Annotated in this window: 46 protein-coding genes, 1 rRNA gene and 2 pseudogenes; 30 read left to right on the top strand and 19 right to left on the bottom strand. The window is 57.8% G+C overall.

Annotation, left to right across the window (positions count from 1 at the left end):
* Window positions 1-154: 154 nt before the first annotated feature.
* From rrf to Q1A06_RS19465, 12 genes are all read left to right on the top strand, one after another.
* A 5S ribosomal RNA gene (gene rrf / locus Q1A06_RS19520) occupies window positions 155-269 on the top strand.
* A gap of 375 nt (window positions 270-644) precedes the next feature.
* A complete protein-coding gene (locus Q1A06_RS19515; RefSeq protein ID WP_299567630.1) occupies window positions 645-1,229 on the top strand; it encodes an ANTAR domain-containing protein in 585 nt (194 codons plus the stop codon).
* Window positions 1,226-2,377 (top strand): CmpA/NrtA family ABC transporter substrate-binding protein, encoded by a 1,152-nt coding sequence (locus Q1A06_RS19510; RefSeq protein WP_299567628.1) that lies wholly within the window; start codon window positions 1,226-1,228, stop codon window positions 2,375-2,377. Before Q1A06_RS19515 ends, Q1A06_RS19510 begins: the two co-directional genes overlap by 4 nt.
* A 243-nt stretch (window positions 2,378-2,620) precedes the next feature.
* Window positions 2,621-3,991, top strand: coding sequence for a CmpA/NrtA family ABC transporter substrate-binding protein (locus Q1A06_RS19505; RefSeq protein ID WP_299567627.1), 1,371 nt, complete (start codon window positions 2,621-2,623; stop codon window positions 3,989-3,991).
* A gap of 64 nt (window positions 3,992-4,055) precedes the next feature.
* A complete protein-coding gene (locus Q1A06_RS19500) occupies window positions 4,056-5,129 on the top strand; it encodes an ABC transporter permease (protein ID WP_299567625.1) in 1,074 nt (357 codons plus the stop codon).
* 5 nt (window positions 5,130-5,134) lie between these two features.
* Window positions 5,135-6,823: an ABC transporter ATP-binding protein gene (locus Q1A06_RS19495; RefSeq protein WP_299567623.1), complete on the top strand. Its 1,689-nt coding sequence runs from the start codon at window positions 5,135-5,137 to the stop codon at window positions 6,821-6,823.
* A 4-nt stretch (window positions 6,824-6,827) separates the two neighbouring features.
* Window positions 6,828-9,257: a nitrite reductase large subunit NirB gene (gene nirB, locus Q1A06_RS19490; protein ID WP_299567621.1), complete on the top strand. Its 2,430-nt coding sequence runs from the start codon at window positions 6,828-6,830 to the stop codon at window positions 9,255-9,257.
* Complete coding sequence (gene nirD / locus Q1A06_RS19485) at window positions 9,254-9,589, top strand: nitrite reductase small subunit NirD (protein WP_299567619.1); 336 nt, start codon at window positions 9,254-9,256, stop codon at window positions 9,587-9,589. Before nirB ends, nirD begins: the two co-directional genes overlap by 4 nt.
* Entirely contained in the window at window positions 9,586-12,162 is a 2,577-nt protein-coding gene (locus Q1A06_RS19480; protein ID WP_299567618.1) for a nitrate reductase, read from the top strand. The genes nirD and Q1A06_RS19480 overlap by 4 nt, the downstream gene beginning before the upstream one ends.
* Window positions 12,159-13,094 carry a glycosyl transferase family protein gene (locus Q1A06_RS19475; protein WP_299567616.1) on the top strand — a complete coding sequence of 312 codons (936 nt, stop codon included), beginning with the start codon at window positions 12,159-12,161 and terminating at the stop codon, window positions 13,092-13,094. The genes Q1A06_RS19480 and Q1A06_RS19475 overlap by 4 nt, the downstream gene beginning before the upstream one ends.
* Window positions 13,091-14,506, top strand: a complete 1,416-nt coding sequence (gene cysG, locus Q1A06_RS19470) for a siroheme synthase CysG (protein ID WP_299567614.1) — start codon at window positions 13,091-13,093, stop codon at window positions 14,504-14,506. The genes Q1A06_RS19475 and cysG overlap by 4 nt, the downstream gene beginning before the upstream one ends.
* 510 nt (window positions 14,507-15,016) lie before the next feature.
* Window positions 15,017-16,222 carry a glycosyltransferase family 4 protein gene (locus Q1A06_RS19465; RefSeq protein ID WP_299567612.1) on the top strand — a complete coding sequence of 402 codons (1,206 nt, stop codon included), beginning with the start codon at window positions 15,017-15,019 and terminating at the stop codon, window positions 16,220-16,222.
* A gap of 51 nt (window positions 16,223-16,273) precedes the next feature.
* Here Q1A06_RS19465 and Q1A06_RS19460 read toward each other — a convergent pair whose 3' ends face one another.
* A complete protein-coding gene (locus Q1A06_RS19460; RefSeq protein WP_299567610.1) occupies window positions 16,274-16,888 on the bottom strand; it encodes a glycosyltransferase family 29 protein in 615 nt (204 codons plus the stop codon).
* Between the two features lie 162 nt (window positions 16,889-17,050).
* On the opposite strand from Q1A06_RS19460, the gene Q1A06_RS19455 reads away from it, so the two are divergent.
* Genes Q1A06_RS19455 through Q1A06_RS21100 form a run of 4 tightly spaced genes read left to right on the top strand, consistent with a single transcriptional unit; the run spans window position 17,051 to window position 20,322 of the window.
* Window positions 17,051-18,076 (top strand): glycosyltransferase family 2 protein, encoded by a 1,026-nt coding sequence (locus Q1A06_RS19455; RefSeq protein WP_299567608.1) that lies wholly within the window; start codon window positions 17,051-17,053, stop codon window positions 18,074-18,076.
* Complete coding sequence (locus Q1A06_RS19450) at window positions 18,057-19,100, top strand: hypothetical protein (protein ID WP_299567606.1); 1,044 nt, start codon at window positions 18,057-18,059, stop codon at window positions 19,098-19,100. The genes Q1A06_RS19455 and Q1A06_RS19450 overlap by 20 nt, the downstream gene beginning before the upstream one ends.
* A complete protein-coding gene (locus Q1A06_RS21105; protein ID WP_366523548.1) occupies window positions 19,088-19,741 on the top strand; it encodes a PIG-L family deacetylase in 654 nt (217 codons plus the stop codon). The genes Q1A06_RS19450 and Q1A06_RS21105 overlap by 13 nt, the downstream gene beginning before the upstream one ends.
* On the top strand, window positions 19,732-20,322 hold the full coding sequence (locus Q1A06_RS21100) for a class I SAM-dependent methyltransferase (protein WP_366523547.1): 591 nt from the start codon (window positions 19,732-19,734) through the stop codon (window positions 20,320-20,322). Before Q1A06_RS21105 ends, Q1A06_RS21100 begins: the two co-directional genes overlap by 10 nt.
* Before the next feature lie 22 nt (window positions 20,323-20,344).
* Here the strand turns inward: Q1A06_RS21100 and Q1A06_RS19435 are convergent, their stop codons facing one another.
* From Q1A06_RS19435 to Q1A06_RS19415, 5 genes are all read right to left on the bottom strand, one after another.
* A complete protein-coding gene (locus tag Q1A06_RS19435; protein ID WP_299567600.1) occupies window positions 20,345-21,145 on the bottom strand; it encodes a hypothetical protein in 801 nt (266 codons plus the stop codon).
* Between the two features lie 146 nt (window positions 21,146-21,291).
* Entirely contained in the window at window positions 21,292-22,335 is a 1,044-nt protein-coding gene (locus Q1A06_RS19430; protein WP_299567598.1) for a glycosyltransferase family 4 protein, read from the bottom strand.
* 87 nt (window positions 22,336-22,422) lie between these two features.
* Complete coding sequence (locus Q1A06_RS19425) at window positions 22,423-22,602, bottom strand: hypothetical protein (protein ID WP_299567596.1); 180 nt, start codon at window positions 22,600-22,602, stop codon at window positions 22,423-22,425.
* Between the two features lie 30 nt (window positions 22,603-22,632).
* Window positions 22,633-23,124 (bottom strand): DUF892 family protein, encoded by a 492-nt coding sequence (locus Q1A06_RS19420; protein WP_299567595.1) that lies wholly within the window; start codon window positions 23,122-23,124, stop codon window positions 22,633-22,635.
* A gap of 124 nt (window positions 23,125-23,248) precedes the next feature.
* Window positions 23,249-23,986 (bottom strand): Crp/Fnr family transcriptional regulator, encoded by a 738-nt coding sequence (locus Q1A06_RS19415; RefSeq protein WP_299567593.1) that lies wholly within the window; start codon window positions 23,984-23,986, stop codon window positions 23,249-23,251.
* A 192-nt stretch (window positions 23,987-24,178) separates the two neighbouring features.
* On the opposite strand from Q1A06_RS19415, the gene Q1A06_RS19410 reads away from it, so the two are divergent.
* On the top strand, window positions 24,179-26,263 hold the full coding sequence (locus Q1A06_RS19410; RefSeq protein WP_366523546.1) for an HAD-IIB family hydrolase: 2,085 nt from the start codon (window positions 24,179-24,181) through the stop codon (window positions 26,261-26,263).
* On the top strand, window positions 26,253-27,113 hold the full coding sequence (locus tag Q1A06_RS19405) for a galactosyltransferase-related protein (protein WP_299567591.1): 861 nt from the start codon (window positions 26,253-26,255) through the stop codon (window positions 27,111-27,113). Before Q1A06_RS19410 ends, Q1A06_RS19405 begins: the two co-directional genes overlap by 11 nt.
* On the opposite strand, the gene Q1A06_RS19400 is transcribed toward Q1A06_RS19405, so the two are convergent.
* Window positions 27,060-28,208, bottom strand: a complete 1,149-nt coding sequence (locus tag Q1A06_RS19400) for a glycosyltransferase (RefSeq protein ID WP_299567589.1) — start codon at window positions 28,206-28,208, stop codon at window positions 27,060-27,062. The two genes, Q1A06_RS19405 and Q1A06_RS19400, sit on opposite strands and share 54 nt — an antisense overlap.
* A 691-nt stretch (window positions 28,209-28,899) precedes the next feature.
* Here Q1A06_RS19400 and Q1A06_RS19395 point away from each other — a divergent pair.
* Complete coding sequence (locus tag Q1A06_RS19395; protein ID WP_299567587.1) at window positions 28,900-29,175, top strand: DUF3253 domain-containing protein; 276 nt, start codon at window positions 28,900-28,902, stop codon at window positions 29,173-29,175.
* Between the two features lie 1,122 nt (window positions 29,176-30,297).
* Here the strand turns inward: Q1A06_RS19395 and Q1A06_RS19390 are convergent.
* The 7 genes from Q1A06_RS19390 to Q1A06_RS19360 form a co-directional block, all read right to left on the bottom strand.
* Window positions 30,298-31,275: a branched-chain amino acid ABC transporter permease gene (locus Q1A06_RS19390; protein WP_299567585.1), complete on the bottom strand. Its 978-nt coding sequence runs from the start codon at window positions 31,273-31,275 to the stop codon at window positions 30,298-30,300.
* Window positions 31,275-32,162 (bottom strand): branched-chain amino acid ABC transporter permease, encoded by an 888-nt coding sequence (locus tag Q1A06_RS19385; protein ID WP_299567583.1) that lies wholly within the window; start codon window positions 32,160-32,162, stop codon window positions 31,275-31,277. Before Q1A06_RS19385 ends, Q1A06_RS19390 begins: the two co-directional genes overlap by 1 nt.
* Window positions 32,163-32,238: 76 nt before the next feature.
* Window positions 32,239-33,441, bottom strand: coding sequence for an ABC transporter substrate-binding protein (locus Q1A06_RS19380; protein ID WP_299567581.1), 1,203 nt, complete (start codon window positions 33,439-33,441; stop codon window positions 32,239-32,241).
* Window positions 33,442-33,484: 43 nt separating this feature from the next.
* Window positions 33,485-34,204 (bottom strand): ABC transporter ATP-binding protein, encoded by a 720-nt coding sequence (locus tag Q1A06_RS19375; protein WP_299567579.1) that lies wholly within the window; start codon window positions 34,202-34,204, stop codon window positions 33,485-33,487.
* Window positions 34,197-34,946 carry an ABC transporter ATP-binding protein gene (locus Q1A06_RS19370; protein ID WP_299567577.1) on the bottom strand — a complete coding sequence of 250 codons (750 nt, stop codon included), beginning with the start codon at window positions 34,944-34,946 and terminating at the stop codon, window positions 34,197-34,199. Before Q1A06_RS19370 ends, Q1A06_RS19375 begins: the two co-directional genes overlap by 8 nt.
* Window positions 34,947-35,769: 823 nt before the next feature.
* Window positions 35,770-36,540, bottom strand: coding sequence for a glucose 1-dehydrogenase (locus tag Q1A06_RS19365; RefSeq protein WP_299567575.1), 771 nt, complete (start codon window positions 36,538-36,540; stop codon window positions 35,770-35,772).
* A gap of 244 nt (window positions 36,541-36,784) precedes the next feature.
* Window positions 36,785-37,534 carry a Crp/Fnr family transcriptional regulator gene (locus Q1A06_RS19360; RefSeq protein ID WP_299567632.1) on the bottom strand — a complete coding sequence of 250 codons (750 nt, stop codon included), beginning with the start codon at window positions 37,532-37,534 and terminating at the stop codon, window positions 36,785-36,787.
* Window positions 37,535-37,974: 440 nt separating this feature from the next.
* Between Q1A06_RS19360 and Q1A06_RS19355 the strand changes: the two genes are divergently transcribed.
* On the top strand, window positions 37,975-39,486 hold the full coding sequence (locus tag Q1A06_RS19355) for a flavocytochrome c (RefSeq protein WP_299567573.1): 1,512 nt from the start codon (window positions 37,975-37,977) through the stop codon (window positions 39,484-39,486).
* 69 nt (window positions 39,487-39,555) lie between these two features.
* Window positions 39,556-40,110 (top strand): cytochrome c3 family protein, encoded by a 555-nt coding sequence (locus tag Q1A06_RS19350; protein ID WP_299567571.1) that lies wholly within the window; start codon window positions 39,556-39,558, stop codon window positions 40,108-40,110.
* Window positions 40,111-40,143: 33 nt separating this feature from the next.
* On the opposite strand, the gene Q1A06_RS19345 is transcribed toward Q1A06_RS19350, so the two are convergent.
* Window positions 40,144-41,394 (bottom strand): cation:proton antiporter, encoded by a 1,251-nt coding sequence (locus Q1A06_RS19345; protein ID WP_299567569.1) that lies wholly within the window; start codon window positions 41,392-41,394, stop codon window positions 40,144-40,146.
* A 29-nt stretch (window positions 41,395-41,423) separates the two neighbouring features.
* Here Q1A06_RS19345 and Q1A06_RS19340 point away from each other — a divergent pair, with 29 nt between their 5' ends.
* The 9 genes from Q1A06_RS19340 to Q1A06_RS19300 all read left to right on the top strand — a co-directional run bounded on the left by Q1A06_RS19340 (window position 41,424) and on the right by Q1A06_RS19300 (window position 49,483).
* Window positions 41,424-42,749 carry an NADH:ubiquinone reductase (Na(+)-transporting) subunit A gene (locus Q1A06_RS19340; RefSeq protein WP_299567567.1) on the top strand — a complete coding sequence of 442 codons (1,326 nt, stop codon included), beginning with the start codon at window positions 41,424-41,426 and terminating at the stop codon, window positions 42,747-42,749.
* A complete protein-coding gene (locus Q1A06_RS19335; RefSeq protein ID WP_299567565.1) occupies window positions 42,746-43,555 on the top strand; it encodes an RnfABCDGE type electron transport complex subunit D in 810 nt (269 codons plus the stop codon). The genes Q1A06_RS19340 and Q1A06_RS19335 overlap by 4 nt, the downstream gene beginning before the upstream one ends.
* Window positions 43,548-44,348 (top strand): NADH:ubiquinone reductase (Na(+)-transporting) subunit C, encoded by an 801-nt coding sequence (gene nqrC / locus Q1A06_RS19330; protein WP_299567563.1) that lies wholly within the window; start codon window positions 43,548-43,550, stop codon window positions 44,346-44,348. Before Q1A06_RS19335 ends, nqrC begins: the two co-directional genes overlap by 8 nt.
* 1 nt (window position 44,349) lies before the next feature.
* Window positions 44,350-45,000, top strand: a complete 651-nt coding sequence (locus Q1A06_RS19325) for an NADH:ubiquinone reductase (Na(+)-transporting) subunit D (RefSeq protein WP_299567561.1) — start codon at window positions 44,350-44,352, stop codon at window positions 44,998-45,000.
* Window positions 44,997-45,596, top strand: a complete 600-nt coding sequence (gene nqrE, locus Q1A06_RS19320) for an NADH:ubiquinone reductase (Na(+)-transporting) subunit E (protein ID WP_299567559.1) — start codon at window positions 44,997-44,999, stop codon at window positions 45,594-45,596. Before Q1A06_RS19325 ends, nqrE begins: the two co-directional genes overlap by 4 nt.
* Complete coding sequence (nqrF, locus tag Q1A06_RS19315; protein ID WP_299567557.1) at window positions 45,593-46,813, top strand: NADH:ubiquinone reductase (Na(+)-transporting) subunit F; 1,221 nt, start codon at window positions 45,593-45,595, stop codon at window positions 46,811-46,813. The genes nqrE and nqrF overlap by 4 nt, the downstream gene beginning before the upstream one ends.
* Before the next feature lie 4 nt (window positions 46,814-46,817).
* Window positions 46,818-47,780, top strand: coding sequence for an FAD:protein FMN transferase (locus tag Q1A06_RS19310; protein ID WP_299567555.1), 963 nt, complete (start codon window positions 46,818-46,820; stop codon window positions 47,778-47,780).
* 172 nt (window positions 47,781-47,952) lie between these two features.
* Complete coding sequence (locus Q1A06_RS19305) at window positions 47,953-48,363, top strand: CBS domain-containing protein (protein ID WP_299567553.1); 411 nt, start codon at window positions 47,953-47,955, stop codon at window positions 48,361-48,363.
* Between the two features lie 70 nt (window positions 48,364-48,433).
* A complete protein-coding gene (locus Q1A06_RS19300; protein ID WP_299567551.1) occupies window positions 48,434-49,483 on the top strand; it encodes a hemolysin family protein in 1,050 nt (349 codons plus the stop codon).
* Window positions 49,484-49,864: 381 nt separating this feature from the next.
* Here the strand turns inward: Q1A06_RS19300 and Q1A06_RS19295 are convergent, their stop codons facing one another.
* The 4 genes and pseudogenes from Q1A06_RS19295 to Q1A06_RS19280 all read right to left on the bottom strand — a co-directional run.
* On the bottom strand, window positions 49,865-50,491 hold the full coding sequence (locus tag Q1A06_RS19295) for a hypothetical protein (RefSeq protein ID WP_299567549.1): 627 nt from the start codon (window positions 50,489-50,491) through the stop codon (window positions 49,865-49,867).
* Window positions 50,492-50,606: 115 nt separating this feature from the next.
* Window positions 50,607-51,473, bottom strand: a complete 867-nt coding sequence (locus tag Q1A06_RS19290; protein ID WP_299567547.1) for a universal stress protein — start codon at window positions 51,471-51,473, stop codon at window positions 50,607-50,609.
* A gap of 374 nt (window positions 51,474-51,847) precedes the next feature.
* A pseudogene (locus Q1A06_RS19285) lies at window positions 51,848-52,284 on the bottom strand (DDE-type integrase/transposase/recombinase); the annotation flags it as partial.
* 65 nt (window positions 52,285-52,349) lie between these two features.
* A pseudogene (locus Q1A06_RS19280) lies at window positions 52,350-52,796 on the bottom strand (integrase core domain-containing protein); the annotation flags it as partial.
* Between the last annotated feature and the right edge of the window lie 96 nt (window positions 52,797-52,892).

Genomic DNA, 52,892 nt, shown 5'->3' with positions numbered 1-52,892 from the left:
GGTACTAATGGCTCGATAGGCTTGATTTGATCCAGTAACAGAGAGACTTCTGTTCGGACTGCAAGAGCATACACACACAATCAGCGCCCGCGCGCACTTAGCAACGCGGTAGCGCATGATCAGCGTACTGACTTGGACATGAGGATTTAGTTGGTTTGGTGATCACAGCGTAAGCAAAACACCCGGTCCCATCCCGAACCCGGCAGTTAAGTGCTACAGCGCCGATGGTACTGCGTCTTAAGACGTGGGAGAGTAGGTCATCGCCAAACCTAATAAATCCTCATGCGTATCTCTCTATACGATAACAATACCCCCCCAAATAATAACCAACACCTCGCGGCTCACGCAATATATCGACACCGATCTGCTCCCCTTTGGGTCCGGTAATTTAGGTTAGCTCTGTTTAGGTTTTGGTCTTCTTGTGACCATCTCTCCTCGGTTTCAAAATTACCAAGCTAACCGCCTACAGATCTAGGGGCACCTCACACCGATCCCACCTGAACACCAAGCATCAGATCTTGACGTGTACGATTACGTGCCTTCACATCTCTCAAACGCATAAGAAATAGACAAACGGCTAGGATCCGATCTGATTTTAGATCGTGTGCATTTCCCCTAGTACGATCAATCGCTAATCCGAAAGGATGAGAAAGAACCTTCGTATCCTTGTCGTGGAGGCTGATGATGCCAAAGCGAAAAATATTATCGACGCGTTGCTGGATGCGGGGTGGGCGGATGTGCACGCGATTGCGCAGGTCTCCGGCCTCGAGCGGTCGATCATCAAACATGCCCCCGACATCGTGCTCATCGATATGGCCAATCCGGACCGCGACACGCTGGAGCATATCGGGGCTGTTTCAGACATCAAATCGCGCGCAGTCGCCATGTTCGTGGATCACACCGATCCGCATTTGACCCAAGCGGCCCTCGCCGCCGGCGTCAGTGCCTATGTCGTCGACGGTCTACAGATGAATCGGATCAAATCGGTGATCGAGACGGCCATCGCACGCTTCCAGATGATGCGTCAGATGCAATCGGAATTGGATGCGGCCAAACAGGCACTGGAGGATCGCAAAACCCTCGACCGCGCCAAAGGCATCCTGATGCGGCGGAGATCAATATCCGAAGATGACGCTTATAAACTGATGCGCAAGGCCGCAATGGATCAGGGGCGCAAGGTGATTGACGTTGCGCAAGCCCTGGTGACAGCGGCGGATCTGATGCCATGAGCCGTACCGTGCTGAATTGCGGCTACGTCCCGTTGATAGATTGTGCGCCTCTTATCATTGCGCGCGAATTGGGATTCGCCGGTGAAGAAGGATTGGACCTTAATCTGATCCGCCAGCCATCTTGGTCGGCATTGCGTGATATGCTGGCGTTGGGACATTTGGACGCCGCTCAAATGCTTTCGCCGATGCCGGTGGCGATGTCGCTGGGCCTTGGCGGGTTGGCGGCAAAAATCGATACGCTGATGGGACTGTCGGCGAACGGCACGGTGTTCGGGCTCTCGATCCCGCTGGCGCAGAAATTGGGTGGCGTTCCATTTGGCGATCCGCAGGCTTTGCTCTCTGTCCTGACGGTGCAGATGCGAAAACCCCTGCGTGTTGGCGTGCCATTTCCCTTTTCCATGCACCGATTGCTATTATCTTATTGGACTGCCTCTGCGCCCGATCTGTCAGTAGAGGTTGTGACCGTGCCACCGCCGCGCATGGCTGCAGCCGTGGCGGAAGGGCATGTAGATGCCTTTTGGGTTGGGGAGCCTTGGGGTAGTGCCATCGTCGGGCGTGGCGTGGGAACCATCGTAATGGCAGGGCGGCACGTCTGGGGCTTTGCGCCGGAAAAAGTGCTGGCGGCGCGCCATGAGTGGATCGCTAAGAACCCCGATACTACATGCCACCTGATGCGGGCTGTCTACCATGCCGCGCGCTGGTTGGATGTAGAAAAAAACAAACCCCTGGCCATCGAGATTTTGGGCCGCAGTGAACATCTTGACCTCTCCCATGACGTGATCGAGCCTGCCGTCACCGGGTCTCTTACCCTCACCCAGGGTGGGTTTCCTACCAAGGTCGATCGCTTCTTGATGTTTCACAAACACGCCGCCTCCTTCCCTTGGCGCAGCCAGGCAGCGTGGATTGCGGATCAATTGGGTGCGGGTGCCGAGGGTATAGAGGCGGCGAAAGCGTGTTTCAGGACGGATCTCTACCGGCAGAACCTTGGACCCATCGGAGCGGACCTGCCCGGTGCGTCCGAAAAAGTCGAAGGGGCGATGACGCAAGAGACCGCTGTTGCGTCCTCCCGCGGGCAGATGATTCTTGCGCCGGATGCATTTTTTGACGGCAGGACGTTCGATTTTGCAGCACCCTCCGGTGAATATTGAGGCACTTGAATGAACCACGAGAGAAATTCATGCGGCAGTGCAGAAAATTCTTGAACCACTCTACAAACTGCTGAATTCTGACTGCAACGGATCAGACACTGCTGTCTGAATTCATTCTGCCAATGAAGGTGGAACACCCCCAAGAGCAAAGCCGCTCGTAAGAACCATGGAATTTTCCGTGATGCTTACGTGCGGCTTTTTTCGTTTTGCAGGCTCTACCCGGCCAGACAAAGGACACTGACGATGTTGAGAAAATTCCCTTACGTGCTCGCCGCGACTGGCGTGTTGGCCACGGCCTCCTACGCTCAAATGCTGGATCTCGAAAAGGATGAGCTGACCTTCGGGTTTATCAAACTCACCGATATGGCACCTTTGGCCGTGGCCTATGAGAACGGCTATTTCGAGGATGAGGGCCTGTTCGTAACGCTGGAGGCGCAGGCGAACTGGAAGGTCCTGCTCGATGGCGTAATCAACGGGCAGTTGGACGGAGCGCATATGCTGGCGGGTCAACCGCTGGCCGCGACCATCGGATATGGCACGCAGGCGCATATCATCACGCCATTTTCCATGGATCTCAACGGCAACGCCATCACCGTCTCCAATGAAATCTGGGCGCAGATGAAACAGAATGTTCCCACTATGGACGATGGTCGTCCGCAACATCCGATCAGCGCGAGCGCACTCAAGCCAGTCGTCGAAAGCTATAAGGATCGTGGCGAGCCATTCAACATGGGCATGGTCTTTCCCGTATCGACGCACAACTACGAAATTCGCTATTGGCTGGCCGCCGGTGGCCTTCAACCCGGCTATTACGCGCCCGACGATATCTCGGGCCAGATCGGTGCCGATGTCTTTTTGTCCGTGACACCCCCGCCGCAAATGCCAGCCACTATGGAGGCAGGCACTATCTTTGGCTACTCCGTTGGTGAGCCCTGGAACCAGCAGGCGGTTTTCAAAGGTATCGGCGTGCCTGTGGTTACCGATCATGAGATGTGGAAAAACAACCCCGAGAAGGTCTTTGGCGTCACCAAGGAATTCTCGGACGAAAACCCCAACACCACGATTGCGCTGACCAAGGCACTCATCCGGGCGGCGATCTGGCTGGACGAGAACGACAACGCCAACCGCGAAGAGGCGGTCGATATACTGTCACGCTCTGAATATGTGGGGGCGGATGCAGAAGTGATTGCCAACTCGATGACCGGCTTTTTCGAGTTTGAGAAAGGCGATGTACGGCCCGCACCCGACTTCAACGTATTCTTTCGCTACAATGCGACCTATCCCTTCTACTCCGACGCCATCTGGTACCTGACCCAGATGCGTCGTTGGGGCCAGATCGCCGAACCCAAAACCGACGAATGGTTCGTGGATACCGCCAAAGAGGTTTATCGCCCCGATGTCTATCTGCAGGCGGCGCGGCTGCTGGTGGATGAAGGTATGGCAAGCGAGGCTGATTTCCCGTGGGACAGCGACGGCTTCAAAACGCCCACACCCGCCGAGGATGTCATCGACGGCATCGCTTATGATGGACGCATGCCCAATGCCTACCTGAAAAGCCTGCCGATCGGCCTGAAAGGCCAACAGATGATCGTAAACAACCAGATCCAGAACTGAGCGCTGCGCCTTTCGCGTTTAACGCGGGAGGCCTCTTGCCCGTCCCGAATCCAGGAGCCCGGATATGTCCGTCACCGATCCCGATACATTGAGCGCCGATGCCCGCCGCGCGCGTCTGTTCACCCGCATCAACCAGGCCGACACATGGTTTCAGGTATTCGGCCTTGGCTGGCTGACGCCAATGCTGAAGGCGGCAGCGGGGGATAACCCGCGCGCGCAGCTATTCGAAGTCTGGCGTCTTTTGGGTGTCCCGCTGTTGGCGATCTTGCTGTTTCTGGTGGCGTGGGGAACCTTGGCCCCCAAGGTGCAAACCTCGCTGGGTGCGGTCCCGGGTCCCGCGCAGGTCTGGACCGAGGCCGTCGGGCTTCACGCCGATGCACAGCGCGAGAGCACCAAAGAGGCCGCGTTCTACGCGCGTCAGGATGTGCGCAACGCCAAGTTGATTGCCGATGGCCGTGCCGAGGACGTGCGCACGCGTGTCTATACCGGCCGCCCGACCTACTACGATCAGATCTGGACCTCGATCCAAACGGTCTTTTTCGGATTTCTGATCGCGTCGGCCATCGCCATCCCGCTGGGCATCGCGGCGGGGCTGTCGCAGACGGCCAATGCGGCGCTCAATCCGCTTATCCAGATTTTCAAACCGGTTTCACCGCTGGCATGGCTGCCGATCGTGACAATGGTTGTCTCGGCCGTCTACGCCACGAACGACGGGATGTTCTCACGTTCGTTTTTGATCTCTGCAATCACGGTCACGCTTTGCTCGCTGTGGCCCACTCTGATCAACACGGCACTGGGTGTGAGCAGCATCGACAAGGACCTTGTGAGCGTGTCGCGCGTGCTCAAGATGAACACCTACACAAAGATCACCAAACTGGTGCTGCCTTCTGCATTGCCGCTCATCTTTACCGGTTTGCGCCTTAGTCTGGGCGTGGGCTGGATGGTGTTGATTGCCGCTGAAATGCTGGCGCAAAACCCCGGCCTTGGCAAATTCGTCTGGGATGAGTTCCAGAACGGCTCCAGCCGCAGCCTCGCCAAAATCATGGTCGCCGTCTTCACCATTGGCATCATCGGCTTTCTGCTGGACCGTGTCATGTATGCGCTGCAGTCCGCCTTTACTTTCTCGGCAAACCGGTGAGCGGCATGAGCATTCTGAGCATCAAGGACGTCAACAAGGGTTTTGGCGTCGGCACCCATCGCGCCGAAGTTCTTAAAAAAATCAATCTCGAGGTGAAGGAGGGTGAGTTCCTTGCCATCCTCGGCTTCTCCGGTACGGGCAAATCAACGCTGATGAACTTGATTGCAGGCCTGGAGATGCCAGACAGCGGTACACTGACCTACCGTGGCGCGCGCATCACCGAACCTGGACCGGAACGCGGGCTGATCTTTCAAAGCTATTCACTGATGCCCTGGCTGACGGTGGGCGGCAATGTGGGGCTGGCGGTCGATGCGGTTTTTCCGAAGCTGAGCAAAACGGAGCGGCAGGCCAAGATTGATCATTATGTCTCGATGGTGGGCCTTTCGCATGCTACCGGACGCCGTCCCGCCGAACTGTCGGGCGGTATGCGTCAGCGGGTTGCGGTGGCGCGGGCACTGGCGATGAACCCGGAGATGTTGCTGCTGGACGAACCGCTTTCTGCGTTGGATGCACTGACCCGCGCCAATCTGGCCGACGAGATCCTGGACATCTGGGAGAAGGACAAGAAGACCTGCATCCTGATCACCAACGATGTCGATGAGGCCATATTGCTTGCTGACCGGATTGTTCCGCTGAACCCGGATGGCACGTTGGCCGATCCCATCGAAGTGAAAATTCCGCGCCCGCGTGACCGGATGGCGATGAACAACGATGACGCGTTCAAGGCTCTGCGCGCCAGTGTCACCAAATATCTGATGGACGTAGGCATCAAGGCGAAGGTCGAAGAAACGAAAGCCCTGCCCAACGTCACTCCCATCCATGCGGTTCCCAAAGTTGTGGCCGAGGCGCAGCGAAGCCCGATCGAGGAACGCTATCTCAATTTCTCGCAGTTGCACAAGGTCTACCCCACGCCCAAAGGGCCGCTGACTGTGGTCGAAAATTTTGACCTCAAAGTCAACAAGGGCGAGTTCATCTCGCTGATCGGCCACTCCGGCTGTGGCAAATCCACAGTGCTGACCATGGCGGCGGGGCTGAATCCGATCTCCAAAGGCGCGATCCGGCTGGATGGATGGAACGTGGAGGGCGCCGACCCCGAGCGTGCGGTCGTATTTCAATCGCCCAACCTCTTCCCTTGGCTGACGGCGAAAGAAAACGTGGCGATCGGAGTGGACAAGGTCTATCCCCGTGCATCGCGCGAAGAGCGGCAGGACGTGGTGGAATATTACCTCGAACGTGTCGGGCTGGCCGACAGCATGGGCAAGAGTGCAGCTTCGCTCTCGAACGGGATGAAGCAACGCGTGGGCATCGCCCGCGCCTTTGCTCTGTCGCCGAAACTACTGCTGTTGGATGAGCCTTTCGGAATGCTCGACAGTCTCACACGGTGGGAGTTGCAGGAGGTCCTGATGGAGGTTTGGTCGCGCACGAAGGTCACTGCCGTTTGCGTTACGCACGGTGTCGATGAGGCAATCCTTTTGGCAGACCGTGTCGTGATGATGACAAACGGACCGCAGGCTACCATCGGTAAGATTACCGATGTGAAGTTGCCCCGCCCGCGCACGCGCAAGGCGCTTCTGGAGCACGCTGATTACTACACCTACCGGCAGGAGGTGCTCGATTTTCTCGAAGAATACGAGCACGGAAACACCTCCAAGGCGGCCAGGATCTCATCCCCCAAACCCATCGCAGCGGAGTAATTGCATGACACAAAAGCTCATCATCATCGGGGCCGGTATGGCCACGGGCCGCGCTTTGGAGGCACTGCTCGATACCGCCTCCGACGCCTATGAAGTGACCCTGTTCAATGCAGAGCCGCGCGGTAACTATAATCGCATCATGCTTTCACCCGTGCTGGCGGGGGACAAGACCTATGCCGAGATCGAAACCCATACGCTGGCGTGGTACGAAGAAAACGGTGTGACCTGCCGGTTCGGAGAGCGGATTGCGTCGATTGACCGAGAGTCCAAGACAGTGACCGCGCAGAATGGAGACGTGTTGCCCTATGACAAGTTGATGTTCGGCACCGGCTCGACTCCCTTCATGATTCCGCTACCGGGTCACGATCTGGAAGGTGTCATCGCTTACCGCGATCTTGAGGATACCGAGCGGATGATGGGTCTTGGACCAGGCGACAAATGTGTGGTGATCGGTGGCGGTCTTCTGGGGCTGGAGGCGGCAGCCGGCATGGCCGCGCGCGGTGTCGACGTCACGGTCGTACACATCATGGGCCATCTGATGGAGCGTCAACTGGACGAGGCGGCGGGTTATCTGCTCCGCAAGGCGCTCGTGGACAAAGGCATCAAGATCAGATGTTCGACCAACTCTAAAGAGATACTGGGTGCGGAGGGTCGCGTCCGTGCGCTGCTGCTTGATGATGGGACCGAATTACCCTGTGATCTTTTGGTCATGGCAGTGGGTATTCGTCCGAACGTAGCACTCGCTGCTGAGGCGGGTCTGGCCGTCGGTCGCGGTATTCATGTGGACGACCGGATGGTGACGTCGGACGCGGACATACTCGCCGTTGGCGAATGTGTGGAACATGATGGTGCCATATTTGGCCTCGTTGCGCCTCTCTATGATCAGGCGAAGGTGGCGGCCAAGACCTTGTTGGGTGAAGACGCGGTATTCGTACAAAAGGAGCTTTCGACGAAGCTCAAGGTTACCGGCTGTGATTTGTTCAGTGCAGGTGATTTTACGGACGGCGAAGGGCGCGAAGATATCGTGTTCCGCGATCCTGCACGGGGAATCTACCGCCGATTGGTGGTTGAAAACAACATCGTTATCGGCGCCGTGATGTACGGCGATACTGCCGACAGCAATTGGTTTTTCGGTCTCATTCGCGACAGAACCGACATCGCCGGGATGCGCGACACGCTTATCTTCGGACCCGCATATCAAGGAGGGGCCCCGCTGGACCCGCTCGCAGCCGTTGCAGCCTTATCGCGTGATGCGGAGATCTGTGGCTGTAACGGCATTTGCAAAGGTCGGATCGAGGACGCGATTGCGGCAGGCGCGGGAGACCTGGCAGCGATCAAGGCAACGACCAAAGCATCCGCGTCTTGCGGCACCTGTACAGGGTTGGTCGAGCAGGTTCTGGCCGCGACCTTGGGCGAAGATTTCGTCCTGCCCGCCGCCGCGCCGATCTGTGGCTGTTCCGACATGACCCACGAAGACGTACGCCGCATGATCAAATCGCAACGCCTTACCTCGATGCCCGCAGTCTGGCAGGAGTGCGGATGGAAGACGTCCTGCGGGTGCCACGTCTGTCGCCCCGCGCTCAACTATTACCTGCTCGCGGACTGGCCGCTCGAATATCAGGACGACCCCCAAAGCCGCTTCATCAATGAGCGCAAGCACGCGAACATTCAAAAGGACGGCACCTTCAGCGTCGTGCCGCGCATGTGGGGCGGGATCACCACGCCGCACGAGCTGCGTGCGATTGCTGATGCGGCGGATAAATTCGCCGTGCCCACTGTCAAGGTTACCGGTGGCCAGCGCATAGATCTGTTGGGCGTCAGGGGCGAAGACCTGCCGGCAATCTGGGCCGATCTGAACGCTGCGGGCATGGTGTCCGGCTATGCCTACTCCAAAGGGCTGCGGACGGTGAAGACGTGCGTGGGCACCGATCACTGCCGTTTCGGCACCCAGGACAGCACCGGCCTTGGCATCAAGCTGGAGAAGACGCTGCACGGTGCATGGACGCCGCACAAGCTCAAACTCGGAGTGTCGGGTTGCCCGCGCAACTGTGCTGAAGCGACGTGCAAAGATATCGGTGTGATCTGTGTCGACAGCGGCTATCAGATCAGCATCGGCGGAGCGGCAGGCATGGACGTCAAAGAGACCGAGCATCTGACTCAGGTCGCTACCGAGGAAGAGGCGATTGCTGTCATCAAAGCGGTGACACAGCTGTACCGCGAGAATGCCAGATACCTCGACCGGATTTACAAATGGATGTCCAAGGTCGGGCTCGACTGGATCACCGAGCGGGTCGAGACGGAACAGGCAGCACTGATCGAGCGGTTCGAACTGAGCCAGAGTATCTATCGGCATGACCCTTGGGCGGCCCATGTGGCGCAGAAATACGATAGCTATCAGCCTTTGGCGAACCTTGTGTTGGAGGCGGCGGAATGAGCAATTGGATGGATATCGCCGCCCTGAACGACGTACCGCGCCGCGGGGCGAGGGTGGTCAGGACAGCGCAGGGCTGTGTTGCGGTGTTCCGCACCGCCGAAGATGACGTGTATGCGCTTGACAACAGCTGCCCGCATAAAGGTGGGCCGCTTTCGGAGGGGATCGTACACGGTGCGTCGGTCACATGCCCACTGCACAACTGGGTATTTTCGCTCGACACGGGCGAGGCACAGGGCGCGGACAGCGGCCGTGTGCGCACGTATCCTGCCCGCGTCGAAAACGGACGCATCCTGCTCGATAAGGTCGTGATCGCCGCACGAACACCGGCATGAGCCTGACGCGGACCACATGTCCGTATTGCGGCGTCGGCTGCGGCGTGTTGGCGGGGGCTGATGGCACGATCAAGGGTGATCCGGATCACCCCTCCAACTTTGGGCGCCTGTGTTCCAAGGGCTCGGCTCTGGGCGAGACGATTGATCTTGACGGACGACTGCTGCATCCGCAGATCGCGGGCGATCGGGCAGATTGGGACAGCGCGCTGGATCTTGTGGCACGGCGTTTCGGCGATGCGGTACGCGATCATGGATCCGATAGCGTGGCATTCTATGTCTCTGGTCAATTGCTGACTGAGGATTACTACGTTGCCAACAAGCTGATGAAGGGCTTCATCGGTTCTGCCAATATCGACACGAATTCGCGGCTTTGCATGGCCTCCTCTGTCGCCGGGCACAAACGGGCGTTTGGCACCGACACCGTGCCGGGTACATACGCCGATCTGGAGCAAGCCGACCTGATCGTGCTCGTCGGCTCAAACCTCGCGTGGTGTCATCCGGTACTGTACCAACGCATCGCAGCGGCCAAGAACGTGCGGCCCCATATGCGTGTCGTCAACATCGATCCCCGGCGCACAGCGACCTGTGACCTGGCAGACATGCATCTGCGGATCGCGCCTGATGGCGATGTGGCGCTGTTCAACGGGTTGCTCGCGTATCTCGCCGATCATGACAAACTCGACCTGGAATATGTCGCGGCGCACGTCGGCGGATGCCGCGCGGCACTTGCTGCGGCGCGCTCCAGCGATGCGTTGGACTGCGGAGCAGCCCCCGAGGACATCGCACGGTTTTTCCAACTATGGGCGGGAACGCCCAAGGTCGTCACCGTTTATTCCCAAGGTGTAAACCAGTCAGAAAGCGGTACGGACAAAGTTGGTGCGATCCTGAACTGCCATCTTGCGACAGGGCGTATCGGCAAGGCGGGTTGCGGCCCCTTTTCCGTGACAGGACAGCCCAACGCCATGGGCGGCCGCGAGGTGGGTGGCTTGGCCAACATGCTAGCCAACCATCTCGACATCGAGAACGAAGCCCACCGTGACACGGTGCAGACCTTCTGGAACAGCCCGACGATCTGCTCGGTGGCGGGCCTGAAGGCAGTCGATCTGTTCTATGCTTGCGCGGCGGGCAAGATCAAGGCGCTATGGATAATGTCGACAAACCCCGCCGTTTCCATGCCCGATGCGGAAGCGGTGGCAAAGGCGATCCGAAACGTACCCTTCGTCGCCGTGTCCGACATCATGGCACGGACGGATACGGGTGATCTGGCCGATGTGCTGCTGCCCGCTACGGGATGGGGGGAAAAGGACGGCACGGTCACTAATTCGGAGCGCCGCATTTCGCGCCAGCGCGCGTTTATGAGCGCGCCCGGCGAGGCACGTCCGGATTGGCGCATCATCAGCGATGTGGCCGCACGGATGGGATTTGGCGCTGCGTTCGCCTACGATACGCCTGCCGATGTCTTTGCCGAATACATTGCGCTGGATGCGGCGGCCCGCCCTTTTGACCGCGATCTGGACCTCAGCGTTTTCGCCGATGCGGATTTCGCCAATCTGCGTCCGACGCAGTGGCCGCACAATGACACACGCTTTTTTGCGGATGGCAAATTCTATCATGCCGACGGCAAGGCCCGGATGGTTCCAGTACTGGCACCTGCAATGCAACGGTCCGGACTGATCCTGAACACAGGCCGCAACCGTGATCAATGGCATACCATGACGCGCACCGGTAAGGCCCCGAAGCTCGGGGCGCATCTGGCGGAACCTTATCTTGAGATCCATCCCGCCGATGCTGCGGAATTGGACATCATTCACGGTGATCTGGTTGACGTGCGCAACACGCTGGGACGCGTGATCCTGCGTGCGATGGTCACGGACCGTGTTGCGAGAGGACAGCCTTTCGCGCCGATGCATTGGACACGACAAACCGCGCGTAATGGCACGGTCAACAGCGTGATCTCTTCTGTGACCGATCCGGTCTCTGGTCAGCCTGCGCTGAAGCGCGGACATGTATCGGTGAGCCTGTTCGAGGCCGCTTGGTACGGGTTTCTGGCTTGCGCCGCCCAGCCCACAGCGCAAACGCCTTACGCCGCGATCGCCCGCACAATGACGGGTTGGCAGGTTGAAATGGCAGGGGTCGAGCCCCCCGAGGATTGGGGGTATTTCGTTCGGGACATAGCACAGATGCCCAATGCGACCGCCTCCATTTCGGAAGACGCCACCGTGGGCAGTATGCGCATCGCACTCTACGACGGGGGCGTGGTGAAGGCAGTGTTCTATGCCGCCCCCCAACCTGTCATCCTGTCCCGCACGGCGGCAATCGCGTATGTGGGTACGGCCACGCCGCCGCTTGCGGCCTTGTCCGGACGGATGAGCAAGGACCAGCCTGATCCGGGTCATGTGATTTGCGCATGTTTCAACGTGGGTCAGAATACGCTGCAGGCGGCAGTAGATGCAGGCGCACGTTCGGTCGACGCTTTGGGTAAAGTGACCTGCGCGGGCACGAATTGCGGCTCTTGCAAGCCAGAGTTGGCCCGCCTTGTGGCGCAGGCGGCGCTGCCGGTGGCAGCCGAATGACCCTCGCGCCCTTCGTCAGGATCGTCGCCCAGGGCAAGGGGCGCGCGCGGGCGCTGACACTCGATGAGGCGCGCGAGGCGATGGGCGTGATCCTCGAAGGGCGCGCCGCACCCGAGGCCGTTGGCGCCCTGCTGATGGTGCTGCGGTTGCGCGGGGAAGAGCCGCAAGAGATTGCCGGTTTTACCGCCGCGTTGCGGTCGCATGTAATCGGTACGATACCCGCCGCTGATCTGGACTGGCCAAGCTATGCCGCCGGTCGCAGCCGCGGTGCGCCGCTGTACTTACTCGCGGCAAGGCTCGTGGCACAAACGGGGCTACGCATCTCGATGCACGGGCACAACGCCTATCAAAACGTCACACTTGAGCGACACGACATCCATGCGTTGGCGGGGCCGATGGTGCGTTATGACCCGTTGGAAGAACTCTGTCTGAAGGCGTATGAAATGCTGGATCTACGAGCCGATCTGGGCCTGCGCTCCTGCATCAACACCGTCTTGCGGATGTGGAACCCTTCACGCGCGCCGGTCACGGTGCAGGGGGTCTTCCACCCATCCTACCGCAGCCTTCAGGCTCGGGCCGCCAAGTTGTTGGGCCAGAAAACGCTCACCATCATCAAGGGCGGCGGCGGGGAGTTTGAACGACACCCCTCCAAGAACATCATCTGTTTTGGTCTGCGCGGTGGCGCGCATATCCAGCAGACCGCTCCCGCAATCTTGTCACAGACCCGCCGCTTGCATGATCTGGATGCCCAGGTCGATCCGCTAGCCCTGTGGCAGGGCAGCGCACACGATGCCTTCGCCGAAGCGACCGTGACAGGCACCGCCGCTCTCGCGCTGTGGACCGCCGACCCCGCGATCACGCTTGGACAGGCACAGCACACGGCGCAGGCGTTGTGGGCCAACCGGACCGTAAACGAAGGAGTTCCCGCATGAAAACCTTTCCCATGTTCATTCAGATGGAGGGCCGCAGGGTCGTGATCATCGGCGGCGCAGAGCAAGCAGCGCAGAAGACGCGGTTGATGCTCAAGACTGACGCGCGGATCGTCCTGCGCAGTGACAGTCTTGATGATGAGCTTGCCGCTTTGGTGAATGCTGACCGCATCACTCACAAGCGCGGCGCGATCCTTGCTGATGATTTGACCGACACCGCACTCGTGTTCATTGCAACAGGTTGTCCCGGCGCGGATATGGCGCTGCACTGCTTGGCCAAAACGGCGGGGGCTACGGTGAATGTGGTGGACCAGCCCGCTCTGTGCGATGTCATCACGCCGTCCATCGTGGATCGGGATCCAGTTGTAGTGGCCATCGGAACAGAAGGAACGGCACCGGTGCTCGCGCGTCAGATCAAGACGCAAATCGAGCAGATGCTGGAGCCTAACCTTGGCGATCTGGCTTCTTTAGCGGGACGCTTGCGCGCCAGCGCCGCTGCGCGCCTTGGGTCGCGTGCACGGCGCGATCTGTGGCGCTGGGTGTTTGGTGATGCCCCGCGCCGCGCTCACGCACGGGGCGCGGGCCGCGAAACGGCGCAGATGATCAAACAGGCAATCACCACTGGTGAATTCGGTCAGGACACGGGCGGAAGTGTTACACTTGTCGGTGCAGGACCCGGCGCGAGGGATCTGATTACGTTGCGCGGGGTTCAGCGTCTGCAAGAGGCGGACGTGATCTACTACGACCGTCTTGTCGATCCCGCAATTCTTGAACTTGCCCGCCGCGATGCCGAGCGTGTGTATGTCGGCAAGCAACCCGGTTGCCACAGTTGGCCACAAGCCAAAATCACACAGACTGTAGTCACTGCTGCGCTAAACGGAGCACGCGTAGTCCGTTTGAAATGCGGTGATCCCGGTATCTTTGCACGCGGCATGGAAGAGTTGGACGCCGTTCGTGCCGCAGGAATCCCGCTGGAAATCGTGCCGGGCGTGACGGCTGCTTGCGGCGCTGCTGCGGCAAGCGGTCAAACCCTTACAGAGAGAGAGGCGATCGACACTTTGATTCTCACGACAGGGCATTTCGCGGACGGGTGCGCGATCCCCGAGGCCGTGAAAAACCTCACGCCGGGCAGTTGCATCGCTCTCTACATGGCGGTCACCACAGCTCCGGCTATCAGCGCATACTTGGCGACACACCATCGCGTTTCGGACATTTGTGTCACTATCGTGGCTCATGCGCAGTCGGAAAAGCAAATCGTGGCGACCTGCGATATCGCGTCGCTTCCGGCAACACTAAATCGCTACCACATCACAGATACGACAATGCTATTTCTGAAATTGCGAAAGAATGCGGAGCATTCCAGTTCCCTTGGAACGGTAACGGTTCGAAATCAGGGCGAGTTCAGCGTCGCCTGAACTTATCCGGTAAATGACTCTTCTACATCTTCCGCGAAGGCGGTGCGCGCTTGATTTCGAGTTATCCGTCATGGAGGCAGGGCGTGAATAATGGGACGAACTGCGTTGGGCGAACCTGCGACGCGGTGCTGCTGGTTTAAGCCGTGTTTCCTTCGGGAGCGAAGGAGGGATCAGCGCGAAGGGCAGCGCATCCCAGCTAAACGGGACCGTTCTTCGATGGCACAGAGCCTGTCTCATATGTTGCGGCAAATGTCACTAAAGGAGCGGCCGCAAAGCGTCACAGGTCCACATCGTCTGCTGGTACGACCGTGCCTCGCTGCAGTCAGCAGATTGAAGGCAAAAGCTATGGTATCGAAAACCGCGTAACCTTGTACCGGTTGGCTAGACCCAACGACACTAAAGGGGACCTTTTCAATCTAACTTGATGTGATGCAGGACCACCGATGCCAGTACACCGCATCGGTAGTGACTCCTCACTCATCGCTCAGGCAATCAAACTGGAGCATCGTGATGCGCGTAGCTGTTCTTGCGTGGGGTTTGCCGCCCCATGGCTCGGGTCTTGGACGCGCTGCGATGGAAATTGCGCGCGGTCTTTCGCAGCTTGGGTGCGATGTGACGCTGTTTGATAGTGGGCGCGCTTTGGGCGAGACCGTTGTCCAATCCGGGTTGGCGGTCGTTGGTTGTGCGCCACCGACAAACGGCTTTGCGGGCTTTTTAAGGAAACGCGCGGTTATCGGGCATTTGGTTGCACCATGGTATTTTTGCAAAGCTTTGCGGGAGGTGCATCGTGAATGCCCGTTCAGCATCGTCGAAGCAACCAACTGGTACGCCCCGGCGGCATTTCTGACCACTGGATCACCAGCTCTCGTTGTGCGCAACAGCACGCCGGCTATTGATGCAAAGAAAGAGAATCTCAGCTTGCGGCAGCGCATTGACCTTTGGTTCGCGCACAAGCTGGAGAAACAGACCGCAAAAAAAGCCGCCGCGCTGATATCGAATACGCCGTCACACGCGCAGGTCATCAAGGATATCTATAACATTGCCGATCAGCCGATACATGAGGTGATATCTCTCGCGCTCGATGAAGACGTTCTGAAACGAGGTGCTGCCGCGCCATTACCGTCTGTGAAGGCCGCTCCCTCCCTTCTTTTCGTTGGCAGAGCCGAACGTAGAAAAGGGTTCAGCGAGATGTTGGCGGGATACGCGTGCGCAAATCAGGCGCGACGAAAAGTTGGTCGCAGGCCAATTCGTCTGACGATTGTAGGGGTGGAACCGGTCGATGTTACAGAATGTCTGAAGGCCCAGGGCGAAGACCTGAGCCTATGTAACGAAATTGAAATCCTGAACGGTCTATCAGATGATGATCTATACGCGGAATACGAAGGAACGACGGCGGTAATCGCGCCTTCACGGTATGAATCGTTTGGATTGGTCTATCGCGAAGCTGCCGCGTTCGGACGTCCACTGATCGCCTGCAGAGAAGATCCGGCTGCTTGTGATTTCATTGACACCGCAGAATGCGGGATTCTTGCGGACACCTGCACCCCCAAGGCCATCGCCGATGCAATCGAACGGTTATTTGAAACACCCGACGATTGGGACAAATTCGCCTTGGCGGGTCGGCGGCATGTTCAAAGTTTGACGGTAAAACGTCTCGCAGCAAAGACGCTGGAAGTTTACGCAGGTGTCATCGCCTTGCGAAGCAGTGTCGGGTAGTTCCCAGGTTTAGTGCGCGCGTCGACACGCGCCTGAAGGGTTCAGCCGATTTCAGGGGGGGCGGCGCCAGATCAGCTTTCCGATCGCCTCTTGCTGCTCGACCCAAGCGCATTCGCGTTGCCACGCATGCCCGTCCCACCCGGCGAATCCGAACCCGAAAAGCTCGATCACGTCATCTTGTCTGGCGGTGTTCAGGTAGTGGAAAATTGCCAGAAACCCCGTGCTCGGCTCTGCTGACGTAAAACTACCGTCGGGATTGGCAACGGTTCGGCACGCCTTGCTGTATGTCTGGCGTGGGAGTGTTTGTACAACCTTGCCCATACGCTCCAGCTTGGTCCGAAGTTCGTTTTCGATGTTGACCCCATCAATCTCAGTGGGGTTTCCTGCTTTATCCCATGTTGCAAATTCGTTACCGCTTTGTGATGCAATGGGCAGTGTCACCTTGGGTGTGGCGATCACATGCGGCTGATCCCAGAAGTCTTGCGTCCGCATCCATTCCAAGGGCTGGCCCCCGCAGTTTACCAAGAATAGATCGTCAACTCTTGCCCCCCGGTCTTGGCCAAAGCCGTGCGCGTTGTTAAACCTTACAACGATGTCGGCCTGATCAATGTCGTCAGCAAGGTCTATTTTGAACGGTGCGTTTCCGACGATGGCGATTTTAGTCATGCAAACTTTCTGTCAGGCAAACGGGAGAACAGGCCCGTGATCCGAAACATATTCAACGGTTGTCCGATACCTACGTTGATATAGGTCCCGGATATCAATTTAGATTGAGAGACGGCTGGTAAATGCACGTCATGTTGAACCACAAGTCAAAGAGGACAATAGATGCGTGTAGTCGTCGCCGTGCCGGTGCGTGATGAAGAAGACGGTCTGCCGTGTCTTCTTCACGCGCTCGCGACCCAAGATGGAACCAGCGATAAGAATGTGAGTCTGCATCTTCTGTTCGATGGTTGCACGGATCGCGGTGTGGTCATCGCAGAAGCTTTCTTTGCGGAACATACGCTCGCGGGCGGGCTGTCCGTTATCCACCGCAGCGTTCGGCCAAACGCAGGCCGTGCACGCGGCGCGTCGGCCGAACTTGCCATATCTCATCTGGATGGCTGTTCTGAGGCGATTTTGCTGACAACCGATGCAGATACTGTGCCTGCTTCCGACTGGGTCGCGCGGTCTGTAGATGCTTTGCGGTTCGTGGATGTGATTGCGGGATACACAAGCCGGGACCGTGCCACGGATTTATTGACGCGTGATGCGCTGGAAACGTATCTGGAGGATTTGCACGGACTGCGCCGCAGAATAGATAGAATACCATATGACCCCGCCCCTTCGCATCCATGGGTAGGCGGAGCGAACTTGGGAATGCGCCTGACCGCATACAGGGCTCTCGGGGGATTCCGTCAACTTGAGACAAGTGAGGATAATGATCTCGTTGATCGTGCCCGCCATGCCGGACTCAGGGTTCGCCATGCACGGGAAGTCAGGGTAACCACCTCGTCACGAACGACTGGACGCGCGCGCGGCGGGCTTGCCGATGCGTTAAAACATATGCAGGACGAAGTGAGCGAACCGCGCGTTGAGCATCCGTGTGATGCTGCACAGCAGTATGCGCGTCACGCTATGGCGCGGCGGGCATATCATCTGACAGAATCGGCTTTTGACTGGCGAGCACTCGAAAGCGCTCTTGGCGCCGAAGATGATCTTTGGTCTCTTGCCTGCAAGTCGGTCAATGCCGAGGCGTTCGTCATGAAAGCCGTTCCCCATCATCCAACGAAGCGCGATCTGCCACTAAGCGTCGCTCACAGGGTTCTTGCAACACTTAAAGCGGAGCAATTCATTGACCATGCAAACGCGTAGATTTGACGCCACTGGCCTACCTGGCCGCAGGGATGTGAACGGCAATGCTGAGTTTGTCAGGGCGTGTTTTTCCCTGCTTGGCCATGGTCTGAAGTTATCCGATCCGGAAACGCCGAATGAAATGAGGGCCCTGCAATACAGGCTGTATCATGCGGGCCGACATGATGTTGCTCTTGGGCGATTGTTTGAGGGGCATGTCGATGCGATGCAGATTATCCACAGATACGCCAGTCGTTCGCAGCGACAGTCTGTAGAACAGATGATAGCGAGCGCTCCCGTGCTCGGCGTCTGGAACGCCGAAGGACCAGACCATCATCTTGATTTCGACGGCGAGACCCTGACGGGCGGCAAAAGCTACGCGTCCGGGGCCGGCATTCTCAGTCACGTACTGGTTACAAGCAAAGCAGGAACTCCGGATGTGCAGCTGCATCTGGTAGATCTGGCAGAATTCCCCCCCAACATAGACCGCAGTTGGTGGTCTGTGGCGGGAATGCAGCAGTCCCAAACGCATCAAGTGCGCTGGTCCGGCGCCAAAGCGACCCAATTCGGCATGCCGGGCGATTATGAACGGGAACCTTGGTTCAGCGGTGGTGCGTTGCGTTTTGCAACCGTTCAGGCGGGGGGGCTTGCAGGTTTGCTGGATGCGGTGCGTGCGCATTTGAGCAAATTGGGGCGAACGAACGATCCTGTTCAGGAACGCCGGTTGGCAGAAATGCATATGTGGTGCAGTGCCGCTGCGAATACCGTCCTGATCGCTGGTCAAAGCTGTATTGACGGTGACGAAACCGAGATTGCGCATACTGTCTCCAACGCGCGTAACATGGTTTACGAATGCTGCGAACGCGGCATATCGATTGCTCAACGGGCCTGCGGGACAGCCGCCTATTTTGAGGACAATCCAGTCTGCCGTTTTGCGCAGGATCTGGGTATGTATATCCGGCAACCCGGCCCGGACGCCCAGATGGCGAAGGTGGGCAAAGCTGTCGTTGATGGTACATTGGATCCGTGGCCATGCGGGTTCTGAACCTTTCACGCGTGCGTCACGCGGTTGTTGTGGCACCCCATTCCGATGATGAGACGATTGGCGCGTTTCACCTTATCCGCAAGCTGCGCGTGCGAGGCGCGCGTGTCGATATCATAGTAATTACGGATGGGTCTGCCTCGCACCGCAATAGTGTACAGTTCCCCAAACGGCGTCTGGTCGCGGAACGGCAGGCAGAAACAGTGCGCGCCATGCAGTTCGCGGGTGTGCCAAGAAAGCGGATTCAGTTCCTCGGCCTGCCGGATGGGGGGCTCGATACCTATGATCCACTGGATTTGCGTGCGGCGCTCGTCCGTCTTGCCCGCAGACCGACACCGGATTTGCTGATCGAACCGACCTTTGACGATGACCACCCCGATCATAGACAGGTTGCGCGTATGTGCGCCCGAGCTTGGTCGCCGAAAATACCGCGCATACGCTACATGGTATGGCCCGCGAAAGAACATCGAGCGGATATGTGTTCCATGCCGACAATCGCCGGTAGCGCCCTTGCAAAGAAGATCGCCCTTGGCAGATATCGCACTCAAACGGGGCTGATCCGCGATGACCCGCAGGGTTTTGCCTTGTCGGACGCAATGGTCCGCCGGATGTGTACATCGCGGGAGCGCTTCCAATGGGGGTGAAACCAGTTGCGACACTCGCCCATTTCGACAACATTTTCTCACGCTCGCCGGATCCCTGGCACACACGGTCCAGCCACGCGGAAGAGCACAAGCGCAACACGATCCTCGCTTTTCTGGGGGGCGCACCGCATGGACGTGTGTTGGAACTCGGGTGTGGAAATGGCAGCAACAGCGTCCATCTGGCGCGCCGTGCATTATCCGTGGATGCGTGCGATGGGTCCGGCCAGGCGTTGCGCAGGGCGGCCTCTGTGGTCGATGAGATACCGAACGTCACATTGCATCACAAACCCTTGCCCGCGCGATTTCCCCATGATCGCTACGGTGCGATCATAATTGCAGAGCTTCTTTACTATCTCGATGATAAATGCCTCGCGGCGACCATGCGAGAAATTGACAGAACGCTTCGTCCCGGCGGTCTTTTGATATTGTGTCATCACCACCGACAGTTTGCTGATGCCGCTCAACACCAATCAGGGCTTCACGAGCGATTTGTGCAGCGGTCGCGTGTTGATTGGGTCAACACGAGAATGCGCCGTACCTCGAAATGGACCGCCCAAGCCTTGCGACGTCACAAAAGCTGATTGAGGCCGGGGGCAGTTCCGCCTATGGCTCGAAAGGTCTGAGCAGAGCGCGATCGTCCGAGTGGCGTGCCGAGGATTGCCCCAGTCTATCGTAAAGGGCAGACCGTTTGAGTATCCGGTCTCGACTGAGAAAATGGTCAATCGTGCCATGTTGGGAAACGATGGTTTGCTTCGCGTAATTGCAAGCATCCGGTCTCTCGTGCACACGATTTCGAAACCGCACATCGCGCCTCATCAGGCGGTACTGGATATCTGGAAACAGATCACTGACTGTCCCATCTACGAAATTGCGACGCGGAAAGCCGACTGCCCGCAGCGCCGCGTCGTCAGCGGCCCCTGCCAGCGAAGCCAAAAGCTTGCAAAATGTCGGCATCATGGTTTCATCTGTATCAAGGTGAAAAACCCATTCGCCTTTGGCAAGCGCATTCCCTGCATTGCGCTGCGCGCCGAAGTCGCCATCGAGCAGCCGGGAATGAAATTCAACATTCCCGATGTTACGAGGTGCGGGACCTGCGGTATCGAGCACGACGATTACATCATAAAATAATGCGGCATAACGATCGAGCATGTCGTGCACGGCGTTGCTTTCACAATCGGCAATAACGACGAGGCTCAGCGGTTTTCGTGAGAAGGTATCGATAGGCTTCAGGTTCAACATTGAAGTTGAGTCAACGATTTCCAGAGGCATGGAGCGTGCCGGATCATACCACAAGCCCCAGGAGGTGGCAGCGATACGCAGCGTGCGATGTGTTAGCCGCCACTCCGTCTGTTCCATATCCCGGGCCAGATCAGAGTGAATGAACGCACGAAGTTGATCCGCCATTTCCAAACACCGATCGGCAGTGCCATCGCGCATCTGAATGTCGCACCAGGTGCATTTGACCCACCCGTTTTCTATGGGTGCAAACGCACGGGCCCCACAACAAAAACACCTTGATGTATGCAGATCTTGCACCATCGACCCGCCATTCATCCGTCGCGCGTCCGCGATGCCCCAAGCAAGGCCCGGTAAGCTTTGAGGTATCCGTCGACCATATGTTCCTGGGCGAAACGACGCTCGAACGCTGCACGCACCCTTGCCCGATCCAGTGTCCGGGCGCGCGCGACCGCTTTGGCAGCTTCGGCAAGGGACGATACGATAAACCCGGATACGCCGTCCTCGATGATCTCTTCGACGCTGCCGTTGCGCCATGCAACCACTGGTGTCCCGCAAGCCATTGCCTCGATCATCACAAGCCCGAAAGGTTCGGGCCAGTCTATGGGGAAAAGAAGAACGCTGGCCTTGCCGAGGAAACCCTGCTTCTGCTCCTGTGTCACCGGGCCTACATATTTGCTGTGATCGTTGAGGAGAGGTTCAATCTCAGTGAAATAGTAGTCGGGATTGCCTACATCTATGGTTCCACCCAGCAGGATCGGCATGCCGACCCGCTTCGCGATATCAATCGCGCGGTCAGGGCGCTTTTGGTCCGTCAAACGCCCGAGAAAGGCGCAGTACCCTCCCGACCCGTCATCCAGAACGAGTTGATCCGAAGGAATTCCGTGGTGGACGACATCAAGGCAGTTTCGAGCGGGGAGAGAGGCCGCTTGTGCCGCGGAGATTGCGACGACTTTCAAGTCATCGAAATGGTCGAAGTAAAGCTGCCGGTCCTGTTCATCGGCCCGCCAATGGATTGTCATCACCAACTTATGGGCCCAAGGGCGTAGCACTGCGGCATGATAGAGTTCGGTATGACAATGAATGATGTCGAAGTTGTCCGCACAAGCGGCGACACGATCCAGCATAACGCATTCTTTTGCCGAGGGAAGTGAGGGCGGCGCGTTCTGCTCTGACGCCACAGACGGGCCTTGGGATTTGAGTTTCGCCAAAGTCCGTGAACCCTCTGCGGCAAAAAGGGTGACATCATGTCCCCGCGCCACAAGACCGTTCGACAGGTCGCAAATCACCCGCTCGGTGCCGCCGTGATCACGCGGCGGCACCGGGAAGATGAGGGGGCTGATCTGGGCGATCCGCATTTTTAAACGGGCTCCCGACCGAATGCGCAACAGCCGCCGCTGCGCACACTGTCATTCACGTCGGTGGATAGATTGTTCTGTGACATCTCAGTTGAGCCCCTGTTCGATATCTTCAGGCACTGAAACACGCGCTTTCAGAATGCGGTATTGCTCAGTCACGCAATGAAAAGCAGGGTTGCCCACAATCTCGGCGACCTGTTCGGAACCGTCACGGCTGTCGATCAGTGTCGTATAGAGTTTGCGTAGGACATCGGCTTGTTTCGTCATATAGATTCCTGATGTTTCATGTCGGTGCCGCTAATTAGGGCGTTTGGCCAAGTTTTTATCCTGCATTATTTCACCAAACTGATCGCAGATGGCACGCAACCGCTCACTGCTCTCCTGCAAGGCGTCCTTGGTTCTGTCCTGCCCCATCATCCCCGCAACATCCGCGAGAAGTCGCAGACGATGCGCTTCGAATGAACCGATTTCATTGCTCGATAACACGATGGCCACATCGACGAGCAATGGTTCTTGAATGCGATCAATCATATCGAACAACTCATCGACCATCGCTGGAACAGCTTTCGGATTGCATCCCGTGGTTGGCTCTGTGCCTGCTGAAAGAACAACTTCGGTCCGGTCAGCGTTGTCGCGCACGACATCAAGATACTGGTTGAGAACTTTGCGGACATTCTTATTGGCCGCTGCAGACACCAACGAAGGAATGTGCCGTGCCATGAAACACGCGCTTGAGTGACTGTCCCCCAGCCGGAGCGCAAATAGGTCCTGGGTGGTCTGCACATGCATAGAGTGCTTCCTTTCCGAGGTCCCTTTGATCGAAGGACCTCTTGAAGAGGCACTAAACCAGTGAGCAATGACTTGCGCGTCAATCTATGTTGACGACCGCTTCTTCACCAGCACCGCAGTTGCGTCACGAGGGGAACCACGATGTGTCGAGGCGCGAATATCGGTCGGAAAAATCGACCATATCTTCCAACCTGGTTTCCTGTGCGAGGGTCAGGGTCGCACCTTTTCTCGAAATCAAACCTGCGTTTTCCATTTCGCGGATCGTCTTGCTGACGTATGTATGCGTGAGGCCAAGGGCATCACCGATCTCGTGCTGGTTCATGGGCATACGGATGGTATCTGTCATGTCTTTGTTCGTGATCCGCAGCCGCGCGGTTAGGTCGAGAAAGAAATAGGCCAGACGTTCGCGCGCATCCATACGGCCCATTGCACGCAGGGTGTCGATGACGCAGGCCAGTTCGCGGTTTGCCATCAAGAACAGCAAGGCCGTCAGACGTGGTGATTTTTCAAAGATGGCATCCAGCTTCTGTTTTGGAAAAGGGCACAGGCAACCATCCTCTGCCGCGCGGATATTGCTGGTCGCATATTCGAACGCGATATCGGGGAATCCTACGATGTCGCCTGGATGTAGGACACGAATGATCTGCCGGCGACCGTCAGGCATATCGGTATAGGAATAGAACCAACCCCTTTTGACAACATAGAGGTACTTCAGTTCATCAGTTTCACTGTAGACTTCCTGATGCCGATGGTAGGTGCGTTCATGCTCTTCCAGCGAAGCAAGTTGGCTTTCAGCGAGCTCATCAAGCTCAATATAGTGGGACAGCTTTTCTACAAGGCAGCTTTTCTTATCGCTCGTCATTCTGGCCCTCTTTTCAAAACCAGTTCAAGTCTTGTTCTTCATTTTCAATTAGATAATAGAAACAAGCCTGCCGGCAACCCGCCTCCGGACTGGCTTGATCTACCGGGGCTGAATTACATCGACCAACTTGTCGCAGCATAGCATCAACATAGAACAATGTAAGGGTGCCCGTTCGGGGCTAGTTTCGTCCACATGTTTATCATGCATGTTGCCTTGCAGGGCTGTCTTCGCGCCCGGAATGTTCCTTACGGTCTGACCCCCGATACGGGCGGTCACATCAAATATCTGTTGGAATTGGTCAATGCCGTGGATGCGCAAGGCGCGGATGTACAGCAGCAGATCATAGTGCGCCAGTTCAACTCGATTCGGCTTGGTGCCGAATATTACACCACTCCGGAACGTGTTACGGACCGCGCGCACGTTGTGCGCATCGCGGGCGCGACGGAGGGGTATGTCGCCAAGGAGGACCTGTGCTTTGAGCTGCCGGTTCTTGCCGATAATCTGGAAACTCATATCAGATCCCTTGCGAAAAAACCCGATGTAATCCATGCCCATTATGCCGATGCGGGTCAGCTTGCCCTAGAGATGAAGCGGCGATTAGGTATTCCGTTTGTCTTTACGGCCCACTCCCTCGGTCGTGTGAAATCAACTTCATGCGCGACAAGTTTGAATGATCCGGTGCTGAACGCGCGGATCGCGATGGAAGAAGACGTCATCGCGCAGGCCGATCGCATTGTCGCAAGTTCTATGGACGAGGCTGAGTTGCAGTACGGTCTTTACCGATCTGCACGTCCCGAAACCATCCGGGTGAACCCGCCCGGTTGCGATCTGGATCTGTTTGCGGAGCCTGCCCGTATCACCAGACTGGTCGAGGAAACCCGAGACAAATTTCTCTTTGACCCTTCAAAGCCGCCGATTCTTGCGGTCGCGCGTCCCGTCAGGAAAAAGAACCTTGCAGGCTTGATCCATGCCTATGGGCAAAGTTCGGCACTTCAGGACGCGGCCAATCTGGTCATCTACGCCGGGACGCGCGGACGGATTGACGACGAAGCGGCAGAACCCTGCGCGGTGCTGACGGACCTGCTGAAGCTCATTGATCAGTATGATCTGTGGGGAAAAGTGGCACTTCCCAAAACCCACCGGCAAGAGGACATACCGGCCATCTATCAGGACGCCTGCAGGCGCGGCGGTATTTTTGCGAACATTGCTTTGAACGAGCCGTTCGGATTGACCTTCCTCGAGGCCGCGGCGAGCGGTCTTCCAGTTGTTGCAACGAACAGCGGCGGTCCGAACGATATTCTTGGGCGGTGTCAGAATGGACTACTTGTCGACCCGACAGATACGAAAGCCATTGGCAGTGCGATCATAGGGCTGCTGAACAATCCAGTTGAGTGGGAACGCGCCTCGAAGAGCGGGCTTGACGCATGCGGGTTCTACTCTTGGGATCGTCACGCCGGCACCTATCTTCAGGATTTGGAGTGGATCGCAGCACAGCAAGGCGTTGGGAAGCCGGCTCTTGCCTCGCTTCGATGCGACAGAATGCTCGTATGCGATATCGACAATACTCTGACGGGGGACCGTATTGCGCTTGAACGGTTGCGGCAGTGGCTCACGATCAACCCGCACACCGCCTTTGGAATTGCCACGGGTCGTTCGCTGCAAAGCGCGATCGATATCATCGAGCAATGGGACATCCCCGCCCCGCGGTTCTTGATCACTTCGGTGGGGTCGGAAATATACTGGGTCCGCGATCCACTTTTTCGCAGCCTCAGGCGCGATACCGGCTGGCCTCCACTGGGGCAGGGGAACTGGGACCCCGACGTCATTGATAGTGTTCTAAGGGCCTTTGATGGTGTCAGGCCACAAGGCGGAAAGGAACAGCGCCGCTTCAAACGCAGCTATTTCCTGAAGGAGATCGAAAGATGTCCCGAGGTTCGTCGTCGTCTGCACGAGAAAGGCCTGGACCATGAGCTTATCTATTCTCACGGGCGGTTTTTGGATATTTTGCCGCAAGGTGTCTCGAAGGGTCATGCGATCCACCATGTTGCGGCACGGCTTGGCATCGCTCCGGCCGACATTTGGGCCGCAGGCGATTCAGGGAATGATGTGCATATGTTGGAGATGGTTGGTCATCCGATCATTGTCGGCAATCACACCTCCGAGTTGACCCATCTGAAGTCGCAGCCCCGCATCTACTTTGCGAAGAGCAGCTATGCCGCCGGTGTTGTTGAGGGATTGCTGCACATGTCTCGGAATGAGATGTCAAATGACCATTAGCGTCTGCACCATTGCGCGGGGCCGCGATGCGCACCTGCGCAACCTGATCGCGGGCCTTGCGCAGCAGACGGTGTCACCGCAAGAGCTTGTCATCGCGTATATGCAGGATGCACCTTATGTCGACCTACCAAGCTGCCCTTTTCCAGTTCGTCAGGTCGCAGTCGAAGGTGAGCAGTTGCCGCTTGCGGCCGCGCGTAATGCTGCTGCCGAGAAAGCGACCGGCGATACACTGGTTTTTATCGATGCGGATTGTATCCCCCTGCCCAATCTGATTGCGGCCTATGTTGACGTCGCCGCACCGGATCGCTGTTTGATGGGTGAAACACGATACCTTGCCCGGATGGATGATCCAGAGCCAACCGCGCCCCGGCACCTTTGGCAGATGTCCCAGCAGCACCCCGCCCGTCGATTTTCCGAAACGCTCGGTCCCGGCACCTGCCGTATCCCCGAAGTCAGGGAATTCTGGAGCCTGTCCTTCTCCCTATCCAAGCCGACGTTTCACAAAATGAATGGGTTTGACGAGGATTTCGCAGGGTATGGCGGAGAAGATACTGACTTTGCCATGAAGCTCGATTTTCATGGAATAGGCCTGTGGTGGGTGCCCGAGGCGCAAGCCGTGCACCAATGGCATCCAGTCCAGAAGCCGCCCTTGACACAGTTCGACGACATCATTCGAAATGCCCGGCGTTTCCGGCACAAGCACGGGATCTGGTGTATGGAATACTGGCTCGATCAGTTCGAGGCCAAAGGTTTCATCAAGCGGGACGCCGATATGATCACCATACAGCGCAGGCCGTCACCGGACGAGAGCGAGGCCGCGATCTGTGATGGGTCCGTCCGCTTCAGCTGACGGGCCCGACCAAAGGGTATGGTCAAGATCAATCAGGTGGGCTGCGATTTTCCGTGCCGCATCCGCATCGAAAAGCGGCGCTAGTTTCGAGGTCCCCGTTTCCTTGGCCGCGGCAATCGCCTCTTCCCACTGTCGGTTGCTGGCGGGCCAACCGGACAGCACATGCGCCGCCCCGAGACGCGCCAACTCGCGCCCCTTTGCGACTTGTTCGTCGTAGTATCGCCATTCGGGAATGCACAAGAACGGACGCTCGGCGCGCGCGATTTCGTGACACGTGTTATCGCCCGCTGACGCGACAACCACATCTGCAGCAGCGATATAGTCCATCACTTGATCGACCCAGCCAATACGTCTCAGGTTCGGGAACTCTGTTTCATGACCTTCAAGCTGCACGGGTCCTACCGTCAGCCAAAGCGTATCGGGCAACGCGCGTGCCGCCATGGTCAGTGAGGCAAAATTCGCACCACTGCCGCCGCCGCCAGACAAGGCAACAACGATGGGCTGGTCCTGCGGCAGATCAAGGCGGCTGCGTGCCAACTGGCGGTCAGGGATATCAGCCGAAGTCGTGCAAAGCCCCCCCGAATAAAACGTCTTTCGACGCGCCCATGCTGGATAATCATCCTGTTCCAGATCTTCGTGATAGGGCGCGATCATACCTGCACAAGCCTGATAAGCGGCGGTATGGCTGGCATCCGCCCGGTCCCCGTGCATACGAACCTTTACGCAGGGCACAGAACAAAGCCTCGCGAGCAACGCCCACTCGACCGAGACATCATTGAACATCAGCCCGGGGTTTGCACGTCTGAAAAAATCGACCATCAGTTCCGCATTCGCTTTGAGTGCGGGTGAACCAAGAGGGACGCACTGCATGGCGTCAGGGCTCTGCTGCTGATGCAGAGCATTCGTCGCGCTGGGATCCCCGATGGCGTTGGGGAGTTCGACGAACTCAACACGTTCGTCGAACGTACCGAAGATAGATCTGTCAGCCGACAGAATCGTGATTGGTCGGTCGTCCAGATGACGGATAATCTCTTCGCACCGTCGGGCGTGGCCCCTACCTTGGTGATGTACGAAAAATCCGAACGGTCGCGTCATGGTAATCCTCGGAACTGCGGGAAATATCGCACATTCTACGCCATCTTGCCATCGATCTATCAATCTAGATTGACCAATGGTCAGTTACAGTAGCGCGCGGCGCGCATTTATAAGGTCTCACCGCCCTCCGTGGAAGCATCGTTGAATTTGGGTACTCCGACAACAGCGTATTGTCCGACATTGAACAGTGACAACGCGCGATCCATCAAGACCGCCACCAAAGAGCGCGCTTTTATCATTGCCTGACAGTCGAGCCAGTCCCCTCAGCATGTTCATCTTCTTATGTCTCGTGAAGGTCGGGAACCGTCCTTTTGCGCGTCGGTCGCGAGATCTGGAATGAAGCGCAGCGGCAATACGTGGTCACTGATGAGATGCACAACGATTTGGGGATGTATTGCAGTTAACAGGCCATTAAAATGATCTGTGATACAGAAACCGATTAAAGAACCGCTTGATATACTAATAATTGGCTGAGCTTAGACGGGCGCGATCCGGCTGCTTACACCAAATCGAAACGAGGTTTTGACATGTACAAACCTGTGCAGGAAGAACAACAAATCTATGTCTGGGAACCGCTCAGGTTTGATCGCGCCGTCCGCCAACGGGGCGTAGCGGTCGCTTGGCCGAAACTCCGGGTGAATTTGGACATTGCCCGGGTCAACGCGTCCGAGGGTACAGCGGACACGGTACTATGACCGCAGGATCGAACACCCCTGGCAAAGCTGAAATACGAGAGGCCATCGTAACCTTAGCAACCGAGCGGGGTGCCGGGAAAACAATATGCCCGTCGGAAGTCGCGCGTCACGTTGCCGGGGCGGACGAAAAGAACTGGCGGCCCCTGATGCCATCCATTCGCACGCTTGCGACTGAACTGGTTGCGCAAGGCAAGGTGGACATCAAGAAAGGCGGTAAAGTCGTGGATCCGCAAAAGTTCGAAGGGATCTACCGGATCGCCATCAAAAAGTGAATAGCCTCTGGTTTAGCTTACCGAACGCAACAGATGCTACAGGTCCTTACCGGACAGAGACCGCCACCAATCCGCATAAGCTGTGTTTTTGGGATGATACCTGTTCACGTCCGGCGCGCCGTCGGTCCACCAGGCCGGACCGCGTTCGCCAAGAGCAACCTTCGCAGCGTCTACTTCTCTACGCGCAGCTTTCCTGGCATCGTCCGTACCCGCGTCTTTGACGGCCCGTCGGGCATCCATCAGTTTTTTTATCAACCTGCCACGTTCCGGCGCGCTTAAAGCCGGGTTGGAACAGCGCCACAGTCGATCCCTGACCAGAAAGTACCGTCCATCAGGTGTTACCGGATATTTCATCGAACCGATACCTTACAGAAATGCGTATCTTCATCCCGCGATGGCCTTGCGGTGAAATCTGCCTTGTCCGGTATCCGCCCGAACGCGATCGTCACCCTCAAATACCACCCTCGCACGTCTTCATGTGCGCCTAATAACATCGCCTTGCCTCCGTGCTCTGAGTGTGGCCTATCCACCAGACCGCTGAGTTTCTCCCCCTGAGTAGGCTGCGCATTGTTTTGCTTTGGGGTGATCTGCAAACAGATCGCCCGTCATTTGATCTACTCGCGTCAGAAAGTGTCAGCATCACGCTGACTACTGCCGGTCGAAACCCCCGTTCTCTCTGGCCGATATCCAAGGGGGCGCAACATTGTAGCGAGCGCAATATCGAGATACCCAAGAATGGTTCACGTCCGAAACTCCGGCAAATCGGCGTCAGATTGGACATGCGTGCATCGCGTAACATCTATGAACAGAGCAGACGGCAGAACGAAACACTTTGTGTATTTGCCCGGATCAGGTGGTCCGCAAAGCCGAGCCGATGCAGCGGCATTGGATCCGCCGGACGGATAGAATCCTTTGGGCCCTCATAGAGGAGAACTTTCCCAGCGCTTTGCGACTGAATTGGTTTTCTAGTATTAACCACACCAAAGAAGCCAGTCGGGCAAGCCTGACTCTGATGTGAAAACTCAAACCCCGCCAGATCATTTATGGTGCGAGAGACATCCAGGTAAACCGGAGGCACCGCCTACTGGCGGGGCAGCCCGGTCGCCGGTATTGCCGCCTGCATCACAGAGGCTTTTTAAGCCAGCGCGAGATTACGCCTATAATCCCTTCGCGGAACATCAGGACGCCAAGCACGAAGATTACGCCCTGAATTATGGTAACCCATGCGCCGAACGTCGCCAGATAGTTCTGCATCGTTACGATAATGCCCGCGCCGATCAGGGGGCCAAAAACCGTTCCCATACCACCAAGTAGCGTCATCAATACGACTTCACCCGACATCGACCAATGCACGTCAGTAAGTGATGCGAGCTGAAACACCTGGGATTTGGTCGCACCAGCCAGTCCGGCCATCGTTGCTGACAACGTAAACACGATCAGTTTGTACCGGTTCACGTCGTAGCCAAGCGAAATCGCGCGCGGCTCGTTCTCGCGGATTGCCTTCATTACCTGGCCAAAGGGTGAATGTACGATCCGGTAGAGAAACAGGATGCCGCCAAATGTTACTATGAGCACGAAAAAATAGAGCGCCATATTGTCAGCCAAAGAGAACAAACCGAACAGCTCACCGCGCGGCACACCCTGAATACCGTCTTCTCCGCCGGTAAATTCTGCTTGCAGCGCCACAAAATATACCATTTGCGCAAAGGCCAGAGTGACCATGGCAAAGTAGATCCCCTGTCTGCGGATCGCCAGAGATCCGATGGCAAAGCCCAGAACTCCCGCTGCTGCGGCACCGCACAGAACGGACAATTCCGGCGTCAGTCCCCAAACTTTTGCGGCATGGGCTGCTACATAACTGGCACCACCGAAATAGGCCGCATGCCCTAGGGACAGCAATCCACCAAACCCTAGCAGCAGGTTAAAAGCCGCTGCGAACAGGGCAAAGCACATGACCTTCATCGCGAAAACCGGATAGGCGAAGAACGGCAAAGCAATCAGGCCGATCAGGAGCACGACGAAAATGACCTTGTGCAGCGTTGGCATACCAGCGGTCTGCTCGACGCGCTGTGTCGATGTAGTATTGTCTGCCATAGCCATTATGCGGGCCTCCCGAACAGTCCCTCAGGTTTAATCATCAGGACGATGGCCATGATGACGAAGATAACAACGGCCGAGCCTTCGGGATAGAATACCCGGGTCAGACCCTCAACGATGCCAAGCATGTAGCCGGTGACGATGGCGCCCATGATCGAACCCATCCCGCCAATGACCACAACCGCAAAGACAACGATAATCAGCTGTTCGCCCATAGTCGGATTTACCGAATAGATCGGTGCGGCCAACACACCTGCAAAGCCTGCAAGCGCCACGCCAAATCCGTAGGTCAGCATGATCATGAGTGGCACGTTGACGCCGAAGGCTCCCACCAGTGTCGGGTTCTCAGTCGCGGCCCTCAGGTATGCGCCCAGTCGTGTTTTCTCGATCATGAACCAGGTCGTGAAGCACACCAGCACGGACGCAATCACAACCCATGCACGATAATTCGGCAAATACATGAAGCCAAGGTTCTGGCCGCCCGACAAAATATCGGGAATCTGGTAAGCCAATCCGGAGATTCCGTAATAGTTGCGGAACAGACCCTGAATAATCAAAGCCAGCCCGAATGTCAGCAATAGCCCGTAGAGGTGGTCAAGGTGGTACAGGCGTGACAGCATCGTACGCTCCAGCAAAATGCCAAAGGCGCCAACGATCAGCGGCGCAAGTATGAGCGCAGGCCAGTACCCGATGCCAAGATAATTCAACAGCATCCATGCTACGAAAGCACCTGCCATATACAAGGCACCATGGGCGAAATTGATGATGTTGAGGAGGCCGAAGATTACGGCCAGTCCCAAGGACAGAACCGCATAAAATGACCCGTTAATCAGTCCCAGCAAGAGCTGGCCCAGCAGAACCTGCGGTGGTATTCCTAGTAGTTCGAACATGTTGCAGTCCTGTTGGTCGGTTTGATCAAAGTGTGTCCGCCCCGCCGGAGCAGCGGGGCGGACAGATTATGGAAGCTTACTGCTTGCTGAAATCGCACTCGTCCAGCATCGGCAGAAACGCCTCTTCACCTGTGATGGATGAGATCTGGTTGTAGAGATCCCACTCACCGGTCGAGTCCTCGGGTGCCTTGACCTGGAAGAGATACATATCGTGCAGCGCACGGCCATCGGCACGGATCGTCACCTTGCCGAACAGCGCGTCGTCGATGTCCATCGTTTTTATCTGGTCAACAACGGCTTTTCCGTCTTCGGCACTGCCGACAGTCTGCACTGCTTCAAGATAGGCAAGTGTCGCCGAGTAGACGCCAGCCTGAACCATGCTTGGCATCGAGCCATGTTTATCCATGAAACGCTGCGAAAACTCCCGCGTGGTATCGTTCTGGTCCCAATAGAAAGCTTCGGTCAGGGATAGACCCTGCGCCGTTTGCGGACCCAGTGCGTGTACGTCGTTGGCGAACATCAGAAGCGCGGCGAGTTTCTGACCCGCCTGTGTGATGCCGAACTCGGAGGCCTGCTTGATCGCGTTGATGGTATCACCGCCTGCATTGGCCAGACCGATAACATCAGCGCCGCTGCCTTGCGCCTGCAACAGGAAAGACGAGAAATCCTGCGCCGGGAAGGGTACGTTGACTTGACCTACGACTTCGCCACCATTGGCTTCGACGACAGCAGTGGTGTTTTCTTCCAGCGAGTGCCCAAAGGCATAGTCAGCCGTCAGGAAAAACCATTTCTTGCCGCCGGCATTCGTCATCGCCGTACCGGTACCATTCGCAAGTGCCGCAGTGTCATAGGTCCAGTGGACCGTGGTGGGGCGACACTGCTCGCGGGTCAGGCCCGTGGATCCCGCGCCGGAGTTCAGCATCACACCATTGGCTTCATGCGTGATGTCAGCCACTGCCAACGCCACCGAGGATGTGGGAATATCCAGGATCGCGTTCACACCGTCGACATCGTACCACTGGCGCGCGATATTCGATCCGACGTCAGGTTTGTTCTGGTGATCGGCCGAGACGATTTCGACGGTCATGCCTTTATCGGCAGCCTCAAAATCTTCGACGGCCATGCGTGCAGCCACAACTGACCCTTCGCCGGACAGATCCGCATAAATGCCCGAACGGTCGTTCAGCACGCCGAGCTTCACCGAAATATCCTGAGCCATTACCGGCGCACCGGCCATCGCGGCCAGCGCCACGGTGCTCATAGCAAGTTTGTTGATCATATCAGTCCTCCTTGTTGTGGTGCATTTGCACCTTTATAATTTTTCAAACACCCAGATAATCGTGCAGCTTCTGGCTGTTCTTCTCAAGCTGGTCGTTTGGTATCATATCCACGACCTTACCCTGATCAACGACGTAATGCCGATCGGCCACCGAGGCGGCAAAACGGAAATTCTGCTCAACGAGGACGATGGTAAAACCTTCCTCTTTGAGCGCTGCGATGGTGTGTCCGATCTGTTGCACGATGACGGGCGCCAGACCCTCGGTCGGTTCATCCAGCAGCAGAAATTTCGCGCCCGTGCGCAAGATGCGGGCAATTGCGAGCATCTGCTGCTCGCCCCCTGACAGTTTGGTGCCCTGATTTCCGCCGCGACGTTCATAGAGATTCGGGAATAGATTATAAATCCGCTCAACACTCAGCCCACCGTCAGCGATGCGCGGTGGTAGCATGAGGTTCTCCTCGACACTCAGCGACGAAAAGATGCCACGCTCCTCGGGGCATAGCGCAATGCCCTTCCGCGCAATATCGCGCGGCTGCATTCCGATCAGTTCAGTTCCTTGAAAACGGATCGAGCCAGCCCGCTTTTCCAGCATCCCCATGATCGCCAAAAGCGTTGTAGTCTTACCCGCGCCGTTACGGCCCAGCAAAGTAACTACCTCGCCTTGGTGCACTTCAAAGTCTATTCCATGCAGGACATGGCTTTCACCATACCAGCCTTGCAGATCGCTGACGTTCAGCAGGACGTTTGCAGCAGAATCAGTCATGGCTTGCTCCGATGTAGGCTTCGATCACTTCGGGGGCTTTCGAAATCTCGGCATAGGTACCTTCGGCAAGAATCTCTCCGCGTGCCAAAACGGTAATGCGGTCCGACAGGTCCGCCACCACAGAGAGATTATGTTCTACCATCAGCACCGTGCGGTTCAGCGCAATTTTGCGGATCAACTGGGCGATCCGGTCGACGTCCTCACGGCCCATGCCCGCCATCGGCTCGTCGAGCAGCAGCATGTCGGGGCTGAGTGCCAGCGTCGTTGCGATCTCTAACGCCCGCTTGCGACCATAGGGCAGGGCCGCCGCACGTTCATGGGTGAACTCGGTCAGGCCAACCTCATCTATGTGGGTGCGTGCCTGATCATCGAACTTGGACAATATCTTATCGGACCGCCAGAAATCATAGCTTTCGCCGCGCGCCCGTTGCAAGGCGACACGGACGTTCTGAAGCACAGACAGGTCTGGAAAAATGGCCGAAATCTGGAACGACCGCACCAACCCAAGCCGCGCAATCTCGGCAGGCTTCATCCGGGTGATGTCGAGTCCTTCGTAACTGATAGTACCGCGTGTAGGTTGCAGAAATTTTGTCAACAGGTTGAAGCATGTCGTTTTGCCAGCCCCGTTCGGTCCGATAAGGGCGTGAATCGTTCCTTTCTCGACCGAAAGATCAATATTGTTAACTGCGACGAAACCTTTAAATTCCTTCGTCAATCCCTTCGCTTCAAGTGCGACTACCATTCTATTTCCACGTTGTAGTTTCCCCGTTCGCCCATGCACGCACTCTGCAGGTTAGTTTTGCTTTGTCAAAGGGTAGTTGTCGTTTGCAGGCTCATATAGGCCTCTGTGGTCAGGATGATTCCGACACATCATCGCAACAAGTTACCCTATTTGGACCCATAAGCGCCGCTGACCTGCTACCCCGAAAAACCCGGTGTTTTGAGTTAGCCTGCTTTCGGTCTAACGACACAGATGATGAAGATAAGCTGTTTCACGCAGCGCAGATCAGTCGCTGGCCGTCAGGGTATTGCGCAACACTATCCTGAGAGGAGGAGCGAAGTCTTCAACATTATCGCACGTCGCCACAGACAGATTAATCAGGCTCAGATCGCCGTCTGACACTTAGTAGGGCGTTCAAGACAGTCAGTTCACCGGATCGGCCTTGATTACGACACTGATCGAGGTTGGCGTGCGCATCTCGGTGGGTGGGCGGGTCAGCTACCTCTCTTCTTGAGATCAGCCTTCGGATCACCCGGTCGGACACGGGAACGACATTTTCATCGACCGGCAATGGCCGGGCTTGAAGCAACAGACGATTCATCTCGGAGAAACTCAGAACGGCTTCCAGGTTCGCCGCATCATTAAACTGGACGACGTTCTGCAACACAAGAACGCCCCCATCCAGCGTCTGATCGACAAACGCCAGATAAGGCAATTTGTGCGGTCATCGAACAACTGAAAGCAGCACGAAACCTGAATCCGATAGATCTTGGAGACGCTGCAAAACTGTTCGAAAAAGTGGAACCACTCCAGTGCGGGCTGAACGCAGTACCCGGACGGCTTGCTACTGCGCAGTGTACCCGCCATCGATAACAAGTTCCGATCCTGTCACAAACTTCGCATCTTTTGACGCAAGATATGCGATACCAGCGGCGATGTCTTCGGCTTCGCCGACGTGGCCGATGGGGTGCAAACCGTCCAGATGCCTGCGAAAAGCGTCCTTGCCCTCTGCCGATGTTTCGGCCATCGCCTCGACCAGCGGTGTCCAGATGAATCCGGGGTGTACCGAATTTACCCGAATACCTTCCTTGGCATACAGCATTGCGTCGGTTTTGCTCATTTCCCGGACAGCGCCTTTCGAGGCATGATACGGCGGAATGTCGGGCGCACCGACTATGCCATAGATCGAGGAAAGGTTGATGATGCTGCCCCCGCCTGCCTTGCGCATGAAGGGTATCACCGCCTTGGTGCAGTAGAAAACGCCGTTCACGTTCACGTTCATGACCTGTTGCCATTCCTCGGCGCTGATCTCGTCAGTTGGCTTGTCGACGCCGGATATTCCTGCATTGTTCACGATCACGTCGATCTGTCCGAAACGTTCCGCGATATCCTTGAAAACGCGGGTGATTTCCGGTTCATCGGTAATATCGAGATGCCAGTATTCTGCGGTGCCGCCGTTTTGTGCTATCGTGTCGCGCACGGCGCCACCGCGATCGTCGTCAAGATCGGTTACAGCGACTTTCGCACCTTCGGTTGCAAGACGCTCGCATGTAGCCTTGCCGATACCATTGGCGGCGCCTGTTACGATACAAGTCAGATCAGTCAATCGTTTCATGGTTCTCTCCTTGGGAACTGCGCTTTCGTGCGTTCAGGGGCGCGAGCGGCCGTAGTGAGGGCCGTGACGTGCAAGAGCATTCAGGCACAGACTGCGATCGCGATCATTAACAAGCGTTAATGAGATGCAGGCAGGGATCGAGCCGGTCCGTAGTCCTTCGAGCTTAAAGCACTGTTTGTGTATTCCCGGTGCGATGTCCTACCGTCGCAGGCAGACCATTCGTCCCAGGCAGAGATATATCGCGTCAGGCATAGGCAGGATAAGGATACGTCGGCAGCAGGTGTTCGGTCTCCGCAAAACACTCACATTGCAAGGTCGGCAGATCGACGCCCGCCATCTCCGCAAGTTGGCCGATGTCCAGTATCTCGATCTCCATTTGTTCACGTACGCGGACGAGCCCCGCAGTGGCCAACCTGCTCAAGGTGCGACAGACATGAACAGATGACAGGCCTGTAAACTCACCCAGGATACGCTGATTCATGGGAATATGATATTTCCCGTCTTTCGACTGGCCGATGGCCTGCAGCCTGAAATTCAGCTCAAGAAGGGCATGTGCCACACGCATCGTGGCCTTGCCCTGCCCCAATCGCAAAATCCGGCCCGCCGCACGGGCCAGGGCGGCCATGCGCGTACTTTTGCAAATGCGGTCCAGATCACGCCATTCTCGCTTTGCGTCTTCCCAGACGGACACCGGAATCAATGCAAAGCTGACATCGGTCAACGCTTCGATATTGATAGCCGAGCCCGATCCGGCAGTGCCGGTAGGTTCAATAATGTCGCCCTGCAACGCAAAATCCATGATCTGGGTCTCGCCATCCGGCAGGGATTTCGACAGGGAAAGCCAACCACGCAGCAGACAGAAAACCGAGCTGTCGTCGTCCCCCTCCATCAACAGGAATTGACCGGGTCTGGCCGTCTTTGCATTGGCGATCAGCAATCGTTTAATGGGTTCGGAAGCTGGCCCGGAGTGAGGTTTGCCACCTCCTTTTCGCATTTCAATGACCTGATTGAAAGTTTCGAACATACGCGCGCCCCTGATCCGAGATCTCAAGAAAGGTTGGGCGGCCCGGTCCGCAGATTTGGGACGGCCACCCTCGACTTGGGGCCAGATTGTCAGTCAGGGGATGGTCGCGATTGATCTAACGCAAATGGCAGGCTTTGCACGGCCCTTTGTAACCCTCTTGCTCAGATTTTAGGTGCGACGCGTAATTTTCGTAGTCCTTTACCGATGTTAATTTGCCCGGTCCGATTCCCTTAACAGTTGGCCGGGGAACATAATCCACCCCTTTAACCGGAGTTAATGCGCCTCTCCGCGCCACGGCCATACTCGATGTAGTGAACGTTCAGACAATGGTGCGCCAAATTCACCGTTGCTTCGAGAGAAAAGAGGAAAACGAGATGGGAACCAGCGACAACAGTGGAAAAACCACGCACATGACACGACGCGCGCTTTTGGGAACGGGTGCCATTGCTGGCGTGGCGGCCACCTTGGGCGGGCCCGGCGCGGCCGCCCCCCGGGCGATGCCGGACAGTTGGGATGAGGAAGTCGACGTGGTTGTGATCGGTTCCGGCTTTGCCGGTCTGGCCGCTGCGCATGAGGCCCAGAAGGCCGGCGCGTCGGTCGCACTTTTGGAAAAAATGCAGGTACCGGGCGGCAATTCAATCATAAACGGTGGCGTCATGGCGGTTGCGGGATCCGATCAGCAGGCCGAGATGGGGATCGAAGACAGCGCTGACGTGATGCTTGCCGACATGCTCAAGGCGGGGCTGGACCTGAACCATGTCGCGCTGGCACGGACAGTTGCAGAGCATTCAGTCGATGTCTATCGGTGGACAGTCGATGAACTGGAGGTGGAGTACAAAGACAGGCTGACCCACATGGGTGGCCACGCGGTGCCACGCGCATACAGCACCAGCAATGGCAGCGGCTCCGGTATTATCGTGCAGCAGTTGGCCAAGTTGAAAGAACTTGGCATTGAGCCGCGCACGAGGACCTTGCTCAAACACATCATCCGCGACGGGGACGGACGCGTTAAAGGTGTGGAAGTGCGCGAAAAACACGCCTTCCGTGACCCCGAAAGCGGCGACCCCAGAACCATTAAGGCGCGCAAGGCGGTCATTCTGGCGACCGGCGGGTTTGGCAACGATCCAGCGTTCCGCATGATGCAGGACCCCCGTTTGACCGACGAACTCGATACGACAAACCAGCCAGGTGCGACGTCCGAGGCTTTGCGAGAAGCGATAAACATAGGCGGCATTTTGATCCAGCCGTCCTGGATTCAACTTGGCCCTTGGACCAGCCCGGACGAAAAAGGCATGGGAATGGCGCCGAGTTTCGTGCAGGGTACCACGGCATCCTACGGTGTCTGGATCAACACCGAAACCGGTGAGCGTTTCGTAAACGAACTGGCTGATCGCAAGATACGTGCAGATGCGATCATCGCGACCGGGAACAAGGCGATCGCAATCGCCGACGCCACCGGGTTTAAATACGCCAAGGGGCGCGGAACCAAGGTCGACAGGATGCTCGAGGCCGGCGTGCTGACGGAATATGCGACGCTGGAAGACATGGCCGCCGCCCACGATGTGCCGCTGGAGCCGCTGAAAGCCACGATCAAGCGGTTCAACACCTCGGTCGATGCAGGCGAGGACAGCGACATGGGCCGTTACCTGCAGGCCGATCAGTTCAAGCTGGTCGATGGACCGTATTATGCGGTGCGGTTGCTGCCCAAGGTTCACCACACAATGGGCGGTATCGGGATCAACGCAGAAACGCAGGCACTTGACGTAGTGACCGGCGATCCGATTTCGGGGCTGTATGTTGCCGGTGAGGCTGCGGGCGGTGTGCATGGTGCCTCCCGGCTGGGGTCTTGCGCGACGACCGAATGTCTCGTGTTCGGACGCATCGCGGGCCAGAATGCCGCCGCCGAAGAGAACTGGGGCTGACAAAAAAAGGCGCGCGACAATCATCAAAGGTGCCGCGCGCGACATACGATTCAACCGGAGTTAGCTGTGATGCGAATAATAGGAAAAGCCAGCCTTGTTGGGGTCGCGGTCTCTGTAACCGCGATGTTCGTCGCTTCTGAAGCTCTGCATTCGCAGGAAACAGGGTTCGATCACAGTAGTCTGATGGGCGATGGACCAGCCTCGTCCGTTCTGGGCGATTGCGTTACGTGCCACACCGACGCATCGGTTCTGCCCGACGCTCACGTCCCGGCGACCGGCATGTCACTTACCGAATGTCGCGCGTGCCATTCCCCCGAAACCACCCTGTCGCTGAGAGGCACGATGCCGCTTGATCATAGTCACGCGCTTGCTGGCGTCGGTTGCGCGTCCTGTCATGGCAATGACGATGCCGCGACGATGAGCGAACCGGCGACGCAAGTTTGCCAGGCGTGCCATGGATCGCTGGACGAACTTGCCGCCGCGACGGCGGATGTGATGCCGACCAACCCACATTCTTCACCGCATGGGGCGCCCTACACGGAATGCTCCCTTTGCCACATGCAGCATGAGCCATCGCAGAATTTCTGTGCGTCATGCCATGATTTCGAATTCGATCTGCCTTAGGCGATTGCCGCATGGATCGGCGGCGCAGTTGGTTCAGGCGTCCGGCGCGCTACCCTGCGACTGGGCACGCGCCGCAGCGACTTGGCCATGTCTGATCCGAGCCAGAGCGATCTGGGTCAAAAACGGCCCGGCCACTTCGAATATGACCGTGCTTGCGATGGCGAGCGCAAGGATCTGGTCCGCGTAGCTCGGAAACCGTTCGGCGGCGACAAGCGCCATTCCGATCGCCACGCCCGCTTGCGGCATGAGGGCAAGGCCGGTCAGCCGGCCTTCGCGCCCCGACAAGCCTGCCAACCGTCCGCCAGCCCAACCGCCGATCAGGCGCGCGATGAACCGCAGCGCGATATAGGCGCAGCCGATCATGCCGATCCCCTTCAGCGGTTCGATTTCAAGGGATGCCCCGGCCATAACGAAGAACAACAGCATGAAGGGCCATTCCACACGCTTTATCTCGTGCAGGGGGCGGTCGTGGTGGCGGGCAAAATTGACGACAATTGCGCCTGTCACCATACCTGCCAGAAGAAAGGAAAACTCGAGCCAGAGCGAAAGGCCGGCGCAGAGGAACACCACGCCCAAAGCCTCGGTCAAGGTAGGCTCGCCCGGGCGGATGCGCCCCGTGAGATAGGCCGCCGGAAATCCGAGGGCCAAACCAAGGCCGATGGCGCCGCCCGCTTCCCGCAGGCCGTGGATCAGCGCGGATGTGGTTTCGCCTCCGACGACAACGGCGGTGAGGGTCAGAAGGAAACTGAACGCAAGCAACCCCCAGGCATCATCAATCGCGACGATGCCCAGAAGATTGGTCGTGAACCGGTTTTTGCACCCGGATTGTTCAACGACGTCCCGCGTGGCAGCAGGATCAGTCGCGCAGGACAGCCCCCCCAACAGTAACGCAATGGCAAGCGGTGCGCCAAGGACAATCATCCCAGTGGCGACGATCAGCGCAGACAACACAACGGTTGTCAGTGAGATGATGATGATCTCACGTCCGCGCTCACGCAGGGTATCGCGGTGCAGCGTTCCACCCAGCAAAAAGGCGACCATGGTCAACGCGGTCGGCGCCAGAAGTTCATAGCTTTCGGTTAACGTCACCGGCAGCAGGTCGAGGACGGGTGGCCCGACAACGACCCCCAGCAGGATCAACAGCGTCACACGCGGCACATGCACGATATGCCCCACCCAATCGAGAGCGAGCCCCGCCAGGAACAGAAGGCCGAAACCGGCAAGCAGCATCGCGGGTTCCATGAGCGCATTCTCCAGTTCTGGACCTCGGGCATGATGCGTCATTCAAAGCCACCTGTCTTTGACCAAAGTTAATGCCACAGGTTGCCGAAAACCTGAATGGTGGCCGCAGGGCTGGCGACAGTTTTTATACCGGACAGGAATTGAGCGATGGAGCAAAGCCGCGCAACCGCCAGAGAGTTGTTGAACACATGCGGGCGATAACCGACAGATCTGTCACGACATATGCGATTGTCGGTGCGGATTACCAAGGATTACGCCCCGCGCCAAAGGTGGCAGTGGGCGATACGGTGCGGGCAGGGCAGGTCCTTCTCACGGACCGGACGCATCCACGGGTTGCGATTGTCGCACCGATGGCCGGTAAAGTCGCCTCTATCGACTATGGTCCCCGAAGGACGCTATCGGCGCTGGTCATTGATGGGGCCACGTCCGTAAACGCGCCGCCCCCGGTCGAGAAACGCGAGAAGATGACACGCGAGTCGTTGCGGGGCACCCTGCTGGCGCAGGGGCTCTGGCCTGCGCTGCGCACGCGTCCCTTCGGGCGGTTCCCCGATCCCGACAGGGTGCCCAATGCGATCTTTGTGACTGCCACAGACAGTGAACCGCTGGCCCCCGATCCGCGCGCCTATCTGGCCAGTCGGGAACAGGCGTTCCGTGCTGGTGTGGCTTTGCTGGCTCTCCTGACGGATGGACCCGTCTATGTCTGTCAGTCCGCCGGCGCCGCGTTGGTCGAGGAAACGCCGCGTATCCGCAACGTGGTCTTTGACGGGGCGCATCCTGCGGGACTGGCGAGCGCCCAGATCGAAACCCTGTATCCGGTGGGGCTAGGCCAAGAGGTCTGGACGATTGATTGTCAGGACACCGCAGCGGTCGGGCAATTGATCGAAACCGGCTATTTCGATCCGGCGCGTATAGTTGCCGTGACAAACGCCCAAACGCAGCAGTCCGAACTGATCCGCACGATCCCCGGCGCTTCGCTCCGCGAACTTGCGGGGAGCACAGATCAGATGATGTCGGGGTCACAACTCGCCGGGCGCAAGGCGAACTGGCTGGGGCGCTTTCATCGCCAGATCACAACGGGTGTGGCCGACGCACATCCGTCGGGGTCGGCGCGCGCGAGGCCCTTGTTTTCAGCACTGATGAAACCAGGGGGCCAGCAGCGAAATCTGCCGCACGCGATCATTCCGACGTCCGCGCTGGAACGGACTTTGCCGCCGCATATCCTTCCGGTTCCGCTGATGCGGGCCCTGTCCATCGGCGACACCGAAACGGCGGCCCGGCTTGGAGCTTTGTCCCTGATCGAAGAGGACATGGCGCTTTTGACGTCTCGTTGCACCAGCGGCGCGGATTATGGCTCTTTGCTGCGGCATGCCCTCGACGATCTGGAGGGGGAAGCATGACCCCGCCACTCGTGCATTTCCGCTGGACGCCGGCGAATGTCAGCGTGACGCAGACCGCGGCAATGCTGCCGGTCCTGATCGCTGTTTGGGCGGCGCACGGCCCGGCGGTGCTTGCGACCCTTGGGGTTGCGGTGGTCGCGGCGCTGGCATGGGAAGGCGTTTTCGCCCTTATTCGCCAACGTCCGGTGACGGCACATGGGCTGACCACCGCGCTGATCATCGCCATCATGGCCCCCGTGTCCCTGCCGCTTTGGCAGATCGCTGTCGCCGTCTCGCTCGGCGTGGTGCTGGGGGAGCTGATATTCGGCGGCCGTGGCTTTGGGTTTCTGAACGCAGGTGTCGCGGCCTTGGCCTTTCTGGTCTTTTCCTTTCCCGGCGTCGCGCTGCTTCAGGCCAACTTCTGGGTTGCTGCCGCGACAGTGCCGGGCGCGGTGCTGTTGCTGGCGGTCGGACTTGCTCCGTGGCGGCCATTCGTGGTGGCCATCCTGTCGGTCGCGGCTGTCAAATTGCTGTCGGGAGAGGCCATCACTTTGACCGATACAGGTGCCGCGTTGTTGTTCGGGCTGGTGTTCCTGGCCTGCGATCCGGTCGGCGGGGCGGCCACGCGCGCTGGTCAATGGCTTTACGGGGCGCTTGTGGGAGGGTTGATCGGGCTTTTCGCGGCCGATACCGGCCCCGCGATCACTGCAAACGCCGTGGTTTTCGCCGTTCTGTTGGCAAGCATCTTTGCGCCGCTTCTGGATTACCTCGTGGTCGAGGTAAACGTGCGTCGGCGCCGGAACAGGGCAGGGCGCGCGCATGTCTGAACCGCAAAACTTTTGGCAGCGTTTTCTGGCGCGGCCCAACGATGACCGGGCCAAGACCATTGGTATCGCCGTGATCGTGGCCTTCGTCTGCGCCGTGGTCGTGGCGACCACCTCCGTGATGCTCAAACCCCTGCAGGACGCTCATCTGGAGGCCGAGCGTGCGGCTCGGATGGAGGCAATGCTCGATACCCTGCCCGGCATGCGCGCCGTGATGGAAGAGGCCGGGGTGACCGCGCTCGATGTGCGGATGGTCGATTTGGCCGAGGGTTGGTTCACCGATGAAATCGAACCCGCCGGTTATGACGCGATCGGTGCCGCCTCGAACCCTGAAACCAGTATCGCTATCCCCGCCGAGGCGGATGTCGCGGGCATCGGGCGCCGCGAGACCCACGCGCCCGTCTACCTGCTGCAACGTGATGGAGAACTGATGCTGCTGGTTCTGCCGATGCGCGCGGCGGGATATCAATCGACGATCACAGCCATGCTGGCGCTAGAGCCGGATCTGCGCACTGTCGCGGCGCTGACCGTCACGGGCCACGGCGAGACGCCCGGTATCGGCGCGCGCATTGCCGATCCCGCCTTTGCCGCCCGCTGGCCGGGCAAACAGGTGGCCGATGACACGGGTGAAATCGTCATAGAGGTGGTGCGCGCTCAGGCCACCGGCCCCTACGAGGTGGACGCGGTATCGGGAGCCACGCGGTCCAGCAATGCGATCGGGTCCATGCTGACGTTCTGGCTGGGCGATCTGGGCTACGGCCCGTTCCTTGACCGACTGGAACAGGAGGGTTTGTGAGATGTCCCTGATACGCCACGTGACCGCCCCGTTGATCGACCAGAACCCGGTCACGCTCCAGATCCTGGGCATCTGCTCGGCGCTTGCAGTGACGACCTCGCTGGCGACCGCGCTGACCATGTCGATTGCACTGACCGTCGTGCTGGTGGCGAGTGCGACCGTCATCAGCCTGATCCGTCATCATATCCCGTCTGCGATCCGCCTGATCGTCCAGATCACCATTATCGCGTCGATGGTGATTGTGATTGACGAAGTTCTGCAAGCCTACGCCTTCGCGATCAGCCAGCGTCTGTCGATCTTTGTTGGGTTGATCGTCACCAACTGCCTTGTGCTGGGCCGGGCCGAAGCATTCGCCATGCGCAACCCGGTGCTGCCTTCGGCGCTGGACGGGCTGGGCAACGGGCTTGGCTATTCGCTGATCCTGCTGATCGTGGGAACGATCCGCGAGTTCTTTGGCGCAGGCACGCTGTTCGGTCAGGCGGTTGTGACGACTGTGGCGGATGGCGGCTGGTTCCAGCCTCTGGGCCTGATGCAACTGGCACCATCGGCGTTTTTCATCATCGGCTTGCTGGTCTGGGCGATCCGCAGCCTGCGCCCCGACCAGATCGAAACCCCTGAGTATACGTTGCAACAACAGGAGGCGCGGCGATGATCGACCTGTTCTTGTCTGCCATTTTCGAGGAAAACCTCGCGCTGACGTTCTTTTTGGGGATCTGCACCTACCTTGCCGTGTCCAAACGGGTGGAAACTGCCGTGGGGCTCGGCATAGCTGTGATCGTGGTGCAGACCATTACGGTTCCCGTCAACAACCTGATCTTCAACGGCCTTCTGGTCGAGGGGGCATGGGCTTGGATCGGGCTGCCGGACGTGGACCTGACGTATCTCAAGCTGGTCAGCTTCATCGGGGTGATCGCCGCGATGGTGCAGATACTGGAACTGACGCTGGACCGTTTCGCCCCGGCGCTACATCGCGCGCTGGGGATTTTCCTGCCTTTGATCACGGTGAACTGCGCGATCCTCGGCGGCAGCCTGTTCATGGTCGAGCGGCAGTATGATTTTGCCGAAGCCGTCACCTACGGTTTTGGCAGCGGGGTAGGCTGGGCGCTGGCGATTGTCGCCTTTGCCGCCATCCGCGAACGCCTGCGGTATTCGGACATGCCCGCAGGCGTGCAGGGGTTGTCGTCGGCGTTCCTTGTCACCGGATTGATGTCGCTTGGATTTTCGGCCTTCGCGGGGGTAGGGCCATGAGCGCGATCATCGCCGGAACCTTGCTGCTGGTTACGCTTACCCTGGCGCTGACGCTGATCGTGCTGACGGCGCGCCGTCTGCTGAGCCCGACATTGCCCGCTACGATTACGGTAAACGACGTGCAGGAGATCGCGACCACGACAGGCCAGAAACTGCTGGGCGCGTTAAATGACAACGGCATCCTCATTCCGTCGGCTTGCGCCGGGGCGGGAACCTGCGGGCTGTGCCGTGTCAGGGTGATGCAAGGCGGCCCCGATGCCCTGCCAACCGAAACCGCCCTTCTCAGCCGGGCAGAGCTGCGTGACGGGATGCATCTGGCCTGTCAGGTCACGCTGCGCGGCGATCTGGCCGTCGACGTCCCGGACGCGCTGTTGGGCGCCGAAAGTTTCGAAACGGTGGTCGGCAAGACCCGCCACCTGACGCCGCTGATCCGCGAGATCACGCTGGATCTGCCCAGCGATATGCGCCCCGATATCGTGGCAGGATCCTATGTACAGGTGACGGCCCCGCCGTATGAATTGCGCTATGAAGATTTCGAAATACCTGAGAACCAGTCCGCCGGCTGGGACCAGCTTCGCGGATTATCGGTCGCGGCCACGACCGACACGACCCGCGCCTATTCCATATCGGACCGACCCGAAGACATCGCGGCGGGGCGCATTGTCTTGAACGTGCGCCTTGCGTTGCCGCCGCCCTCTGCCCCGGGCGCGCCACCGGGCGTGGTATCATCGTGGCTGTTCGCCCTCAGGGAAGGCGACCGTGTGACGGCAAGCGGACCCTTCGGAAGCGTCCGGGTGCAGGACACTGATGCCGAGATGGTATTCATCGGCGGAGGCGTTGGTATGGCGCCGCTTCGGGCGATGATCTTCGAGCAGCTGGAGGCTGTCGGCACGGCCCGCAGGATGACGTTTTGGTATGGCGCGCGCAGTATGGGCGATCTGTTCTATGCGGATGAATTCGACACACTGTCCGAAACGTATGAAAATTTCGACTGGACGGTCGCGCTGTCCGATCCCGAACCGGGCGATGACTGGACCGGTGCCGTGGGCTTTATCCATCAAGTGGCCCTTGACCGACATCTGCGCGACCATCCCGCGCCGGACAGTTGCGAATATTACCTGTGTGGCCCGCCTCTGATGATCCGCGCGGTGCTGGCGATGCTGGATGATCTGGGCGTACCGTCGCGGCAAATCCACAATGATGATTTTGGAGTATAACGCCATGAGTATGACCAGACGCGGAATGATCCTTGGGGGCGCGGCGCTGACCGCGGCGCCGGGTCTCGCTGTGGCGACCACGGCAACGCAGTCCATCGGCGGGTTGGCCTTTGGCAGCGTTTGGCGGTTGGTTCTACCCGCTGGTGCCGACGCAGAGCGCGCGCGGCGTGTTGTCGAGGCCACGGTTGCGCGTGTCGATGCGGCTATGTCGCCTTGGCGGGCCGACAGCGAGGTGGCGCAGTTCAACGCCAACGGCTCAACCGACTGGCAGCCGATGAGCGCGGAGACGATGTCAGTTGCTACCGAGGCACACCGGGTCGCGCGACTGACATCGGGGTCCTTCGATCCGACAGTCGGCCCCCTTGTCGCCCGCTACGGGTTTGGGCCGATTTCCGGCACGCCGCTCGGTTATCGGGCGCTCGAACTGGACGCAGGCGCAGTACGCAAGGTCGCGCCGGGTTTGACGCTGGATTTGTGCGGCATCGCAAAGGGGCACGCGCTGGATCAGGCGGGTGAATTGCTGCGCGAGAACGGGTTCACGAATGGGGTGCTGGAACTCGGCGGAGAGGTGCTGACCCTTGGGTTGCACCCCTCGGGCCGCGCGTGGCAGGTCGCGATCGAACAGCCCGGGGGTTTGGCAATGCAGCGGATCGTGGCACCGGGTGCGCTGGCGCTGGCCACGTCGGGTCATCTGCCACAAGGCTACGCGGGACCGCGGGCGAGCGTCAGCCACCTGATTGATCCTGCCACGGCACAACCGTCTGTCGGTGCTCTTGCCGCAGTGTCCGTGCTGGTCGCGACCGGGTGCAGGGCCGACGCGCTGGCAACTGCGCTGACCGTTCTTGGCCCCGATGACGGCCCTGCTCTTGCCCAGCGCCTGGGAATTTCCGCGCTGTTCCTGACCAAAGGCGGGGCTGGCTTCGATGAAATCATGACGGCGTCTTTCGCCGATCATATCATTGCGTGAGGGCATAACATGGAGACATTCCTTCTGACTTTCCTGATCTTCCTCCTTGCAGTAGGCGGATTGGCCATTGGAGTGCTCTTTGGCCGCGCGCCACTCAAGGGCAGTTGCGGCGGGTTGGCCTGCGCAAAGGGAATTTCGTGCGGCGCATGTCAGCGTGGGAAAGAGGCCCCGGATGACTGATCGCCCGCGCGTGCGTGATTACATGGCAACCGACCTCGTGACCCTTGATCCGGGGATGGAGATCAACCGTGCGATGCACGTATTGCTGGACAAGCGCCTTTCAGGGGCGCCGGTCGTGGATAAAACCGGATGGCTGATCGGGATCCTGTCAAAAAAGGATTGCCTGAAGGCCGCGTTGCAAACGTCCTACTGGCGCGATTGGGGCAAGACGGTCGCCGATCATATGACTCGCGAGGTCGAAACCCTTCCCGCCGAGATGGATATCGTTACTGCTGCCGAAGCGTTTCTGGCCAGCAAATACCGCCGCTTTCCGGTCATGCAGGAAGGCAAGCTGGCCGGACAGGTCAGCCGCGCCGACATCCTGCGCGCGCTAAGCGATCAATGGAGCCAAACGAACGGTTAGACTTCTGGAATAATAGAGTGATTGAGTTGCTGTATGCCATCTACCGACCGGCTCCCAACAGTCGAGCTGGATGGAACCATACCTCGGGAGAATTTTTGAAGTGTTATTTGAAATCGCTCTTATAGTGTCTCTCGTTTGTTTGAACGGACTTCTGGCAATGTCGGAATTGGCAATAGTATCGGCCCGCCCCGCTCAGCTGCGGATCCAGGCCAACCAAGGGAACACCGGTGCGCGCGCTGCTTTGGTTCTGTCAGCCGATACTGGCCGTTTTCTTTCGACTGTCCAGATTGGCATTACATTGGTCGGTATCGTCGCCGGGGCCGTATCCGGGGCGACAATCGGCACCAAGCTGGCGGCAATACTTCCCACTTGGGGGGTGCCAGAGGCTGTTGCGCAAGAACTCGGGGTCGGCCTCGTAGTGATTATTCTCACCTATTTGACACTCATCGTCGGCGAGATTGTCCCAAAGCAAATCGCCTTGGCCGCGCCCGAACGGGTGGCCGCCCGTGTCGCCCCGGCAATGACAGTCCTTTCTAGACTTACTGCGCCACTTGTCTGGCTGCTTGACTACTCAAGCAAAGGGGTCCTGCATTTGTTCGATAAGACGGGCCGACCCGCGAATACGCTGACGGACGATGATATTCACATGATGCTGTCAGAAGCGGTCGGTTCTGGCGTTATACACAACACCGAAAAAGAAATCATTGATGGCGTGATGCGCTTTTCCGACCGGCGCGCCCGCAGTTTTATGACCCCGCGCGAAGAATTGGAGGTTGCCAACGTCGGGGAGACGCGAGCCCATATTCTTGCGCGCTTCAACTCTTCGGCTCATTCCCGGTTGCCACTACGCCGCGACGGTCGGGATGATATTGTCGGCGTTCTGCACAGCCGAGATTTGCTTACGGCGAAGGATGATGGTTTTGATCCCATGGCCCTTGCCCGCACTGTGCCCATCGTAGGGGAATCGCTGCCGGCGCTTGCAGTAGTTGACCAGTTGCGGGATTCTCCCTGTCATGCGCTGCTTGTCTATGACAGGCTCGGTCACTTTATAGGTATAGTCACCCCGATGGACGTACTGGATGCAATCGTCGGCGGGTTTAACGAACACGAGATGGACTAGCGATCTACGCAGGCGGTTCGAAGCTGTCGCATGTGATCGAGATTGCCGCTATGTAACAAACCGAAGATACGAATATGCGAATATCGCGGACGTTTCAGGCCGAAGTGAAGCCGATCTGTCCCACTTCGCCCGGTCGACGCGCCGATCCGTAATCGACATGACCAAAGGAAGCCAAGGCCGAGAGAAAGAATGGCAATAGACGCATAACCAAAGTCCATTAGAAATCCGTCCCCGGGTATTTCTTTACCGTATACATATCATCCGAGCTATTGACGCCCAGCCTAAAAGAGAAGGGGCGGACACCATGCGCTTTGGGAAAGATGATGATCAGTACCATGTCATCTTTTGCGTTTTCGACCAGCACGGTGTGGAATAATTTTCCTATCCGATCGGATGTTCAGGCTGGGCATCGTACCAATTGGCATTGTCATGTTTGACCCATGCGAAAAGCAGGCTGCGGCGAACCAGAAATTCCCCGGTCATTTCATGCTCAGCCGACCTGAACAACGTTTCGAGCCGCTTTGGCAATTCAGGCAGGGCCGGCACAACTCGAGCAGGAGCAATTCCTGCCCCGGAAAGTGTTTTTGTGAGCGAGTTGATGGCACCTCGAAGCGACAAGAGCACCGATTGGGCCGACCGTTCCTCCGGCGGTACGATACGTAGCAGAACGCTGAGCGTGTCGTCGATAATGGCAATCGCTACGGACAAGGGCTGATTTGTTGATGACCCGATTCCAGTGAACTCGTGCAACGAAGGGGTCTTGGCGTGGCGTCTTGCGATCTCGCGGATTTGACGCTCCCAGTCGCTCAGTTTCGTGTCGAGGCCCGTATAGTCCTTTTCCGTCCAAGCGTGATCCAGAAGATCGCGCGGCTGCGACGCGATAGAAATAACGTCCGCAACAAGTCGGCGCTTATTCAAGATCGTTCGCCGGATATTGAGCAGATGCAACGCAAACAGAACACCGATGACAATGGCTATAAGCAGAATTGGATTGTAGGCCTCTATCATTCCTGGTGTTCCTCTTGCGAGCGGCAACAGGGTGGCGCGAGACCCTTGACTGGCATCCCGCCCCCTGTGCCATGCATCGTCACAATGCGATGGGGTCTTTCGCGAATAACGGGCATTATTCACTTTTCCTTTGCGGCGGTATGGCCAGAACGTCCACTGCGGACGACCGTAAAACCCGCTCGGCGACGCTTCCGATAAGCATCCGTCCGACGCTGCCCCGGCCGTGTGTCGAGACAACGATCAAGTCCGATTTCAGGTCACCGGCAGTTGCAAGAATTTCATTCGAAATGCTCGATTTTTTTTGTCGCACGATTTGTTCGGCCCGCACCCCGCCTATTTTAGCCATGAAATCGGACAGCTCTCGGATTGCCAAGCGGCGTTGGTCATTCACATAAGCTTCCCGATCGTCTTTTGGCATCATACCGGACATCGCGAGACGTAGCATCGGCGTGTCGAAAACGTGCAGCACAGTTAAACGAACGTCCGCTCCCAGCTTCAATCTTTCGAAGTGCTGTAGTGAAATGCGGGCACTGTCGGTAAGGTCGGTGGTCAGCAGAACATTACGGTAAGGTTCGGCAGGTGTGCCGTTCACCATCAGTATCGGACAGGTTGCGACGCGGATCGCGCGTTCGGCCGTCGTTCCGACAAATGCATCCTGCAGGATCTGACGTCGGTGCGGACCTATGACCAACAGATCTGCGCCAGTATCATCCACAGCCTTTGCAATTCCCGCAAAGGGATCGGCCTGAAGAACTTGCGAGCAACATGATACGCCTTCAACGTTTTTTAGCGATCGGGCCATTTCCTTCAGAAGGGCGTACGCGGCGGTCGTTTCATGTTTGACGATGCTGCGGGGCCGATCGTCGTCGACTACATGAACGAGTTCAATGCGGGCCTCGTGTTGGCGGGCCAGCAGAACCGCCCGACGCAACGCCCGATCGGACCGCTCGGAAAAATCCGTCGCGAGCATGATGTTCTGCATTGGTGTTCCTTCCATTGTCCATTCTGTTTGCCTTTATCCCGAGTTGTGCACTGCCGGCTTGTCCAAGATCATTTTTTTGACGAAAACTGCGTTGCAATGTCTGACCAGAGACGCCGCGAAGTGTTCTATCACGCCGAGCGGTGCGGGCACCGAAGAGACGCCATGCGAAGATGCACCGGGCATCGCGACTTCGGGTCGTCCGCCATCGGACGTGTGCGCCGGTATGAACCGTTAAGTTCCGGACGGCTCGCTGGCAAACTCATCCGAAGGCCGCACTGTGACCTTCCTATCAGCCGCGGCGTGCATAGTGTTTGGCGCTCAGACTGCTAATCTGTATCGTTCCGGACTTGCCAATTTGAGGTGCCCCTAGTTTCCTAGACGCATGCCTCATTCATTTTCTTCTGTTCTGTTTTATAGTCAACCGGCGACAGCAATTTCATTGTTCGGCCGCTTGTTCATTGTTCGGCCGCTTGCGGTTTGGGTTGTTAAACATGTCGATGTAGTCGAACACGTCCTGCCTTGCTTCGTCTCTTGTGATGTATGTTCGCCGTCTGATCCGTTCGTGCTTGAACAGGTGCAGGAAGCTCTCTGCGACCGCATTGTCATGGCAATTCCCACGCCTGCCCATGCTTGCATCCAGATTGTGTTTGCCAAGAAATGATTGCCACTCTTTCCCTGTATACTGTGAGCCTTGATCAGAATCGATCATGACCCTCTGTTTTGGCCTGTGTCACCAGACAGCACTCAGTAGCGCCTGCAGGGAAAGGTCAGATGTCATGCGCGACTGCATCGACCAACCGACTGTGCGTCGGCAGAGTTTTTGGGTCCAAAGGCGGCCTAAACTAAGAGAGTGCTTAGCTCATCTGGTTGGTTTGATTATGCGGCGTGCTGGCGGTGATGCAAGCGTCGCGCTTCGAGTGTCTTTCGTTTGATCCTTTCGCGTTGTTTTAGAATGGCTTTGACACGCCCGAAGTAGACGTCAGCGGGTGTGACGTTGTTGATGCTCTCGTGATAACGTTTGTAGTGATCGACGAAGGCTTCGATCTGAGCTTCGAGGTCACCGTGCAAGAAGTAGTTTTCCAGCAAGATACGGTTCTTCAATGTCTGATGCCACCGCTCGATCTTGCCTTGGGTTTGCGGATGATAAGGCGCGCCGCGAGAGTGCTTCATGCCTTTGTCTTTCAACCATTCAGCCAGGTCCCCCGAGACGTAACTGGATCCGTTGTCGCTGAGTAAACGTGGCTTGTGAACAACATGAACTTGGCCGCAACCAGACGCCTGCAATGCGAGATCCAGCGTATCGGTAACGTCTTCAGCCCGCATGTTAAAACGTTATGCGAAAAACCTGAAACACTTAACGCTGCCTGAAATCAAAGATTTCAACGCGTTAAGTGATAAGCGATGTCTCAAGTATTTCGT

It is taken from the genome of uncultured Sulfitobacter sp., assembly GCF_947497275.1.
Classification (GTDB): domain Bacteria; phylum Pseudomonadota; class Alphaproteobacteria; order Rhodobacterales; family Rhodobacteraceae; genus Sulfitobacter.
The sequence above is the reverse complement of the archived record's forward strand: the minus strand, read 5'-3'. Positions and strand labels throughout refer to the sequence as shown.

Excerpts from the sequence above, each read along its gene's own strand:
- Q1A06_RS19335 (WP_299567565.1), top strand. The coding sequence starts at position 42,746 with ATGACCCCGCCACTCGTGCATTTCCGCTGGACGCCGGCGAATGTCAGC.
- Q1A06_RS19455 (WP_299567608.1), top strand. The coding sequence starts at position 17,051 with ATGCGTGTAGTCGTCGCCGTGCCGGTGCGTGATGAAGAAGACGGTCTG.
- Q1A06_RS19415 (WP_299567593.1), bottom strand. The coding sequence starts at position 23,986 with ATGACGAGCGATAAGAAAAGCTGCCTTGTAGAAAAGCTGTCCCACTAT.
- Q1A06_RS19510 (WP_299567628.1), top strand. The coding sequence starts at position 1,226 with ATGAGCCGTACCGTGCTGAATTGCGGCTACGTCCCGTTGATAGATTGT.
- nqrC (WP_299567563.1), top strand. The coding sequence starts at position 43,548 with ATGTCTGAACCGCAAAACTTTTGGCAGCGTTTTCTGGCGCGGCCCAAC.
- nirD (WP_299567619.1), top strand. The coding sequence starts at position 9,254 with ATGAGCAATTGGATGGATATCGCCGCCCTGAACGACGTACCGCGCCGC.
- Q1A06_RS19345 (WP_299567569.1), bottom strand. The coding sequence starts at position 41,394 with ATGACGCATCATGCCCGAGGTCCAGAACTGGAGAATGCGCTCATGGAA.
- Q1A06_RS19395 (WP_299567587.1), top strand. The coding sequence starts at position 28,900 with ATGACCGCAGGATCGAACACCCCTGGCAAAGCTGAAATACGAGAGGCC.
- Q1A06_RS19515 (WP_299567630.1), top strand. The coding sequence starts at position 645 with ATGAGAAAGAACCTTCGTATCCTTGTCGTGGAGGCTGATGATGCCAAA.
- Q1A06_RS19435 (WP_299567600.1), bottom strand. The coding sequence starts at position 21,145 with ATGGCGGATCAACTTCGTGCGTTCATTCACTCTGATCTGGCCCGGGAT.
- Q1A06_RS19360 (WP_299567632.1), bottom strand. The coding sequence starts at position 37,534 with ATGCGAAAAGGAGGTGGCAAACCTCACTCCGGGCCAGCTTCCGAACCC.
- Q1A06_RS19405 (WP_299567591.1), top strand. The coding sequence starts at position 26,253 with ATGACCATTAGCGTCTGCACCATTGCGCGGGGCCGCGATGCGCACCTG.
- Q1A06_RS19420 (WP_299567595.1), bottom strand. The coding sequence starts at position 23,124 with ATGCATGTGCAGACCACCCAGGACCTATTTGCGCTCCGGCTGGGGGAC.
- Q1A06_RS21100 (WP_366523547.1), top strand. The coding sequence starts at position 19,732 with ATGGGGGTGAAACCAGTTGCGACACTCGCCCATTTCGACAACATTTTC.
- Q1A06_RS19500 (WP_299567625.1), top strand. The coding sequence starts at position 4,056 with ATGTCCGTCACCGATCCCGATACATTGAGCGCCGATGCCCGCCGCGCG.
- Q1A06_RS19425 (WP_299567596.1), bottom strand. The coding sequence starts at position 22,602 with ATGACGAAACAAGCCGATGTCCTACGCAAACTCTATACGACACTGATC.
- Q1A06_RS19380 (WP_299567581.1), bottom strand. The coding sequence starts at position 33,441 with ATGATCAACAAACTTGCTATGAGCACCGTGGCGCTGGCCGCGATGGCC.
- cysG (WP_299567614.1), top strand. The coding sequence starts at position 13,091 with ATGAAAACCTTTCCCATGTTCATTCAGATGGAGGGCCGCAGGGTCGTG.
- Q1A06_RS19505 (WP_299567627.1), top strand. The coding sequence starts at position 2,621 with ATGTTGAGAAAATTCCCTTACGTGCTCGCCGCGACTGGCGTGTTGGCC.
- Q1A06_RS19365 (WP_299567575.1), bottom strand. The coding sequence starts at position 36,540 with ATGAAACGATTGACTGATCTGACTTGTATCGTAACAGGCGCCGCCAAT.
- Q1A06_RS19355 (WP_299567573.1), top strand. The coding sequence starts at position 37,975 with ATGACACGACGCGCGCTTTTGGGAACGGGTGCCATTGCTGGCGTGGCG.
- Q1A06_RS19340 (WP_299567567.1), top strand. The coding sequence starts at position 41,424 with ATGCCACAGGTTGCCGAAAACCTGAATGGTGGCCGCAGGGCTGGCGAC.
- Q1A06_RS19310 (WP_299567555.1), top strand. The coding sequence starts at position 46,818 with ATGAGTATGACCAGACGCGGAATGATCCTTGGGGGCGCGGCGCTGACC.
- Q1A06_RS19430 (WP_299567598.1), bottom strand. The coding sequence starts at position 22,335 with ATGCGGATCGCCCAGATCAGCCCCCTCATCTTCCCGGTGCCGCCGCGT.
- Q1A06_RS19305 (WP_299567553.1), top strand. The coding sequence starts at position 47,953 with ATGACTGATCGCCCGCGCGTGCGTGATTACATGGCAACCGACCTCGTG.
- Q1A06_RS19350 (WP_299567571.1), top strand. The coding sequence starts at position 39,556 with ATGCGAATAATAGGAAAAGCCAGCCTTGTTGGGGTCGCGGTCTCTGTA.
- Q1A06_RS19390 (WP_299567585.1), bottom strand. The coding sequence starts at position 31,275 with ATGGCTATGGCAGACAATACTACATCGACACAGCGCGTCGAGCAGACC.
- Q1A06_RS19370 (WP_299567577.1), bottom strand. The coding sequence starts at position 34,946 with ATGGTAGTCGCACTTGAAGCGAAGGGATTGACGAAGGAATTTAAAGGT.
- Q1A06_RS19375 (WP_299567579.1), bottom strand. The coding sequence starts at position 34,204 with ATGACTGATTCTGCTGCAAACGTCCTGCTGAACGTCAGCGATCTGCAA.
- Q1A06_RS19460 (WP_299567610.1), bottom strand. The coding sequence starts at position 16,888 with ATGACTAAAATCGCCATCGTCGGAAACGCACCGTTCAAAATAGACCTT.
- nqrE (WP_299567559.1), top strand. The coding sequence starts at position 44,997 with ATGATCGACCTGTTCTTGTCTGCCATTTTCGAGGAAAACCTCGCGCTG.
- nqrF (WP_299567557.1), top strand. The coding sequence starts at position 45,593 with ATGAGCGCGATCATCGCCGGAACCTTGCTGCTGGTTACGCTTACCCTG.
- Q1A06_RS19295 (WP_299567549.1), bottom strand. The coding sequence starts at position 50,491 with ATGATAGAGGCCTACAATCCAATTCTGCTTATAGCCATTGTCATCGGT.
- Q1A06_RS19410 (WP_366523546.1), top strand. The coding sequence starts at position 24,179 with ATGTTTATCATGCATGTTGCCTTGCAGGGCTGTCTTCGCGCCCGGAAT.
- Q1A06_RS19290 (WP_299567547.1), bottom strand. The coding sequence starts at position 51,473 with ATGCAGAACATCATGCTCGCGACGGATTTTTCCGAGCGGTCCGATCGG.
- Q1A06_RS19465 (WP_299567612.1), top strand. The coding sequence starts at position 15,017 with ATGCGCGTAGCTGTTCTTGCGTGGGGTTTGCCGCCCCATGGCTCGGGT.
- Q1A06_RS19495 (WP_299567623.1), top strand. The coding sequence starts at position 5,135 with ATGAGCATTCTGAGCATCAAGGACGTCAACAAGGGTTTTGGCGTCGGC.
- nirB (WP_299567621.1), top strand. The coding sequence starts at position 6,828 with ATGACACAAAAGCTCATCATCATCGGGGCCGGTATGGCCACGGGCCGC.
- Q1A06_RS21105 (WP_366523548.1), top strand. The coding sequence starts at position 19,088 with ATGCGGGTTCTGAACCTTTCACGCGTGCGTCACGCGGTTGTTGTGGCA.
- Q1A06_RS19385 (WP_299567583.1), bottom strand. The coding sequence starts at position 32,162 with ATGTTCGAACTACTAGGAATACCACCGCAGGTTCTGCTGGGCCAGCTC.
- Q1A06_RS19475 (WP_299567616.1), top strand. The coding sequence starts at position 12,159 with ATGACCCTCGCGCCCTTCGTCAGGATCGTCGCCCAGGGCAAGGGGCGC.
- Q1A06_RS19400 (WP_299567589.1), bottom strand. The coding sequence starts at position 28,208 with ATGACGCGACCGTTCGGATTTTTCGTACATCACCAAGGTAGGGGCCAC.
- Q1A06_RS19480 (WP_299567618.1), top strand. The coding sequence starts at position 9,586 with ATGAGCCTGACGCGGACCACATGTCCGTATTGCGGCGTCGGCTGCGGC.
- Q1A06_RS19300 (WP_299567551.1), top strand. The coding sequence starts at position 48,434 with ATGGAACCATACCTCGGGAGAATTTTTGAAGTGTTATTTGAAATCGCT.
- Q1A06_RS19325 (WP_299567561.1), top strand. The coding sequence starts at position 44,350 with ATGTCCCTGATACGCCACGTGACCGCCCCGTTGATCGACCAGAACCCG.